General features: G+C 58.7%; 58 protein-coding genes and 1 pseudogene (2 of these 59 only partly in view). 28 read left to right on the top strand and 31 right to left on the bottom strand.

The window, feature by feature from the left end; all coding sequences use genetic code 11:
* The 4 genes from GH983_RS22555 to repA form a co-directional block, all read right to left on the bottom strand.
* Positions 1–1,159 carry the 5' portion of a methyl-accepting chemotaxis protein gene (locus GH983_RS22555; protein ID WP_153763744.1) on the bottom strand. Its footprint begins 752 nt before the window's first position, so 1,159 of the gene's 1,911 nt are visible here — the first part of the coding sequence; its start codon is at positions 1,157–1,159; the stop codon falls past the left edge of the window.
* A gap of 1,237 nt (positions 1,160–2,396) precedes the next feature.
* Positions 2,397–3,635, bottom strand: coding sequence for a plasmid replication protein RepC (gene repC / locus GH983_RS22550; RefSeq protein ID WP_097143216.1), 1,239 nt, complete (start codon positions 3,633–3,635; stop codon positions 2,397–2,399).
* Between the two features lie 152 nt (positions 3,636–3,787).
* Positions 3,788–4,810, bottom strand: coding sequence for a plasmid partitioning protein RepB (repB, locus tag GH983_RS22545; protein ID WP_113426518.1), 1,023 nt, complete (start codon positions 4,808–4,810; stop codon positions 3,788–3,790).
* A 92-nt stretch (positions 4,811–4,902) separates the two neighbouring features.
* Positions 4,903–6,111 carry a plasmid partitioning protein RepA gene (repA, locus tag GH983_RS22540; protein ID WP_064334277.1) on the bottom strand — a complete coding sequence of 403 codons (1,209 nt, stop codon included), beginning with the start codon at positions 6,109–6,111 and terminating at the stop codon, positions 4,903–4,905.
* Between the two features lie 372 nt (positions 6,112–6,483).
* On the opposite strand from repA, the gene traI reads away from it, so the two are divergent.
* From traI to GH983_RS22475, 13 genes are all read left to right on the top strand, one after another.
* Positions 6,484–7,110, top strand: coding sequence for an acyl-homoserine-lactone synthase TraI (gene traI, locus GH983_RS22535; protein WP_097143214.1), 627 nt, complete (start codon positions 6,484–6,486; stop codon positions 7,108–7,110).
* Between the two features lie 2 nt (positions 7,111–7,112).
* Complete coding sequence (gene trbB, locus GH983_RS22530) at positions 7,113–8,084, top strand: P-type conjugative transfer ATPase TrbB (RefSeq protein ID WP_097143213.1); 972 nt, start codon at positions 7,113–7,115, stop codon at positions 8,082–8,084.
* Positions 8,074–8,451: a TrbC/VirB2 family protein gene (locus GH983_RS22525; RefSeq protein ID WP_097143212.1), complete on the top strand. Its 378-nt coding sequence runs from the start codon at positions 8,074–8,076 to the stop codon at positions 8,449–8,451. The genes trbB and GH983_RS22525 overlap by 11 nt, the downstream gene beginning before the upstream one ends.
* Positions 8,448–8,732 (top strand): conjugal transfer protein TrbD, encoded by a 285-nt coding sequence (locus tag GH983_RS22520; protein ID WP_113426515.1) that lies wholly within the window; start codon positions 8,448–8,450, stop codon positions 8,730–8,732. The genes GH983_RS22525 and GH983_RS22520 overlap by 4 nt, the downstream gene beginning before the upstream one ends.
* 9 nt (positions 8,733–8,741) lie before the next feature.
* Positions 8,742–11,198 (top strand): conjugal transfer protein TrbE, encoded by a 2,457-nt coding sequence (locus tag GH983_RS22515; protein ID WP_153763743.1) that lies wholly within the window; start codon positions 8,742–8,744, stop codon positions 11,196–11,198.
* Positions 11,170–11,973 (top strand): P-type conjugative transfer protein TrbJ, encoded by an 804-nt coding sequence (trbJ, locus tag GH983_RS22510; protein WP_113462197.1) that lies wholly within the window; start codon positions 11,170–11,172, stop codon positions 11,971–11,973. Before GH983_RS22515 ends, trbJ begins: the two co-directional genes overlap by 29 nt.
* Entirely contained in the window at positions 11,970–12,170 is a 201-nt protein-coding gene (gene trbK, locus GH983_RS22505; protein ID WP_097143209.1) for an entry exclusion protein TrbK, read from the top strand. Before trbJ ends, trbK begins: the two co-directional genes overlap by 4 nt.
* Positions 12,164–13,342, top strand: coding sequence for a P-type conjugative transfer protein TrbL (gene trbL / locus GH983_RS22500; RefSeq protein WP_097143208.1), 1,179 nt, complete (start codon positions 12,164–12,166; stop codon positions 13,340–13,342). The genes trbK and trbL overlap by 7 nt, the downstream gene beginning before the upstream one ends.
* 20 nt (positions 13,343–13,362) lie before the next feature.
* A complete protein-coding gene (locus tag GH983_RS22495; protein ID WP_097143207.1) occupies positions 13,363–14,025 on the top strand; it encodes a conjugal transfer protein TrbF in 663 nt (220 codons plus the stop codon).
* A 16-nt stretch (positions 14,026–14,041) separates the two neighbouring features.
* Complete coding sequence (gene trbG / locus GH983_RS22490) at positions 14,042–14,854, top strand: P-type conjugative transfer protein TrbG (RefSeq protein WP_097143206.1); 813 nt, start codon at positions 14,042–14,044, stop codon at positions 14,852–14,854.
* Positions 14,855–14,857: 3 nt separating this feature from the next.
* Entirely contained in the window at positions 14,858–15,295 is a 438-nt protein-coding gene (gene trbH, locus GH983_RS22485) for a conjugal transfer protein TrbH (RefSeq protein WP_097143205.1), read from the top strand.
* Between the two features lie 14 nt (positions 15,296–15,309).
* Positions 15,310–16,647 (top strand): IncP-type conjugal transfer protein TrbI, encoded by a 1,338-nt coding sequence (gene trbI / locus GH983_RS22480; RefSeq protein ID WP_153763742.1) that lies wholly within the window; start codon positions 15,310–15,312, stop codon positions 16,645–16,647.
* 177 nt (positions 16,648–16,824) lie between these two features.
* Positions 16,825–17,526, top strand: coding sequence for an autoinducer binding domain-containing protein (locus GH983_RS22475; RefSeq protein ID WP_194842846.1), 702 nt, complete (start codon positions 16,825–16,827; stop codon positions 17,524–17,526).
* 1 nt (position 17,527) lies between these two features.
* Here GH983_RS22475 and GH983_RS22470 read toward each other — a convergent pair whose 3' ends face one another.
* Positions 17,528–17,848: a transcriptional repressor TraM gene (locus tag GH983_RS22470; RefSeq protein WP_097143202.1), complete on the bottom strand. Its 321-nt coding sequence runs from the start codon at positions 17,846–17,848 to the stop codon at positions 17,528–17,530.
* 139 nt (positions 17,849–17,987) lie between these two features.
* Between GH983_RS22470 and GH983_RS22465 the strand changes: the two genes are divergently transcribed.
* From GH983_RS22465 to GH983_RS22455, 3 genes are all read left to right on the top strand, one after another.
* The gene (locus GH983_RS22465; protein ID WP_097143201.1) at positions 17,988–18,206 is read left to right on the top strand and encodes a helix-turn-helix domain-containing protein; all 219 of its coding nucleotides are present in this window, start codon (positions 17,988–17,990) and stop codon (positions 18,204–18,206) included.
* A gap of 121 nt (positions 18,207–18,327) precedes the next feature.
* Positions 18,328–18,951: a DUF433 domain-containing protein gene (locus GH983_RS22460; protein WP_153763740.1), complete on the top strand. Its 624-nt coding sequence runs from the start codon at positions 18,328–18,330 to the stop codon at positions 18,949–18,951.
* Positions 18,952–18,955: 4 nt separating this feature from the next.
* Complete coding sequence (locus GH983_RS22455; RefSeq protein WP_153763739.1) at positions 18,956–19,333, top strand: DUF5615 family PIN-like protein; 378 nt, start codon at positions 18,956–18,958, stop codon at positions 19,331–19,333.
* 42 nt (positions 19,334–19,375) lie between these two features.
* Here the strand turns inward: GH983_RS22455 and GH983_RS22450 are convergent, their stop codons facing one another.
* From GH983_RS22450 to traA, 4 genes are read right to left on the bottom strand one after another with little or no spacing between them, the layout of a single operon-like run.
* Complete coding sequence (locus tag GH983_RS22450; protein ID WP_153763738.1) at positions 19,376–19,981, bottom strand: TraH family protein; 606 nt, start codon at positions 19,979–19,981, stop codon at positions 19,376–19,378.
* Between the two features lie 15 nt (positions 19,982–19,996).
* Positions 19,997–21,169: a conjugal transfer protein TraB gene (locus GH983_RS22445; protein ID WP_097143197.1), complete on the bottom strand. Its 1,173-nt coding sequence runs from the start codon at positions 21,167–21,169 to the stop codon at positions 19,997–19,999.
* A complete protein-coding gene (gene traF / locus GH983_RS22440; protein ID WP_097143196.1) occupies positions 21,159–21,725 on the bottom strand; it encodes a conjugative transfer signal peptidase TraF in 567 nt (188 codons plus the stop codon). The genes GH983_RS22445 and traF overlap by 11 nt, the downstream gene beginning before the upstream one ends.
* Positions 21,722–25,042, bottom strand: a complete 3,321-nt coding sequence (gene traA, locus GH983_RS22435) for a Ti-type conjugative transfer relaxase TraA (protein WP_153763737.1) — start codon at positions 25,040–25,042, stop codon at positions 21,722–21,724. Before traA ends, traF begins: the two co-directional genes overlap by 4 nt.
* 255 nt (positions 25,043–25,297) lie before the next feature.
* On the opposite strand from traA, the gene traC reads away from it, so the two are divergent.
* Genes traC through traG form a run of 3 tightly spaced genes read left to right on the top strand, consistent with a single transcriptional unit; the run spans position 25,298 to position 27,705 of the window.
* A complete protein-coding gene (gene traC, locus GH983_RS22430) occupies positions 25,298–25,594 on the top strand; it encodes a conjugal transfer protein TraC (protein ID WP_097143194.1) in 297 nt (98 codons plus the stop codon).
* A gap of 4 nt (positions 25,595–25,598) precedes the next feature.
* Positions 25,599–25,814 (top strand): type IV conjugative transfer system coupling protein TraD, encoded by a 216-nt coding sequence (gene traD, locus GH983_RS22425; RefSeq protein WP_097143193.1) that lies wholly within the window; start codon positions 25,599–25,601, stop codon positions 25,812–25,814.
* Complete coding sequence (gene traG, locus GH983_RS22420; RefSeq protein WP_153763736.1) at positions 25,801–27,705, top strand: Ti-type conjugative transfer system protein TraG; 1,905 nt, start codon at positions 25,801–25,803, stop codon at positions 27,703–27,705. Before traD ends, traG begins: the two co-directional genes overlap by 14 nt.
* Positions 27,706–27,904: 199 nt before the next feature.
* On the opposite strand, the gene GH983_RS22415 is transcribed toward traG, so the two are convergent.
* Positions 27,905–28,126, bottom strand: a complete 222-nt coding sequence (locus GH983_RS22415; RefSeq protein WP_097143189.1) for a hypothetical protein — start codon at positions 28,124–28,126, stop codon at positions 27,905–27,907.
* A 205-nt stretch (positions 28,127–28,331) separates the two neighbouring features.
* Here GH983_RS22415 and GH983_RS22410 point away from each other — a divergent pair, with 205 nt between their 5' ends.
* Both GH983_RS22410 and GH983_RS22405 read left to right on the top strand, forming a co-directional pair.
* Positions 28,332–28,601 (top strand): WGR domain-containing protein, encoded by a 270-nt coding sequence (locus GH983_RS22410; RefSeq protein WP_097143188.1) that lies wholly within the window; start codon positions 28,332–28,334, stop codon positions 28,599–28,601.
* A 26-nt stretch (positions 28,602–28,627) separates the two neighbouring features.
* Positions 28,628–29,113: a thermonuclease family protein gene (locus tag GH983_RS22405; protein WP_097143187.1), complete on the top strand. Its 486-nt coding sequence runs from the start codon at positions 28,628–28,630 to the stop codon at positions 29,111–29,113.
* Positions 29,114–29,153: 40 nt separating this feature from the next.
* On the opposite strand, the gene GH983_RS24205 is transcribed toward GH983_RS22405, so the two are convergent.
* From GH983_RS24205 to GH983_RS22400, 3 genes are all read right to left on the bottom strand, one after another.
* A complete protein-coding gene (locus tag GH983_RS24205; RefSeq protein ID WP_176526942.1) occupies positions 29,154–29,327 on the bottom strand; it encodes a hypothetical protein in 174 nt (57 codons plus the stop codon).
* A 263-nt stretch (positions 29,328–29,590) separates the two neighbouring features.
* Positions 29,591–29,761 carry a hypothetical protein gene (locus tag GH983_RS24200; protein WP_176526941.1) on the bottom strand — a complete coding sequence of 57 codons (171 nt, stop codon included), beginning with the start codon at positions 29,759–29,761 and terminating at the stop codon, positions 29,591–29,593.
* A 323-nt stretch (positions 29,762–30,084) separates the two neighbouring features.
* Complete coding sequence (locus GH983_RS22400; RefSeq protein ID WP_052821062.1) at positions 30,085–30,393, bottom strand: DUF736 domain-containing protein; 309 nt, start codon at positions 30,391–30,393, stop codon at positions 30,085–30,087.
* A gap of 454 nt (positions 30,394–30,847) precedes the next feature.
* Here GH983_RS22400 and GH983_RS24195 point away from each other — a divergent pair, with 454 nt between their 5' ends.
* Positions 30,848–31,021, top strand: coding sequence for a hypothetical protein (locus GH983_RS24195; protein WP_176526944.1), 174 nt, complete (start codon positions 30,848–30,850; stop codon positions 31,019–31,021).
* A gap of 3 nt (positions 31,022–31,024) precedes the next feature.
* Here the strand turns inward: GH983_RS24195 and GH983_RS22395 are convergent, their stop codons facing one another.
* The 6 genes from GH983_RS22395 to GH983_RS22370 form a co-directional block, all read right to left on the bottom strand.
* Complete coding sequence (locus GH983_RS22395) at positions 31,025–31,948, bottom strand: ArdC family protein (RefSeq protein WP_153763735.1); 924 nt, start codon at positions 31,946–31,948, stop codon at positions 31,025–31,027.
* Positions 31,949–32,223: 275 nt separating this feature from the next.
* The gene (locus tag GH983_RS22390; RefSeq protein ID WP_153763734.1) at positions 32,224–32,811 is read right to left on the bottom strand and encodes a hypothetical protein; all 588 of its coding nucleotides are present in this window, start codon (positions 32,809–32,811) and stop codon (positions 32,224–32,226) included.
* 393 nt (positions 32,812–33,204) lie between these two features.
* Positions 33,205–33,516, bottom strand: coding sequence for a hypothetical protein (locus GH983_RS22385; RefSeq protein WP_136542978.1), 312 nt, complete (start codon positions 33,514–33,516; stop codon positions 33,205–33,207).
* Positions 33,513–34,421 (bottom strand): hypothetical protein, encoded by a 909-nt coding sequence (locus GH983_RS22380; RefSeq protein ID WP_153763733.1) that lies wholly within the window; start codon positions 34,419–34,421, stop codon positions 33,513–33,515. Before GH983_RS22380 ends, GH983_RS22385 begins: the two co-directional genes overlap by 4 nt.
* Entirely contained in the window at positions 34,418–36,169 is a 1,752-nt protein-coding gene (locus GH983_RS22375) for a ParB N-terminal domain-containing protein (RefSeq protein ID WP_153763732.1), read from the bottom strand. The genes GH983_RS22380 and GH983_RS22375 overlap by 4 nt, the downstream gene beginning before the upstream one ends.
* 330 nt (positions 36,170–36,499) lie before the next feature.
* Positions 36,500–36,817 carry a hypothetical protein gene (locus GH983_RS22370; RefSeq protein ID WP_153763731.1) on the bottom strand — a complete coding sequence of 106 codons (318 nt, stop codon included), beginning with the start codon at positions 36,815–36,817 and terminating at the stop codon, positions 36,500–36,502.
* Between the two features lie 289 nt (positions 36,818–37,106).
* Between GH983_RS22370 and GH983_RS22365 the strand changes: the two genes are divergently transcribed.
* Entirely contained in the window at positions 37,107–37,367 is a 261-nt protein-coding gene (locus GH983_RS22365) for a hypothetical protein (RefSeq protein ID WP_153763730.1), read from the top strand.
* Positions 37,368–37,532: 165 nt separating this feature from the next.
* On the opposite strand, the gene GH983_RS22360 is transcribed toward GH983_RS22365, so the two are convergent.
* From GH983_RS22360 to GH983_RS24190, 4 genes are all read right to left on the bottom strand, one after another.
* Entirely contained in the window at positions 37,533–42,623 is a 5,091-nt protein-coding gene (locus GH983_RS22360) for a DEAD/DEAH box helicase family protein (RefSeq protein WP_153763729.1), read from the bottom strand.
* A gap of 90 nt (positions 42,624–42,713) precedes the next feature.
* Positions 42,714–43,319: a DUF1419 domain-containing protein gene (locus tag GH983_RS22355; protein WP_136543009.1), complete on the bottom strand. Its 606-nt coding sequence runs from the start codon at positions 43,317–43,319 to the stop codon at positions 42,714–42,716.
* Between the two features lie 73 nt (positions 43,320–43,392).
* Entirely contained in the window at positions 43,393–44,421 is a 1,029-nt protein-coding gene (locus tag GH983_RS22350) for a DUF3991 and toprim domain-containing protein (protein ID WP_136542972.1), read from the bottom strand.
* Positions 44,422–44,603: 182 nt separating this feature from the next.
* Entirely contained in the window at positions 44,604–44,780 is a 177-nt protein-coding gene (locus GH983_RS24190) for a hypothetical protein (RefSeq protein ID WP_167495054.1), read from the bottom strand.
* A gap of 146 nt (positions 44,781–44,926) precedes the next feature.
* Here GH983_RS24190 and GH983_RS22345 point away from each other — a divergent pair, with 146 nt between their 5' ends.
* Complete coding sequence (locus tag GH983_RS22345; RefSeq protein WP_153763728.1) at positions 44,927–45,316, top strand: hypothetical protein; 390 nt, start codon at positions 44,927–44,929, stop codon at positions 45,314–45,316.
* A gap of 285 nt (positions 45,317–45,601) precedes the next feature.
* On the top strand, positions 45,602–46,180 hold the full coding sequence (locus GH983_RS24600) for a GNAT family N-acetyltransferase (RefSeq protein WP_153763727.1): 579 nt from the start codon (positions 45,602–45,604) through the stop codon (positions 46,178–46,180).
* 1,096 nt (positions 46,181–47,276) lie between these two features.
* On the opposite strand, the pseudogene GH983_RS22335 reads toward GH983_RS24600, so the two are convergent.
* Both GH983_RS22335 and GH983_RS22330 read right to left on the bottom strand, forming a co-directional pair.
* Positions 47,277–47,465: pseudogene (locus tag GH983_RS22335) on the bottom strand (mandelate racemase/muconate lactonizing enzyme family protein); the annotation flags it as partial.
* 11 nt (positions 47,466–47,476) lie between these two features.
* A complete protein-coding gene (locus tag GH983_RS22330) occupies positions 47,477–48,184 on the bottom strand; it encodes a FadR/GntR family transcriptional regulator (RefSeq protein WP_153763726.1) in 708 nt (235 codons plus the stop codon).
* A 68-nt stretch (positions 48,185–48,252) separates the two neighbouring features.
* On the opposite strand from GH983_RS22330, the gene GH983_RS22325 reads away from it, so the two are divergent.
* Entirely contained in the window at positions 48,253–49,221 is a 969-nt protein-coding gene (locus GH983_RS22325) for a zinc ribbon domain-containing protein (RefSeq protein WP_153763725.1), read from the top strand.
* A 125-nt stretch (positions 49,222–49,346) separates the two neighbouring features.
* On the opposite strand, the gene GH983_RS22320 is transcribed toward GH983_RS22325, so the two are convergent.
* The 4 genes from GH983_RS22320 to GH983_RS22305 form a co-directional block, all read right to left on the bottom strand.
* Complete coding sequence (locus GH983_RS22320; protein WP_153763724.1) at positions 49,347–50,477, bottom strand: aminotransferase class I/II-fold pyridoxal phosphate-dependent enzyme; 1,131 nt, start codon at positions 50,475–50,477, stop codon at positions 49,347–49,349.
* A complete protein-coding gene (locus GH983_RS22315; protein ID WP_153763761.1) occupies positions 50,478–51,656 on the bottom strand; it encodes an amidohydrolase in 1,179 nt (392 codons plus the stop codon). It lies immediately after the preceding gene.
* A 206-nt stretch (positions 51,657–51,862) separates the two neighbouring features.
* Positions 51,863–52,360, bottom strand: coding sequence for a hypothetical protein (locus GH983_RS22310; RefSeq protein WP_153763723.1), 498 nt, complete (start codon positions 52,358–52,360; stop codon positions 51,863–51,865).
* Positions 52,361–52,370: 10 nt separating this feature from the next.
* Complete coding sequence (locus GH983_RS22305) at positions 52,371–53,171, bottom strand: DUF3100 domain-containing protein (protein WP_153763722.1); 801 nt, start codon at positions 53,169–53,171, stop codon at positions 52,371–52,373.
* Positions 53,172–53,342: 171 nt separating this feature from the next.
* Between GH983_RS22305 and GH983_RS22300 the strand changes: the two genes are divergently transcribed.
* Both GH983_RS22300 and GH983_RS22295 read left to right on the top strand, forming a co-directional pair.
* The gene (locus tag GH983_RS22300; RefSeq protein WP_153763721.1) at positions 53,343–54,005 is read left to right on the top strand and encodes an AraC family transcriptional regulator; all 663 of its coding nucleotides are present in this window, start codon (positions 53,343–53,345) and stop codon (positions 54,003–54,005) included.
* Between the two features lie 157 nt (positions 54,006–54,162).
* On the top strand, positions 54,163–55,341 hold the full coding sequence (locus GH983_RS22295; RefSeq protein WP_153763720.1) for an amidohydrolase: 1,179 nt from the start codon (positions 54,163–54,165) through the stop codon (positions 55,339–55,341).
* Positions 55,342–55,373: 32 nt separating this feature from the next.
* On the opposite strand, the gene GH983_RS22290 is transcribed toward GH983_RS22295, so the two are convergent.
* Together GH983_RS22290 and GH983_RS22285 are read right to left on the bottom strand one after the other, a co-directional pair.
* Complete coding sequence (locus tag GH983_RS22290; RefSeq protein WP_153763719.1) at positions 55,374–55,742, bottom strand: DUF1428 domain-containing protein; 369 nt, start codon at positions 55,740–55,742, stop codon at positions 55,374–55,376.
* Positions 55,739–56,252, bottom strand: partial view of an excinuclease ABC subunit UvrA gene (locus tag GH983_RS22285; RefSeq protein WP_153763718.1) — the 3' portion only. Its footprint extends 1,829 nt past the window's final position; the window shows 514 of its 2,343 coding nt (coding positions 1,830–2,343); its start codon lies beyond the right edge, outside the window; the stop codon is at positions 55,739–55,741. Before GH983_RS22285 ends, GH983_RS22290 begins: the two co-directional genes overlap by 4 nt.

Below are 56,252 nucleotides of genomic sequence, written 5' to 3'. Positions count from 1 at the left end.
CCGTAGTCGTAATCTGTTCAAGGGCTGCTGCGGTTTCTTCCACCGATGCTGCTTGCTGCTCCGTGCGTTTGGACAGGTCGTCTGCGGCTGCCCGGATCTGGTTTGAGCCGGCAGCAATGGCCTGTGCGTTCTGCCCCACTGTGCGCATGGCATCTTCCAACCGGGACACAGCATCATTGAAGTCGACACGGACCTGATCCAGCCGTTCCGCGAACACGGTCTCGATACGGTAGTTCAGCTTGCCATTAGAAAGCTGGCCGAGGGCATGACCAATGCTATCGACCGCAAACCGCACTTCGGCTGCTTCCTGAGCCTGTTGACGCTCTCGCTCAAGGCGCTCCCGCTCGCTGAGCGAACGATTGGCTTCAGCTTCCCGTTCGAGGCGAACGCGCTCCTGTGCATTGTCCCGGAACACGGCCACGGTAGAAGCCATCTTGCCGATCTCGTCTTTGCGGCCTTCTCCGTAGATCTCAACGTCAAGGTTGCCGCCGGCAAGTTCCGCCATGGCCTGAGTAATTGAATTTACTGGTTTCAGCACACCTCGCAGCACCGTCCAGATCGATAGACCGGCCACAACCGCTCCCATGGACGATAGCGCAACCATAAGTGCCGTCAGAGCCGCGCTCAACTTATTGCCGTCCGCCAGGTTCTGTTTGGAAACTTCGATCTGCAGGTCGATAAGCTTCGAGATGTCAGCACCGAGCGGGTCGATCGTTGGGTAGAGCTTCTTGTCGGCAAATTCGGCCAGGGTCGACAGATCACCAGACGCAAGAATTCGACGGAGTTCGTCAACGCCTTCATTCGCCTCGGTCCGGACCTGCGCGAAGTGATCAACAATCTGACGCTCCTCAGTCGTCAATTCGGTCGCGAGGTAAGCCTTCCAGTGATCTTCAATCGTCAAAAGAGCTTCATCGACACTCTTTAGGCCTTCTTCGGGAGACATCGCTCCAGATCGAACCTTATGCGCGGTATCGACGATGGAAACTGCATATCCATCGCCGATCCGTTTCAGTTGCTCCATAGGAATGACGCGGTCGGAAACAATTGAGTTAGCAATCTCTCCTTCTGCTCGCATCGCGTAGAAGCTGAAGCCGGAGATGATGATAAGCGCTGCCGTCAGCAGCGAGATGCATGCAAGTAGCTTGACCCTGATGGTCATGATGTACCCTTCCCCAATCGACCAAAAGCCCCCTTGGCCTGCTGCATCCGGTCATCTCGAGCGTCCGCTCTTTCCTAAGGGTCGGGCCCCGGAACCGCATGCCTTGGTCGGCACCTACAAAATTTAGGGGGTATCTGTTTACGATTTGCTAATTCGGATCGAGCTTATGCAAAATTATTGGGCATATGCCTCTGGACTTGGCATTGATCAAATTGGTGTGCTCGCTGAAATTTGATGAAAAGCTTAGTCGAGTCGAGACTGGCAAGTAGCTGGTCGGACGATGGGTTCGGAGATCCACCACCCAAGTAGCAGCGCAACCGCCTCGAGCTGCTTGTTCCGGCCGAAGTCGGGAATGCGGGAGACAGCTGATCGGAAGTGATACCGATCTCGGCGCTATCGTTCGGTTGGCGCAATTGACGAAATGGTCGGGCACACTTCGCTACGGAAACCGCTGCCCCGTGAGCATCGCCACCAGCTGGAACCTGTTCCGAATTCCGCTCTGATATAGGCTGATCAGAACTTTGGCGCCCTCTTGCGCCTGCGGCGATGCTTGAGAGACGCCGCGCAGTTCGCATACCCGCGCGAAAGCTTTCTCCAGTAGTGCCAGATCGTCAGGTGTCAGAGCTGAATTCAGGTTTTTGGCAACGTCGTGGATCATCCGCGCGAATTAATAGCTCCTGCGCTCCTTTCAAGCCCTTTGATCTCATCATGCTGATGGCTCCCGATTGTCGTTGCACTGCCGTCGCGTCAGGCAAAGCCCGGCTGTCCTTAGGGACTGTGATGGTTGAGAAAGCTGCTGCCTCTAGCAATCGCCTTCAACTCTTCCTCACTGCGAAAGCCCGACTTGAAGAGAGCGACCAGCTCCTTAGCCAGACCAAGCTCTTCATCCGCATTTGCGTCGCCAGATTGGTCTCGAAACAGGTCGGCGAGCACACTTCGTAACAATGCTAACCCTTGAGGGCCTATCTCCTGTTCATCGTCGAAATAGTCGGCGACTCATTGCAGGTACTTTAGGGTATACCTACTGAGACAGTCTCCGTGAGACGCAAATCAGTGTATCATTTGGCTCGGTTTTCAATTTTTGGGACAGCATCCGGGGCAGGTCTAGAAGCTATTGAGACGTTTTTGGTGCGCTTTGATTCCTAGCAAATCAAGAAACCGTGGAACGAATGTTGAATGAAAAGCGGCACGACTGCCGTACGACTATGCCCCCTGCCCGTTGCGCCGTTAAAACCCCTCACCCCGTTTTCCGATCGCCGTCCACATTGGCGCGCATCAACGACATCAGCATTGGTCCGAGCCCGAACTCCCCTGCCCTCGCTCGACGCGTGAGATCGCGGAGATATCCACCTGCCGAATTGATATGCCCTGCCCTCTCCAGGATTGCAGCCATAGCAACCGCCGCGTTCTCCGGCCCCATCACCTCACACGCTTCCTCATAAGCCGACGGGCTAACACCAAGCATTGATCGAACCACTACCGCGGCCCCCATCAGTTCGCGCCAATGGGAGATCGTCCCGCCAGGCCCGTAATCCAAAATCTGCGGGCAGGCTTTCAGGACCATCGACAGCGGGAACGCCTTCATCTGTTCCGGCTTTGCCGACAGCTGAGCAACCTCTTTGGGTGCCACTTCCAGCTCGACGGCTCCGCCCTGCTCTTTTCCAGAGCTAGGTTCAAGTTCATAGATGGATTCGGGTTTTGAATTCTGTATGTGGCAGCCATTTTGAACAGCATTGCCGCCCATATTTTGAGAATCTAACTGATTTTTCAGAAGGTTGAGGATTTCGGTGCGCAAAAGCTGCATCTCGTCGAGGATTGCGTCCACCTGGTGACGATCAGGATTGCGGGGAAGTCGGCTGACAATGCCGACATACATGTCTTCGATGGCTTCCCAGTCGCCGTCAGCCCCCTCCTCCATCGCGGCGGAGATCAGCTTGCGCACATCGCGCCGGCAGATAGTCAGGGCCTCTTTGGCTCGCCTGAACTGCAGGCGTTCGGCAGCGACTTCCTGTGCCAGAACCGCAAGTTCCGCAGCACGAGCCAAAAGTGGAGAAAGATCGAACCCAAAGGCTTGCTCGATATCGCCACTCTTGTCCCGGTGAGCGTAACGCTTTCCGTTCGGACTATCCTTGCGCTGGATGAGCCCGGCTTCGACCAAGGCAGCCAAATGCCGCCGCAAGGTCGTTCCGGTTATGCCGTGCGCTCTGACAGACAGCTGAGCATTGGACGGAAAGACCACCAATCCACTATCGCAGTTGAGCTCGCTCTCTGGATAAAACGTCAGCAATGCGTCCAGCACAGTCAGCGCCCTGTCCTGGAGGCCAAGGCGTTCACGGGCCTCACAAGCGTCGCGAAACACTTTCCATTTTTCGACCTGGCGGCTTGGTTTCGTCTCGGACGTCTGGAGCTGCCTCTTTACAAGAGCAAGCACAGCCGGCCGCCGCCCAAAGGGCGTCGTCACATTTCTAGTCTGCATATTCCTTCGCCTTTCTTCAGGCAAAAGAAATCCGCTCACCAAAACGATGCCAAAGACTCTTGACTGCGATTCATGAAAATGCGATTCTCAGGCTGCTTAGACCAATGAGAGAGGCTTCCATGACGGCAACGTTTGGGGGCCTTTTTCTTTTGCTATCTCCCTTCAGTCTCTTTGCTCGGAGATTGAGTTTGGTTTTTGAAACTCGAATAGAGTTCCGGAAGCTGTTGCATCACGAATGATGCGAAATCCTCATCACGAGTTCGATCAAGCTGAATTTTGCAAGATTTGCCAGAAACGGCCAGTCTTGCGATCTCAGTGCCATCGGAGAGTTTCGCGACCAATGTGCGATTTGTCGGCGCCGAGCTTGCCTCATTCTTCGCCTTCGCGGCACGAAGGACGACCGCAAATCGCTCATCGCTGTCCTTATGCCGAAAAGTGGCGTGCTCGATGGCTTTCCGGATTTTTGTTTCCGCACCTGTTTCCTTCAACAGTTCGGCCAGCTCCTGCCATCTTGGACGACCAATCTTTGGAGCTCGACCGATCGCCGTGACTATCCACTGCGGAACGGCCCGGGCCACCGTTACAAGCTTCGAGGCTTCCTGGCGGTCAACAGAGAGTGCTGTCTGAATTAGAGTCCGTTGGAAACCTCCGTCTTCAAGCCTTAAAGCAAACGTTGCACGTTCAATGAATGTCAGATCTTCACGGGCTGAATTCTCGACGCCTTGTGCAACAATGAGCCGATCATCGTCCAGCTCCCGGACGTAGGCTTTAACTTTGAGACCAAGATCCGAGGCCGCTTTTGCTCGCCGATGGCCATAGGCAATTTGATAACGACCGGGAGAGGTTGGATGAACTCGGACAAGGATCGGGATTTCCTGACCATGCTCCTGAAAAGACGTTTTCAGCGCCTCGACGGCCGCCAGATCCTGGTCAGCGAATCTGTCAGCAAAAGGGGAGGGGTCAAGCAATTCGGTATCAAGCTCGACAGGAACCGCGCCGCTTGAAACCTGACGCTTCAGCTCTTCGTAGTCCCTTTCGACCTCGGAGAATGTATCCTTCAATGAGCGAACTGCTCCGGATGCGACCCTCTCAACAGGAGGCCTGAGACCCTCTGCGGAAGCGGAGCCAGATTCCGCTGCGAAAAGAGATCGGATCGATTGTGTGCGTTTACTCATCTTATCCTCTCGGGGCCATCAATCCAGACGCCGTCTTCTGTAGTCAGCTGACAACAGCTTAAGTCGTTGAAAAATAATGAGTCGAACTAGATTCACCGCTGCCATACCTGGTTCAGGAGCCCAACGACTTCTTCGTTTACTGCGTTGATTGACTCCATGGCTCGATCATATGTGGACCGGCCAACTGCACCTCTAGTCAGCTCGTAGAGCGACTGTTTTGTAAGCCCAGCATTGGCAATGGCAGTCGACTTCCATGCGGTCGCAGACATCACGTCGGCACCAAATACGTCTCGCATCAAACCAACAATTTCTTGCTCTGGAACGTCGCGAGGATCATGCCGCGTGACCAGGAAGCGAAGGAAGTCGTAATCTAGGCGACCTCCGGCTTCCTCGATCACGGAGACCAGGTCGGAGGTCATCAACAAGAACTGACTCATGGAGGCGACATCAACCATCTGGGGATGCACGGTGACGATCATGCCAGTGGCGGCATTCAAGGCGCCCATGGTAAGGAAACCCAATTGCGGTGGGCAATCGACGACGACAACGTCAAAGTCGTCCTCCACCTGAGCGATAGCCCCTGCCACGCGACGGAAGAAGAGATCCTCCGCTTTCCCCCTATTCTGCAGCATGAATCTTGGAGTCTGATGCTCGAACTCCATCAGTTCCAGGTTGCCGGGCACAATGCTAATCCCTGTGAAATAGGTCGGACGGACTACGTCCTTCATCAGTACTCGTTCTTCATCGTACCGGATGGCACCGTACAAGGTGGTGTTCTCGGCGACGTCAAACTCTGGCTGATAACCAAACATCGCTGAGAGGGATGCCTGCGGATCCAAGTCGATCGCGAGAACCCGGTAACCCTGAAGAGCGAGCCCCTGTGCGAGGTAGACAGAAGTAGTCGTTTTGGCTGACCCACCCTTGAAGTTTGCGACCGTGATCACCTGCAACTTTTCACCGCTGCGCCGCTGCGGGAAGAATCTTACAGCTTCCTTGGGCCGGGCAGTGGCGAGATAGCGCCTGAGTTCATTGATCTGTTCAAGAGAGTAAGATCGGCGCCCGCCGTTACCCAAATCCGGTGTTGGCCCCAACCCGTCAATCGACAGCTGTCGAAGATAGCCGTCAGACACGCCAACAATCTCTGCAACTTCCCCGGAGGTAAATGATCGCAGGGACTTCTGTGCCGTTGGTGGGAATGCGCGCTCTCCTACGGCTCGGAGCCTCGCTGAAAGCGCTTCAGCGCGCTGAGTAATGTTGGCTGAAGTTGATGGTTTTCCGATGTTGCGATCGATCACGTTCACTTTTGCCTCTATCCTCAGACGGTTTTTTAGCGTCAGACGCGCTATTTCCGTCTCAAGGATAAGTCACGATTCCCGTTGGTCTGCAAGAGAAATAGGGTTAACAAAACCTTAACAGCTCAGGAGGGAGCTCACACGCAGATCGTTCGGCTCAGCCATTCCGCTTTGCGACCAATAGCTTAGCGGATTCTGCGACTTCGCGGTCAGAGCGTCTTACTAACACTTTTGTTAGTCACTGAGGCATCCCGCCGAACTCGAAACGATAGGCTCGCAGCCGACTGAGCTAGAATCAGCAGCTGACACTTTTGGCAGTAGATCAAAGCTGGATGGCCCGGCAAAGCTCCTCGCACCGTCAGAGCAGGGGAGATTTGCCCGATGCGCATCGTTGGGATCAGTAATCCAGAGACCGAAGCAGAACACCGCCTCACTCACGACATGCACCGTCTTCGCGCCCGCATCTTCCGCGGCAGACTGGCCTGGAACGTCCGTTGCACATCCGGCCTCGAGATAGACAGCTTCGATGAGCTAAAGCCGACGTACATCCTATGCATTGACCGTTCCGATGCTGTGATTGGCTGTGCGCGGCTCCTGCCCGCCACGAGCGGCACGATGTTGGAGAGGGTATTTCCACAGCTTCTAGAATCGGCTCATCTGCGAGTTCATGCCCGCATGATCGAAAGTTCTAGATTTTGTGTGGATACCGAAGCCGCTGGAAGGCAACAGCAGTCGGGCCTTCACACTGCAACGCTCGCGATGTTCGCCGGTATCGTCGAGTGGAGCATACTTAATGGTTACTCCGAGATCCTCACCGCAACGGACGTCCGGTTGGAGCGTATCCTTCGTCGCGCCGGCTGGCCGCTCAAGCGCCTAGGCTCACCCATTCAAATCAATGAGACGCGAAGTATCGCCGGAAGCCTTCCAGCAGATTGGGTGAGCTTCGATCGCCTTCGCCCCGGCACCTATTCATCAAACTTCTCAACCCTCAAAAAGGAAGCGGCCTGATCATGCTCGGCACACAAAACCGCTCACTTCCCCGCCTCGTCAGCAAACTGCAGAACGCGCTGGGAGACCATCTTTGCATAGCTCTCGAAGACCCTGGTGTCGTTGAGATCATGCTGAATCCTGACGGTCGGCTGTTCATCGAAAGGCTTGGTCACGGGATCGCCGCAGCAGGAGAGATGACACGGTCTGCGGCAGAAACCGTCATCGGCAGCGTCGCTCATGTTCTCAACTCCGAGGTCGATGATGATCGCCCGATCGTTTCAGGCGAACTGCCAATCGGCGGGCATCGCTTTGAAGGACTACTGCCTCCCGTCGTTTCAGGCCCGTCGTTCACCATCCGCCGTCGTGCGTCGCGTCTCATACCGCTCGACGACTATGTGTCCAGTAAGGTGATGACCGCGAAGCATGCCGACGTCATTCGAAGCGCAATTGCTTCGAAGCTCAACATCCTGGTTGCCGGCGGCACGGGTTCCGGCAAGACCACGCTGACAAACGCGATCATCGCCGAGATCGTTGCAAGTTCCCCCGATGACCGCTTGGTCATTTTGGAAGACACCGCTGAGATTCAATGTGCCGCGCACAACGCAGTCAGCCTGCACACCAGCGACGCCGTCGATATGTCGCGTCTCTTGAGAAGCACGATGCGCTTGAGACCAGATCGTATCATCGTCGGCGAGGTTCGCGATGGCGCAGCACTGACTATGCTCAAGGCCTGGAACACGGGACACCCCGGCGGAGTCGCAACAATCCATGCAAACAGCGCACGATCAGCGTTGCAGCGCTTAGAACAGCTAACAGCCGAGGCAAGTCATCAACCGATGCAGGCAGTCATCGGAGATGCGGTCGATCTCATCATTTCTATCGAACGAACGGCCAAAGGACGCCAGGTCAATGAGATCCTTCATGTGACCCGCTTTGCCGGGGGGCAGTACCTAACTGAAGCTTATGCCGAGGAAAGCCGCGATGCAGCTTGAAAAGTCAGCCCCCACCATTGCGGCTATCGCTATCGCAGCAATCGCCGTTGCATCACCGACTTTTGCCAGTTCAGGAGGAAGCCTTCCGTGGGAAGGACCGCTTGAGCAGATCCAGGAGTCCATCACTGGTCCGGTTGCGGGGTATATCGCACTTGCCGCAGTCGCAATCGCCGGAGGTATGCTGATTTTCGGTGGCGAGCTCAACGACTTCGCTCGCAGACTGGTCTATGTCGTCCTGGTCGCCGGAATCTTGCTTGGTGCCACGACGATCGTCGGCCTCTTCGGCGCCACCGGTGCGTCAATCGGCCTACCGAAAGAGCAGGTCACGCAGGTCATTTTGGACAGAGCGGGGGAGGGGGCTACGTGAGCCTCCGCCGCAATCGCATTCATCGCGCACTGTCTCGACCAAACCTCCTGATGGGTGCCGACCGTGAGCTGGTGCTGATCACCGGGCTTGCGGCCGTGATCCTAATCTTCGTGGTGCTGACGGTCTATTCGGCGCTCTTTGGCGTGGCCGTCTGGATCGTCATCGTCGGACTACTTCGAATGATGGCCAAGTCTGACCCGCTGATGCGGCAGGTCTATGCCCGTCACATTTCCTACAAATCCCACTACCGGCCGACGGCCGCGCCGTGGCGCAAGTACTAGAGCTGTCCAATGGCTGCCCTCAAACATTTCCGCGCAACAGGTCCCTCGTTCGCTGATCTGGTTCCCTATGCCGGCCTAGTCGACAACGGCGTCCTGCTTCTGAAGGACGGCAGCCTGATGGCTGGCTGGTACTTCGCGGGTCCGGACTCCGAAAGCGCCACCGACCTCGAACGCAACGAGCTTTCTCGGCAGATCAATGCGATCCTGTCGCGTCTCGGGACCGGGTGGATGATCCAGGTCGAGGCCATCCGAGTGCCAACGGTCGACTACCCCACGCCTGACCAGTGCCATTTTCCCGATCCTGTCACTCGCGCGATCGATTTGGAGCGGAGAGCCCACTTCAGGCGTGAGCAGGGGCATTTCGAGAGCAAGCATGCGATCATTCTCACCTACCGGCCGCTCGAGTCGAAGAAGACCGCGTTAGCCAAATACATCTACTCGGACGAGGAGAGCCGGAAGAAATCCTATGCAGACACAGTGCTATCAGTTTTTCGAAACGCGATCCGGGAAATAGAACAGTATCTGGCCAACACCCTGTCGATCGCCCGCATGCAGACCCGCGAAGTTCGCGAGAGGGGAGGGGAGCGGGTCGCGCGCTATGACGACCTCCTGCAGTTCGTTCGCTTTTGTATCACGGGGGAGAGCCATCCGGTCCGGCTGCCGGAAGTCCCGATGTATCTCGACTGGCTGGCAACGGCTGAGCTGGAGCACGGCCTGACGCCAAAGGTAGAGAACCGGTTCCTCGCGGTTGTCGCCATAGATGGCCTGCCTGCCGAGAGCTGGCCCGGCATCCTCAACAATCTCGACTTGATGCCGCTTACCTACCGCTGGTCGTCGCGCTTCATCTTCCTTGATGCGGAAGACGCACGCCAGAAGCTCGAACGCACGCGGAAGAAATGGCAGCAGAAGGTTCGCCCATTCTTCGATCAGCTTTTCCAGACGCAGAGCAGATCGGCGGATCAGGATGCCATGACCATGGTCGCCGAGACCGAAGACGCCATCGCTCAGGCTTCGTCCCAGCTGGTTGCATACGGCTACTATACACCGGTCGTGATCCTGTTCGATGAAGAACGCGACGCCCTGCAGGAAAAGGCGGAGGCTATCCGCCGGCTGGTCCAGGCCGAGGGGTTCGGAGCACGTGTCGAGACCTTGAACGCGACAGATGCGTTTCTCGGGAGCCTGCCGGGGAACTGGTACGCCAATATCCGTGAGCCGCTGATCAACACGAGCAACCTAGCGGATCTCATTCCATTGAACTCGGTATGGTCGGGAAATCCGGTGGCGCCGTGCCCGTTCTACCCACCGAACTCGCCGCCGCTGATGCAGGTGGCTTCGGGCTCAACCCCGTTCCGACTGAACCTGCATGTCGACGATGTCGGCCACACCCTGATCTTCGGACCAACAGGTTCGGGTAAATCGACCCTGCTCGCCTTAATCGCTGCGCAGTTCCGCCGCTATGATTGTGCCCAGATTTTTGCCTTCGACAAGGGCAACTCGCTCCTGCCCCTGACGCTTGCTGCCGGCGGCGATCACTACGAGATTGGCAACGACCAAAAGGGGGAGGAGAGAGCGCTGGCATTCTGCCCGCTCTTCGATCTTTCGACAGATGGCGATCGAGCATGGGCGACCGAGTGGATCGAAACGCTTGTCGCCCTGCAGGGCGTTACCATCACGCCGGACCACCGTAATGCAATCTCTCGCCAGATCGGGCTGATGGCGACAGCACCCGGAAAGTCGCTATCGGACTTCGTCAGCGGCGTGCAGATGCGCGAAATCAAGGATGCACTCCATCACTATACGGTCGATGGCCCGATGGGTCAGCTTCTAGACGCTGAAGAGGATGGCCTGACGCTTCGAGCGTTTCAGTGCTTCGAGATCGAGCAGCTCATGAACTTGGGCGAGCGTAATCTGGTGCCCGTCCTCACCTATCTCTTCCACCGGATCGAGAAGCGGCTCGACGGCTCACCTAGTCTTATTCTCCTCGACGAGGCTTGGCTGATGCTCGGCCATCCCGTGTTTCGCGACAAGATCCGGGAATGGCTGAAGGTTCTCCGCAAAGCCAATTGCGCGGTCGTTCTGGCGACGCAATCCATCTCCGACGCTGAGCGCTCCGGCATCATCGACGTGCTGAAGGAATCCTGCCCGACCAAGATCTGCCTCCCGAACGGCGCCGCACGCGAGCCGGGGACCCGGGAATTCTACGAACGGATTGGCTTCAACGAGCGTCAGATCGAGATCGTTTCGGGTGCCATCCCCAAGCGCGAATACTACGTCGCCACGCCAGACGGACGGCGGCTCTTCGACATGTCGCTCGGGCCAGTGGCGCTGAGCTTTGTGGGCGCATCGGGAAAGGAAGACCTGAAGCGCATCAGAGCGCTGAAGGCGGAACACGGCCAGGAATGGCCGACCCATTGGCTTGAATCGAGAGGAGTTCACGATGCCACGTCGCACCTCAACGTCCGGTAACTGGATCGTCGCAACGATGACTGCGGCAATCGCGCTGTCGCCGATTGTTTCCGCCCATGCAGGGTCAGCAACGGGCGCTGCCACCGAATGGACGCAGCTCGCCAACAATGCGCAGCTCATCGACCTTCTCAAAAGCTCCGGCCTGCAGGTCGACAATCAGTTGACCCAGATCACGCAACTTGCCGAGCAAATCCAGAACCAGCTGAAGATCTATGAGAACATGCTGCAGAACACGGCGCAGCTCCCTGATCATATCTGGGGCCAGGTCGAAAGCGATCTCAACCGTCTGCGCAGCATTGTTGATCAAGGGCAGAGCATCTCTTTCTCGATGGGCAATGCCGACGACGTCCTTCAGCAGCGGTTCAATAGCTATGCGGATCTGAAAACCAACCTGCCGAACGCCGAGTCTTTCTCGAACACCTACCAATCCTGGTCGGACACGAACAGGGACACGATCGGAAGCACTCTGAAGGCAGCCAGTCTGACAGCGGATCAGTTCGATACCGAGGAGGGCACGATGAGTTCGCTGCGATCGATGTCGGAGTCGGCCGACGGCCAAATGAAGGCCCTCCAGGTCGGACACCAGATTGCCGCCCAGCAGGTTTCCCAAATGCAGAAGCTGCGTGGTCTTGTCTCGCAGCAAATGACGATGATGGGGACATGGCTCCAGACCGAGCAGACGGACAAGGACCTCGCACAGGCCCGGCGTGAGAAATTCTTCAATGCCGACGTTACCACGATCCCGAGTGGCCAGAAGATGGAGCCACGCTGGTGAGCCGCCCGGTCCTCGTCATGGTGCTGGTCATGGTCGCTGCGGCGGCTTCCGCCACCACTTTTTATTTCGTCCAGGCAAACGCCCCGGCATCACCCGAGATGAGCGAAGAGCAACGGATCACCCGTGAGAAATTTTTCGGCACATCCAAGGAGCTGCCCCCGATCGAAAAAAGTCAGGAGATGCGGCCACGATGGTAAAGCGAAATCTTGAGCGAGCCTTCGTGCTCGGCGGCATAGCCTGCCTGGTCCTCGCCACCCCAGCGTTCGCGCAGCAAGGACAGGTCCTGACAGAGCTTGAAAACCAGGTCTCTGCTGCCGCGAAGGGGTGGGAGACCACCATAATGGACGCGGCAAGGTCGCTATTCTGGATCCTTGCGGGGATCGAGGTCGGCATCGCCGCCGTCTGGCTCGCCATACAAGCCGCGTCGCTTGATAGCTGGTTCGCTGAACTCGTCAGACGGATCATGTTTATAGGCTTCTTCGCGTTCGTTCTAACCCAGGGACCAACGCTTGCGAGGGACGTCGTCAACAGCCTCTATCAGATCGGCGCTGGCGGCGGATCGGCTTCGCCGGCCGAAGTGTTCGATGCCGGTATACGGGTGGCTTCGCAGATGTCCGAGCAGGCGAAGTTCGGGGTGTTCGAGGACAATGCGCTTGCGATCGCCGCCGTCCTGGCGATGGGGGTTGTGGTGATTTGCTTCTCGCTCGTGGCCGCAATCTTCGTCGCGGTGATGGTCGAGATGTATGTCGGACTACTCGCCGGCATGATCATGCTCGGCTTGGGCGGCTCGTCCTTCACCAAGGATTTTGCCGTCCGTTATCTGGTCTATGCCTTCGGCGTCGGTATGAAGCTCATGGCCTTGGTCATGATCGCTAAAATTGGCTCGGAAGTGCTCCTCGGACTGGCACAAGCACCGACGGCGGAAACGGACCAGTTTATCACCACATTGGCGATCGCTGGCATCTCGGTCGTGGTCTTCATTATCGCGATGTACGTACCCAACATCATCCAGGGCGTCGTTCAAGGTGCATCCGTCACGGGCGGCATGGAAACCATTCGTCACGGCGGCCAGACGACATCATTTGCTCTCGGCACAGCATCGCTTGCCGCAGGTGCAGTGGGCGCAGGCGCTGCAGCAGCCCAATCCGCGCGGGCTGCGGGATCATCTGTGGCAGGTGCCACACTTCGCGGCATGAGTGCTGGCATCGGATCGGCAGGAAGGGCTGCAAGCTCCGCCGTGAAAGAAAAGGCGATCGGTTCGCCCGGCGCCTATGCCGGTTCGATCATGGGGCTCGCCAACGCCAAGCTCGATCAGGCTCGCACAGGGCATAGCAGCCCGACACCACCTCCCGAACGACACAACACCTAATCATCAGGAAGGCAAAAGCGATGGCAGCAAATCAGCCGCCCGACAGCCCTTACCTTGCCGCCCGGCAGGAATGGACGGAACGATATGGATCCTATGTCCAGGCCGCACGCGCATGGAGGATCGTCGGCATTCTTGGGCTATCGATGGCCGTGATTGGCTTCACCTATGCCATGTATCTCAGCACGCAGGTCAAGCTGGTGCCCTACATCGTCGAAGTCGATAAACTCGGCACGTCGGTGACAGCAGGCTTCCCGCAGCAGATCGAGTACGCCGATGCCCGGGTCGTTCGCGCAACGCTCGGCAACTTCATCACAAGCCTGAAATCGATCACGCCGGATGCCGTGGTGCAGAAGCAATACATCGACCGGACCTACGCGCTGCTCAGGACATCCGATCCTTCCACCCAGAAGATCAATGCCTGGTTCCGCGGCAACTCGCCGTTCGAAAAGGCGAAGACATCGACCGTCGCCATCGAGGTCAACAACATCGTAGCGCTGTCCAACCAGACCTATCAGATCGACTGGACCGAATATGAGCGCGATCGCAAGGGCAAGGAGACCGGCACGAGGCGGTTCCGCGGCATCGCGACGGTCGCGCTCACCGCTCCACAGGACGAGGCGATCATCCGCCTCAACCCGATCGGTCTTTATGTCCAGGACTTCGACTGGACTGCACAGCTTTAAGGGCAGGGGAATTGACATGCACAGAACAGGATTGATCGCGGCCGTCGGCTGCATGGTGGGACTCGTCCTCGCGGATTGCGCGGCCGCACAGAGCATGACGTCGAACGAGGTGAAGGGGACCAACCTCTCGCGGAAGTGGCGGGGGACGCCGGGTCTAGTCACGACGGGACCTGATGGCAAAGTGATCTTTCTGTTCGGCGAAACCCAGCCCTCGGTTGTGTGCTCGCCGCTTCAGGTTTGTGACATCGAGCTGCAGGGTGGCGAGATCGTCCGAGACGTGCTTGTCGGTGACACGGTCCGCTGGAAGGTAGAACCGGCGACGTCTGGAGCAACCGGTGGACAGGCGATCCACCTGATCGTCAAGCCGTCCGAGGCCGGCCTCGTCACGTCAATGGTCGTCACGACCTCTCGACGAACCTACCATATCCAGCTTAAATCCCATCCCAGCCAGTATATGGCGCGGATCGGCTTCGAGTATCCAGAAGATGTGTCGACCAAGCTGGCTGACATCAATGCCCGGCTCGAGACTGGCGGCACTCCCGGAACTGCTCCAGATAAGCTGAACTTCGCCTATTCGGTTAGCGGCGGAGCCTCATGGCGGCCGAAGCGCGTCTATTCCGATGGCGTCAAAACCTACATCCAGTTTCCACGGTCCATCTCTGGGCAGGACGCTCCGGTGCTATTCGTCGTCAGCGGCGGCCAGAACCGCATCGTCAACTACCGCATGAAGAACGACGTGATGATCGTCGACTACGCCGTCGACAAGGCTGTGCTCGTCTCTGGGGTCGGCTGGCGCCAGCAAAAGATCACGATCCGGCGCGGAGGTTGACCCATGAACAAGACCATCGTCGCCATCATCATCACCGCCGTTCTTTCTGGTTGCCAGACTGCGGATGAGACGCTGCCCACAAGTTCTACGCCGATTTCTGTCACAGGGAGCACCGCAAGCGTAATCGCCGGCGATATGGCAAGCCGGCTTGCCGAACAGCTTGGACCTGCCGGCACCACGACGCTCAAAATGGAAAAAGATACCTCCGAATACGCCGCCGCTCTTGAGGCCGCGCTAAAGGGATGGGGGTACGCGGTCGTTACCGATAAGAAAGTCAGTAAAGATCAGAAGCCTGTCGAGTTTGCGTGGTCGATCGACAGTTTCGATGGTCAGATACTGGCGCAAGTCAGCACACCAACCGTTGCGCTTGGTCGGGTCTATACGACGACCTCATCAGGCGCGACACCCGCCAGTCCGCTTTCGGTCATGCAGCGAAACTGAGGGAAGGCGAGACCATGGTTCAATCGCTCCAACTCGGCACGGCGGGTAATTCTGATGATCAACAGAGCATGCGACGCCTCAATCGCCTGCCAATCATCGTCGCTATCGTCATCATTGTTCTGTTTTTCGGCGTGGTCATCATCGGCCTTTCGTGGCGTGGCCTTTCCTTCAACCGGGGAAACGAGCTCGACACAGTTACCACCGCTCCCGCCACCTCATTTGGCGATCAGCTGAAGCGTGGCGTGTCTGACGGGATTATCGGCGAGCCGGAGCAACGGGAAGTGTTCCAGCCGACACCTGTCGTCATCGAGCGTGAGCGCATGAGAGTGCCGGTGGCGGATCGTCAAGAAGTCACCCGAACGGAACACAGAACGCAACTTGAGCCCGAGGCCGAGTGGAGAGCGCGGCTGAAACGCGAACAAGATGAGCAAATACTCCGTGAGGCGCAGCGTCAGCGTATGGCAAGCATTCAGGCTCGCGCAACAGCGCTAGACTCCCCGCTCAAGGTAGATGTGTCCGAGGTGCAGAAAAGCTCGTCGGAAACTACAATCGATGCCCGTCAACCGTTCAATTCCGCGACGAACAGCGCATCCGATCTCTACAGCGCCGCAATGAAGTCCGGACTACTCGGACAGAACGCCGATCAAAACGGCCAGACCTCAAAGGAAGACTTCTTCAACCAGGACATCAAGGATCTTGGCTATCTGCCAAACCAGGTGGTCCCGCAGCTCTCGCGCTTTGAGCTGAAGCGTGGATCTGTCATCCCTGCGACCATGATCACGGGCCTGAACTCCGACCTTCCGGGACGGATCTCGGCGCAGGTTAGCCAGAATGTCTATGACAGTGCCACGGGCTACCGGCTGCTCATCCCGCAGGGGGCGAAACTCTTTGGGCGGTACGATTCCAAGGTATCGTTCGGGCAGGAGCGAGTGTTGGTCGTCTGGACGGACCTCATATTCCCGAATGGATCTACACTTCAGATCGGCGGCATGGCCGGCACGGATGCCGAGGGCTATGGCGGCTTCAAGGACAAGGTCGATCGCCACCTCTGGCGTACGTTTGGCTCTGCCGCGCTCATTGCCATCATCGGCACAGGCATCGACATTTCGATCCCTGAAAACTCGACGCTCGCGACGCAGGATACCGCGTCCGACGCCGCCCGTCGGAATTTTGCCGAGAGCTTCGGCCGAGTGGCCGAGCAAAGCATCTCAAAAAATCTGAATGTCCAGCCGACGGTCAGGATACGGCCGGGCTACAAATTCAACGTGTTGGTAGACCAGGACATCGTCTTTCCAGCCGCGTATCGCGACCAGCCGACCAATCCTGCCCTGCAAATGCCACATACAGATTGAATCGTTATGGGCTAATACAATCTTGCATGGCTAAAAACTATCATTTAATCGTCAACTTTAAAGCCGCATGCTCCGGTGCGGCGACTTGACTCGGAGCTACCGCGCCCTCAGCCAAGGGCATCCCTAGATGACTGCAACTGTGCTGCAGTCAGACCCTCAGTCGAAGGAGGCTGTGAATTGAATCAGTGGTTTGAGCACTTGACCGAACAGGTTGCCCTGGCGCACGACGAAGCAGCAGTGAGGGCCACCCTGGAAAAGCTCAGTCAGGAAGCGGGTTTTGGCGCCTATGCGTATCTGAGCCTTCAGGCAGAAACCCACACGGCAATCTCAAACTATGACATTGAGTGGCAGCAGCGATATCTCGAAAGAGCATATGCATCGATTGATCCAGTCGTGCGAAACGCCCGCGACAAGTTTGAGGCCTTCGCGTGGTCCAATGAAGCATCACTGCGAATGAGCAAGGAGCGCAGGGCCTTCTACGGAGAGGCCGGTGAGTTCGGAATCCGCTCAGGGATTACCATTCCGATCAAGGCGGGCTTCGGGCGTATGGCGATGCTTACACTTGCCTCAGCAGATGCGGACTTCGCCCAAGGACAACAGCTGAACCCGGTCCTTGCGGCTTCGGCAGTCGCGCAACTGCATGCGAGGCTCGAAGGCATGGGAGCGAAGCCAACCTTTCGAACGCCAATTCGATTGAAGTCGGATGAGTTGACTTGCTTGCGATGGTCCGCCGAGGGTAAATCGATGCGTGCGATCGCGATCATCGAGAACACCACCTATGCCAATGTCGCCTTCTTCATTCGCAATGCCAAGGCTGCATTGGGTGCGACGACCTTGCCGCAGGCGACAGCCATGGCCACAAAGTTCGGCCTTATCTGAATTAGTGTCCCTTTGATCTCGGCATGTCTGGAATATAGCCCAGAATGTCGAGAAGCGTGGACACGACCGTCTGCTGGGCATGCACCGCAATCATCGCCTGGATGTAGTCTTCGCTCGCCTCTCTCACCGTGTCTGAGTCGGCTGCAGCATCGACTTTCGCTTCGAGCATGACTGCGTCGTTGCGCAAGCGGCGATGTTTCTCAATCTCCCGCACAACATGGCGTTCGATCTCTTCAGGCGGTTGATCACTCATTAAACCGATGAGTGGACGCAATATGAGTTTGTTATCAGACACAGGCCCGTCTGCATTTGCTTTGAACATGATCGATCCAGTTACTGCCCATATGCGGTCGGTGTAAACCGTCTTAAAAATCTGACGTGCGGCGGGGCAAGCCGATATAGAAATCAGTTACATACTATAGTTGATAAACTTAAAGTATGTAAACGGTGATCTTCCGCGCATGGATATGCGCAAGCTGGTCGGCCGAAATTTCGCCCGCCTTCGTCGGGAAAAAGGTCTGACGCAGGAGGATGTCGAAGCGCGCTCAGGCTTCAGCCAGCAGTATCTGAGCGGTCTCGAAAGAGGGAAGCGAAACCCCTCCATCGTCACACTTTATGAAATCGCCCAGGCCCTCGGGGTCAGCCACGTCGAACTGGTCACGCCCGACCAAGAAGACTGAATTTTGAAAATTGTCTTATTAGCCCGAACTGCTGGGATTCTCTCGGCCCGTACGAAGAATGGAAGTCCCACTTCACAACGCACGATAAAGTCTCTATACCTTCTCCATAAGGAGAATAATTATGGCTCAGATGTCGCGTGCCTATACACCAGCGGAAGCGGCTGCCGTCAGCGAAATCGCCGTAAAATCGGTACACAACGCTATCGACAAGCGGATCATCGCACGACGGCGTTCCGAAGAGGAGGGTAGGGCACTCTCTGACGACGACTTGCTGCGTCTCAAGCTGTGGTACGGGGTCGGCTCGATCTTGTCCGCCGAGCGCCGCCAGCGGCTTTTCGACACGATTGACCAGAATCCGGACGCCGATACTGTACGGGCAGATGACTATCTGATCGTCGATGTTGCCCGCGCCCGCGAACAGCTTGCTGCGCGTGCGGAGGCACTTCGGGAAGCTGAGCGGGCGATTGAATCCGTGAAGGGTGTCCTTGGCGGCGAACCTGTTTTCAACAAGACCCGCGTCCCTGTCAGGACAATTGCCGCAATGAAGGCCCAGGGTGCGACCACCGAGGAGATCGTCGAGGGCTATCCGGCGCTTACTGCGCGGATGGTTGAACTCGCGGAGATCTGGACGGCCGCTCACCCTGCAAGGGGTCGACCTCGCAAGCTTTCCGACCTTGGCGCAACCGTGAAGTCCTCAAAGCGGCTCTCACTCTCGAAGGCTGCCAACAGGCCGTCCGGCAGCTGATACCGTGAAGTTCCTGATTGATGAATGCCTGCACACCTCGCTCGTGGCTGTTGCCAACGAGAATGGCCACGACGGCTACCACGTAAACTGGCTTGGCCTGAGCGGCGAAAAAGACTGGGATCTGATGCCACGCATCGTCGCGGAAGATTACACCTTCGTGACGAACAACGCGCGTGATTTTCGGAAGCTCTACGGCAATGAAGAGATCCACGCCGGATTGATCATCATCGTGCCTCAAGTCGTTCCAGCGCTACAGCGAGACCTGTTCGAACTCATCCTGCAGGAGATCGCCGGCGGCGGCGAGCTTCTCAATGAAGTGATCGAGATCAGCATCGAAGACGACGAGGCGCTCCTCACCCGCTACTCTCTCCCGACGACCTGAGGCAAAAGCGGTCAGGCCCTAGGCCGGCGCTCGGACTAAGCACTATTTCTGGCCGCCGATCCTCGTCAGATCGATACGAATGCCGGCATCGTCAGGCTTCGACGGCTCATCTTTCTCCTGGGGCGTGGCGTCGGCATCTGGAGCCTCTTCTGCATCATCGCCATCCTCTGATTTTTGCACCACCGCGCCACCGGGATCCTCCGCCTGAAACACGCTCTCACCCTCGAACTTGCCGGTCTTCCAGGCGTGTACCGCGTCATCGACGAGCTGCGGGAACACCTCCTCGCTCGTTGGATTTCCATACCACTTCGCAACGATACGAAGGATCTTGGCGAACATCGCCGTTCCTACACGCAGGTTGGCGCAGGGGTCTAGGAGATCGGCCTTCAATTCGGACGCGTCTTTCAGGCCAATGCCAGCCGGGATCTGGGTGAGGCCGACTCGTACGATAGAGCCGCCAATGTTTTCGCGAACGATTTCGATCGCCTCCTTAGGCGTTTTAGGTTTGGGAATGAGGATCAGTCGGCCGCCGGATCTGACTGAGATCGCAAGCGGATCCTCCGAGCCGACGGCCTGCACGAACTGCTCGACGATATCAGGCTTCAACGATGGGTCGGCACATTCCTTGATTAGCGCAGCATCCAGCATACAAACTCCAAAACCTTAAGTGTTGAACGAGATGATGAGAGGAAGATCGAATAGGCGTGCCCAGGCCGTGCTGCTCGCCTTCTGAATGTCGATGATTGACGTCCCCACAGTCCACCAGCCGTTACCGACTGCGACGATGGTATCGGGCCGGTGGAACGCCGATTGTAACACCGGCCAGACAAGGAGCTGCTCGTAGCAGATCAGCGGCGCGACTCTTGCAGTGCCGACTTCGACGACGGGGTTGGCGAAGAAATGCGCCCGTGCGGCGTCTTCGCTACCAGTGCCATTACCCATCCAGCTCCGCCACGGCTGCCACATCGATCCAGGGACAGGCATTCGCTCCCGGTAGAGAACCTCCGCCCTCTGAGCGGACATCGTCACCAGCACATTGTCGTAGCCTCGCTCCTCGATGAGTGCCGCGCCGGCGATGACCGTTATGTCCGTCCCGCTGAGAGCGCGTTGCCAGACGCGAGCAACCGTCGGCGTCCAGAAGCCAACAGCGCTCTCCGGAAATACAATCGTTGAGCCGACGGGTTGGGCGCGAGCAACATCGATCAGGTCCTGTTGCCGCTGGAGGCCAGCCTCGCGTCCGAGAGATGCACCCATTTCCAGATCGACACCGGTCCACTCCGCAGGTAGAATCGGCGTCGTCCACTCGGCGGCGGACCAGAGCCATAGGCCTGCAAAGGCCGTGGCTGCAGCCGGCCCACAAGGCGTCACCATGACGGCCAGGCCGGCTGCCATCACTGCCAGACCCCACCATTCCCACCCTGGAAACAGAACGCCGGCAGCCGTGATCGGATGCGCCCATCCCACAATGCCGAATGGTGGAACCGCCATGGCGATACAAGCAGCCATGTATCGGAACGGCTTCCGCCATCCCTTACGATTCGTCCAGAGCACAGAATGGACCGTGACAAACGCGGAAGAGGCGACAAGCCAGAGCAAAAGTCCGGGCCAGATGTCCTGACCATAAAAATTCGCCACCCCCTGCGGCAAACCACGCGATGCCGCGAGGAAGTAGGCAACGGAGACAGCCACCGCCTGCAGGCGCGTTCGTGCCAAAGACCAGAGCAGCGGGAAGGCGACGGCGACCGGAAGAAGGAGCACATGACCGCTCCAACCGATCCATCCGGCGTTCATTGATAATGCGACGAGGACACAAGTTCGGAAGAGCTCACGGCGCATAGGTCCAGACCTCCTGCGCCAGTCCGAGGATCCCCTCTATCGGCAGAGGACCGAAATATCGGCTATCAAACGCCCCGGGAAATTCGGAATGGAGAAAGACCGTGCCAGGCGGAACAAAACCACCGTGGTAGTGCACCATCTCCCGCCCCTGGCCGTCAGTCCGTGCAACGCGCGAGTGAGGGAGCGGACGACCATCGACGCGGACATTGTCGTGGATTTCGATCTCCTGCCCAGACTCCGCAACAACGGTCTTGATCAATGGCGCGACGCGGCCGGCGCAAAGCCCGAAGCGCAAATATCCACGCGCGCGCGCTTCACGCATCTCGTCGGTGGCGGGTGGGCAGATAAAGATCAGATCGCCAACAAGGACCGGACGATCGGGCTCGACGATCCGCCACAGGCCCAGCGGTTCGCTCGGCGTCAGATTGACCCTGAAGCCCTGACCTCCGAGCAGCACAATGAGGCCAAGTGTGAACAGGCTGACGCTGCTGATCCGATAGAACCAGACGAGCCGCTTCGTGCGCAAGAGCTCTTTAGATCGATGGCGCTTCTTCATTTGAGAGAGAGCCCCTGGGATCTCGTCTGGCGCAATGCTTCCGCCTGCTTGAGCGCCGTCACGCTGCGCTCATGGGTGGACAGCTGCTGCACCGTCCGCATCGTATTCCAGGCCTGTTGCACTTCGCTCCTCTGCGCAGTGTTCATGCCAGACGTCACCCGCAGGAACGCCTCGCCATTGGGGTCCTTCGCGGCAAGGGGCAAGAACGTCCTCTCTCCAAAACGTTCGGTAACCGCCTTCGCGAAACCTTCGAGTTCGGCCTTCACCATTTTGTCGGCGAGCGTGTATTCAAGACCCGAAGGCAGGTCGTTGCGGTCGATGGCATCACGCACACGCTCAAGCACGCTTTTCGCATTGGACGAGAGAGCGGGGATATCCAGCGCAACCCGCCGACGCACCGCCAGCTCCTCGGCATGATTTCGCCGCTCGGCATCGCCACGCTGGCGGAGATAATCGCTGATGCTGTCGGCGAGCGGCGTCACATTTTTAAGCGCCCGGTCCCGGTCGACCTTGTCAGCGCGGCTCGCGAGCAGACCCGTCTTGCCCTTGAGGGCGCCGAAGGTTTCAGGCTCGCTGGCAATCTTGGTGATCGTCTTCGCCGCGGCCGCCTGGTCGCGCAACATCGCGTCAACATCGACGGCTTTGAAGGCGCTTTCCGGCTGTGCGTAAACGTGATGGAAGCGCATCGAGACTTCCTCCCACTGCCGCTTAAGCGCCGGATCGGCCGCCAGCTTATCCTCGACTGCCTGATCGATCGATTTAGGATAAGTGGTGATACCGGCCACCATGGGCTTGGTCTCCTTTGCAGCAGTGGGAACTGTGTTGGCTATCGACGTTGCGAAACCGAGCTTGGCGCCGATGGCCGCGAGCCTACCGGCAAGATCGAGGAGCTTTTGCTTCTGCTGGACCGTCCATTCGAGACGGTCACGAGCGACGGTCCTGGCAACGTTGATGATGTGAAGGCCGTGCGCTTCCGCAAAGCGGAGTGCCTGCCGGTAGGTGCTACCGCCGGCATAATCGAGCGTCGTTTCCTTGGAATTCCTGCGCGACAGGATCTCGACCAGACCGCCTGCCTTGGCGAAGGATCGGCGGCCGTAATAGACGCCGAGATCCTCGCGGTGGCGGGTCATCGCGACATAGGTGAGGTGACGATCAAGGGACAGCGACGCCAGCACATTGACCCGGTCGACAGTGGCGCCCTGGCTCTTGTGCACCGTGGTTGCGTAGCCGTGGTCAATATTGTTGTAGAAGCTCTGTTCGACCGTGACATGCCGTTGATGTTCACCCTCGCCAATCACGGCCACGAGGCGACCCGGTGTGGCTTCCAGCACCTTGCCCAGCATGCCGTTCTTGACGCCGATTGAACCCTCGTTCTTCAGGAAGACAATCTGGTCGCCGGCTGCAAAGTTGCGGTTGCCATCGGCGGTTTTGAATACAAGTCCCTGCTCGATGATGCCGCGCTCGATCAGTTTCATGCGCGCCAGCTCATTCAGCATGCGGACGTCACGGCGCAGGTGCGCCAAGATCAATGTGGACTTGGCGGGATCGTAATCGCGGTTCCAGTCAGCGATGAGGTTGGTGACCGCATCGGCCTTCAGCTCTAAGCCAATCATTTTGCCGTTCGACTGATAGGCTGCGAGGGCTTTGCCAACATGGCCGCGCGCGAGATCGAGCGATGCGTCGCGCATCCATTGCTCTCGCTGGCGATAGATTGTTTCGAGTTCGGCATAGCCGATGCGATCGGCAATAGCGCGGAAGGCGGCGCCCGCTTCGATCGGTTGAAGCTGCTCCGGATCGCCGACAAGCACGAGCTTGGCGCCGGCTTTGGTGACAGCTTCGACGAATGTCGCCATTTGCCGCGACGACACCATGCCAGCCTCGTCCAGAACGAAAACCGTCTTGTGGTCGAGTTGCCCGCGACCCTGATCCCAGCGGAGTTCCCAGGACGACAGGGTACGGGAGACGATGCCCGCTTCCTTCTCCAGACCTTCAGCCGCCTTGCCGGCAAGCGCACCACCGACGACACGGTAGCCGGCCGCTTCCCAGGCCTCACGCGCCGCCTTCATCATCGTGGTCTTGCCAGCACCTGCGCGGCCTATCACAGCGGCGATCCGCTCAACACCAACGACATGTTCGATGGCGACTTTTTGCTCATCAGAAAGCCGTTCATGGTGCGCGAAGGTCCTCTCGAGCACCGTTTTCCCGACGCCATGCGAAGACCGCTGCGATAGCCAGGTCGCGCGGTTCGCCATCTCAGACTCGAGCCGGATCAGCTCCCGTGTGGTGTACTTTGTCGGCGCCCGAACCCCGGTCGCAAAGTCCACTCGCTCGCGATCAAGCCGAAGGGTCTCAGGCAATTGCAGGATGCGCGCCATCAGGCTCTGGAAGAGGCCCACATCGTCGATATAGCGATGTAGGACCTTGGCGACATCGCGTTCGTCGAAGACACTCTTTTCCCGCGTGATCAGGTCGAGAACAATCGCTGGATTGCGCTGGATCCGTTGGGCGTTCTCTGCTCGCCGCTCCTCCTGCAGCTCCAGCCGTTCGAGCGCAGCCTTCTCTTCCGCAGGTCCATTCCCACTGGCTGCTTTCCTCTCGATCGCCTTCGTGCCAACGCCAAGATGGATCGTCGGCGTCAGCTCGATGCCCTGCTTCTCGAAGGACCGCCCATCGATCCTGATATCGAGACCGGCAAGTGCCAGATGCCGGTTCTGGCAGGCAAACCAGCCGTCGCGAAACGCGTTGAAATCATCAAGCCCACCGGCCCAAAGCTCATAGACGATTTTGCCGCTGTTATTGCGCAGCGCTTTGCCGTCAGGTCCCGTCACCGCCACCTTTTTCGAACCGAACCCGTCTTCGGTCAGCGGCCGCAAAGTGGTCATCAGATGGATATGCGGATTGCCTGGTGCATCGTGAAAGACCCAGTCGGCCACCATGCCCTCGGCCGTTATGTGTCTCGCCACGAAATCCCGCACGAGCTCGATGTTCTGCTCGACAGACAGCTCGATCGGCAGGGCGATGGTGACATCCTTTGCAAGCTGCGCATCAGACCGTCTCTCAAACTCCTCAACCTTGTTCCAGAACGCTTCCGACGCTCCCGAGACAGACCGATCGGCAATCATCGATTGCAGCCATTGAGGCGCATCGGGGGAAATGACAAACTCCTCGTGCAGCAGGCCATGCTTGCGGGTGTAGTCGATAGTCCGGGCTTCCCGCTCATAGTCCATCTTGGCGCAGTGCCGGTACGCCGCCGACAGCACGGCACTGCGACCGGAGCCGCGTGCAACGATGCTGACTGAAAAATGCGGGACGGCCATGACGAGCAAACTCCTTCGTTCGAACAAAATCAATGTGTTCGTCAGGAGCCGGAAGGCACCGCGAGGGGGCAAAAGCAGAGCGTCGCATCAGCGACGTATAATTGCGCCCTTCGGATCCGTCCTTACGAACGGACGGGATGATGCTCAAAAGCGTAGGCTCCGCCTACTCGCATTTCTGTCAGTAGATCGGCACGCCGATCTGAACGACTCTGGCCGCGTCAACCACGTCATGCAGGCAACAGGGACAATCCAGAGATGAAGAAGCCATCCTCCAAGATCCGCAAAGAAATCGCCAAACTTCAGGAACAGCTCAAGCACGCGGAAACGAGAGAGGCCGAGCGTATCGGTCGCATTGCGCTTCGGGCGGGGCTTGGTGAGGTCGACATCGAGGAGACGGAGCTCCTAGCGGCTTTCGAGGAATTAGGCAAATGCTTTCGCGGAGGCAAGGCAGGTACGAGCGGAAGGAAAGGGGCGGGGGAAAGCAGCACGCTCCGTGGCCAATCCGAAGCGGTCACGAGTGGCACGACTTCGGGCGGCACTACTGAGGCTTGAGCGCATGAGCAAGAGCCTAACGTCCGACGCCCGGAAGAGGGACACGCGAGACAAGATCGAACTTGGGGGCCTGATCGTCAAAGCCGGTCTTCGCTTCGAGAAGCGTGCGCTTTTGCTCGGCGCGTTGATCGATTTACAGCAGCGGCTGAAGTCGGACGACAGCGAACGGACACGGTTGACGGCAATCGGGACGAAGGCGTTCGGCAATGAAGGTGAATAGGGTCGTTCTCTTCTCTTTGCCCGTGGCCATGATGGTGGCGACTGTGTTCACGATGACAGGGATGGAGACATGGCTCTCCGGGTTTGGGCAGACCGAGGCGGCGAAGATAGTTCTGGGACGAGCAGGGATCGCCGCACCCTACGTGGCGGCGGCTGCACTTGCCCTGGTTCTGCTGTTCGCAACAGCCGGCTCGGCAAGCATTTGCGCCGCAGGCGTTGGTGCTGCAATCGGAAACGCCGCGGTCATCCTGATAGCTTGCGTGCGAGAAGGCGGGCGCTTGGCAGAGCTTTCCTCACAGGTGCCAGCGGGACAATCCGCGCTCTCCTATCTGGATCCATCGACCATGATCGGCGCGGCCGCGGCATTCATGTCCGGCTGCTTTGCGATCCGTGTGGCGATGGTCGGCAATGCCGCCTTCGCGCGTGCTACGCCGACACGCATTACCGGCAAGCGTGCCTTGCACGGCGAGGCCGACTGGATGAAGCTTACCGAAGCGGAGAAGCTCTTCCCAGGCTCTGGCGGCATCGTCGTCGGTGAACGATATCGCGTGGACCGCGACAGTGTCGCCGGTGTCTCGTTCCGTGCCGATAACGGCGAGACCTGGGGCGCCGGGGGCAAGTCCCCGCTGCTCTGCTTCGACGGCTCATTCGGCTCATCGCACGGCATCGTCTTTGCGGGATCGGGCGGTTTCAAAACGACCTCGGTGACGATCCCAACGGCGTTGAAGTGGGGCGGATCGCTCGTCGTGCTCGATCCGTCGAACGAGGTCGCGCCCATGGTCTCGAAACATCGGGAGGAGGCGGGGAGGCGGGTCAGGATTCTCGATCCGCGGAAACCCGCGACGGGCTTCAATGCACTCGACTGGGTCGGCCAGTATGGCGGTACGAAGGAGGAGGACATCGCCTCTGTCGCGTCATGGATCATGAGCGACAGCGGTCGCGCGAGTGGCGTCCGCGACGACTTCTTCCGTGCCTCCGGCCTGCAGCTCCTGACGGCGATCATTGCTGATGTCTGCCTGTCCGGTCACACACCAACGGAGCGGCAAACGCTCCGCCAAGTCCGCGAAAACTTGTCCGAACCCGAGCCGAAGCTTCGACAGCGCCTGCAGGATATCTACGACAATTCCGGATCGGATTTTGTCAAAGAGAACGTGGCCGCCTTCGTCAACATGACGCCGGAAACCTTCTCGGGCGTCTATGCCAATGCCATCAAGGAAACACATTGGCTCTCGTATCAGAACTATGCAGCGGTGGTGTCGGGCTCGACGTTCCGGACTGACGATATCGCATCCGGCAAAACGGATGTGTTCATCAACATCGACCTGAAGACGCTTGAGACCCATGCCGGGCTGGCGCGTGTCGTAATCGGCTCGTTCCTCAACGCAATCTACAATCGGGATGGTGCCATGGAAGGTCGCGCGTTGTTCCTGCTCGATGAGATCGCGCGCCTCGGTTACATGCGCATTCTGGAGACAGCGCGAGACGCCGGCCGCAAGTATGGCATCACACTGACGATGATCTACCAGTCGATCGGCCAGCTGCGAGAAACTTATGGCGGACGCGACGCTTCCAGCAAGTGGTTCGAGAGTGCGAGTTGGATCAGTTTCGCCGCCATCAACGATCCGGAGACCGCAGACTACATCTCCCGCCGTTGCGGCATGACGACGGTCGAAATCGATCAGGTCAGCCGCAGCTTCCAATCCCGCGGGTCGTCGCGGACGCGGTCGAAGCAGCTGGCCGCCCGGCCGCTCATCCAGCCACACGAAGTGCTTCGAATGCGCGCCGACGAGCAGATCGTATTCACAGCAGGCAACCCGCCACTGAGATGCGGGCGCGCCATCTGGTTCCGCCGGAAAGATATGACAACCTGCGTTAAGCTGAGCAGGTTTTGATGGCGCGAAGCGCCTTCAGACGAACAATGAAGAGCATCGGAGAAATCAGCATAGCGACGACCGACAGGGCGTGATTTCGGGAATTCTCGTCATGCTTCGGTCGGATATCGGGCAGCCGCAGGAGGCTTAGCATAGCGCCGCGTAAGCGGAAGCCGGGACCGACTGCCCCCGACATAGGCATTCCGCTTCAGACGGTCGCTTACTCGCCGGAGACACCCTCTGTCAGTCCGTCGAAAACCTCCATCATCGCGTTGGATATGGCTTGGCCAAGAGCATTGCCAGCCACGCGGACGTCGTCTTCAGAACCATCGCGAGCAGCACGTGCAAGTTCAACCCCCTGATCCGCGACAATCTGCTTGGCCACTTCGATGGCCCAGAGACCAAAGTCGCCACGGTTGTCGATCTGGATAGCGTCTTCCATCTGCCCCTCCTGAAATTGGCAGGCGGCTTCTTTCCATAGACGTTGCGCAATGACAAGCGCGAGGTACTGATGTTGGCCAGGTTCCCTTTTGGTCGAATAGAGGCCTGCCGTTGTCCGCCGAGACATCACGAAATTGAATCGATTGCGTCTGAACGATTCAAAACTCTCGTTGGACGGGAAGCGTTAGAGACAGGATCATGCCGACATGATCACCCAGCCTTACCATCTCTACGTCGAGAGGACGGACGCTACGAAAAACATGGCCCGTTTCTATGCGATGGCCATCGAGCCCAACCTGTTCGGCGAAGCTTGCCTGACGCGGTGTTGGGGACGTATCGGAACGAACGGCCAGACAATGAGCCACCATTTCAAAACCGAGCGAGAGGCCGTGGTCCTCTTCCTCGATCTCCTCCGGCAGAAGAAGCGCCGCGGCTACTCAGTAACTGTCCGTCAATCATGCCCCGATATCTGGTAGATGGCGTCGGAATTGGAGGGACAGGCATGGAAAACGCATCAGATAATGTTGCTCCTGGTCAGGCCTTCATAAAACTGATCCTGGCGGTGATGTTCGCAGTTCCTGCAACTTTCTCTGTTTCGGCTGACAATAACGTTTACGCGTCCGGGGCCACGTCGAAGGTGAGCGTGGTCTTCCAAAAATGCGCCACTGGCACGCGCCAGGCGTGCGTCGTCGACGGAGACACGATCTGGTTAAACGGCCAGAAGATTCGTGTCGCGGATATCGACACACCAGAGGTGAGTGAGCCGAAATGCTCGTCTGAACTGGCTGCTGGGAAACGCGCCACGGACAGAATGCTTGAACTCCTCAACGAAGGTTCGTTCGAACTCAAAGGATGGCCGGGGTGGGACACCGACCACTATGGGCGCCGGCTTCGCGTACTGATCCGAGACGGGCGGAGTCTTGGCGATATTCTGGTTTCAGAAGGTCTCGCCAGGACATGGAGCGGCCGGCGAGAACCATGGTGTTGAGCTGCAGATACCGGCCCGACGAACCGGGCTGGTATGGCGTTTAACGCCGTCGGTTCCAGTCGGTCTCGAAATTGAATTCGACCTCGACGAAGAACGGGATCTTGATCGCCATCTTCAAGCCGAGCTTGCCCTTGCGGAAGAAGTGACAGATCACCCTGGCGAGGATGCGAAGGCGGCGGCCGGTTGCCTGAAGGAATTTGGCGAGCTGTTGCATTTGGTTTCTCCTGTCGATTGCGTTTTGTCGCGGGGATGAAATTCGGATCGGGAAGGAGTGCTGCACCGGAACGGCCGAAGCGCAGCGCAGGACCTGATGGCGGCTGAATTTTGGGCCGCGAGGAGCCGCAGGCGGGGAAAATTCTGACGGCGTGAGGTTGCGGCGGGACGCACGATCCGCATCATTCCCAATGTCGATAAAACGGGATCGCCAGGGAAGTGGAACAGATCGACGTCGAAGTCACGCGGGCGATGACAGCCACCTCAGAAGGGCGGCTCTGCTTCTAGAAGGCCATCCATCTCGGCCGCCTCGATGGCCAGTTCCGCTTGGGCGATTTCGAGCTCGGCCTGGATTTGACGGTGCTCGGCGACATCGACAGCGTTGCGCAGCTCGGCCCGCAGTTCTTCGATCTGGATTTCGAGTTCGTAGGTCATCTTCGTCTCCTTGACGTTTGTGAAAGATGACCAACCGGTCCGAGAGGGGATGACGGGGTCAGGGATCGCGCCAGCGACCGGCAGAGCCGGGGAGTGGGGGAGCCGATTTGCGCAATCTGCCCTTGAGGGCAGGTGGAGCAAATTGGGGGGAACCGCTCATCCTTGAGGCCGGTATCGCAGCTTGGCACAATCGTTCATTCTGAGCAGCTTCTCCCCCTCACCGTATGCCACCAAAAAAGCCGGACCTGGCTCGATGCCGGGTCCGGCTTTGACTTCTCGGCTGAGGAGAAGGCCCCGCCGGTGGCGGAGCCTCGTAATCTCAATCAGTCCCTGTTCGGGCGGGACCAGATGAGCTGGAGGCCTTCCTCGCCTTCAACCTCGGCGAGCGTTGCGTAGATCGGGGCCGGGAAGCTCGGATCATCGAGCTTGACCGAGAGGTAGTCGCGCCCCTGCTCGGAGGTCTTCTGCCAGGCAGCGCCGAGTTCAACGCTTCCCGCGTAGACGCGGAACTGCGGGCCCTTGTCGGAGGGGTTCTCGACCCGGGCGATGCGGGCCTTGACGTTGAGGGCGAGCGTGCGGATGGAGCCGGTAAAGCCGTTTTCTGTGGAGGTGAATGTGCCGATAGTTGCCATTGTCGTATTCCTTTTCTCGTGTTCGGGCCGCGCCCATCGCGGCCTCGATGGCAGTCGACAAGACCGGAGACGATCGGACCGCACCCCATAGGGCCGCAATGCAATGAAGGGCGGCAAGTCGCAGATTTGTTAGCGGGCGAGGAGGAAGGAGCAGCCTTCCGGGGTAAGAAATCTGAGCCTTGTCGTTGCGGGAAGACGATCGAGGCGCAGCCGGACTCCGGTCAGACATGCCTCATCGAGCCCGCAGATGGGCTGCCTGAAAACTCTGACGTGAGGGATATGGCAATGGTGTTCCGACGCACTCGCCCGGGCACTAATGTTCTTGCGCCATCCCCCACTTCTGCCGTCGTTGCTTTTTTCAGTCGGGGACTGGAAGCCCTCACATGGTAGACCCGCTTGCCCAGCTTACACTGTGCGATATCGTTGCACTGGCGAATCGCAGCCTGGAGGATCAATGCGCCAGCAGACAAAGCCGTTCATCATTGAGCGCAAGCCATCCCGCAAACCTAAACTCGACGCTCAAAAACCGTCAATCTGGGGAAGGCTGGGCGGTGACTTCGCACAAGGTCTCAAGGACGAACGTGATGAGGAGCACGCGGTCGCCACAGGCGGTGACGACCGCGCCTGAGCGTCAGGCCGCAGCCTTCACCTCCGATTCCGGCTGTAGGGAATGCAGGAAACTAACCGCGCGCTGCGCATGGGCTGCCGCCTGGAAGATCACTCGCTTGTCGTTGGCCAGCACCGATAGCCAGGACTGCAGGTAGGACGCGTGATCGGGCCGCGGCTCGAGCTCTGGCGCAATGCCGAGATCGGCGCAAAGGAAGCAACTTCCAAGCTCGGCAATGAGCTCTTCGCGGGCACGTTCCGTCCGGTCCTTGGTATAGCGCGAGAGATCACGTCCGACGCGATGCGCCGCCGCTGTCCAATGGGTCAGCTCATGGCTGAGGACGGCCGCGTGCCCAGCAGCATCGCGAAACGCTTCGAAGGGCGGCATCTGGATAAAGTCCTTGATCGGCGAATAATAGGCCTGGTTGCCGCCGTGCCGGATCACGGCGCCGGTGTTGCGGAAGAAGAGATCGGCGCGCGCTATTCGCTCGACAGGATCCCGGACCTTGGCCGGCGAGGCATGATAGGTGTCGGGCAAACCATCGATTTGCTCGATATTGAACACAGAATACGCCTTCAGGAACGGGATTTCCCGATCGACATCATTGCCGTTTCCGTCGGCCACCGACTTGGTGAACCGGCTGGCGAAGACAACCGTCGAGCCCGTTTCGCCTTTCCGCACGGCCCCGCCCAGTTCGAGGGCCTGTTTGAAGGTCATCCACATCGAGGAGGAGAAACCGCGCGATACCTGCTCTGACCACAGGAGCAGCACATTCATGCCGGAATAGGGGAGGCCATTGTGGCGCACCGGCCGGCTGATGCGACTATGCGTGTTGGCGGCGCTCCATGGTTTCATCCAGGGGCGCACGCCCTGTTCGAGATCCTCTACGATCCGTTCGGTGATCCGCGTATAGATGTCGATGCGATCGTTATCCGTTTTCCTGCCCATGACTTCCTTCTCCATTTCTCAGAACCGCGTCTTTCGCGGTCCGTCACGGAGGTCTGAAGTCAGGGGCCGATGGTGCGCCCATGCACCGGAACGGCCGCAACAGCGTGGAGGACGGCGAAGCCGTTGCTTGGGTGCCCGGCTCCTGCAGGACCGCCGAGCGGGACAGGCCGCGACAGGTACGTCTCCAGCTTTACTTTTCGACAAGGAAAAGGCCGGCGCTGTCTGGCGCCGGCCCCGGGGAGGAGAAAGGGGCGGGGTCATCACCGCCGGTGGTGTTATCCGAGAGCCGCCATCTGCGCTTCGGCAGCCTTGCGATCAAGAGAGGCGCCGGGGTTCTCGACCGGCCGGTCGAAGGGCTTCCAGGTCTCGCCGACCACATGCTCGTAGGCAGCAACCGCGCCTTCGGCTGCCATTCGGAGCGCGTGGGACTGGACGCCCATGTCGGCTGCGAACTCGCGCTTGCGCTGGGCCGCGCTGTCATAGCCGACCGGACCGTCTAGGTCCTCATCGCGGGCGTCGTTCGACGCCTTGGCGGTCGCGTCGCGCGCCTCGGTGACGGCGCGGGAGTAAAACTGCCCGGCGCCATGCGCGGATCCGACGAAGGCTCCGACGATACGCTGCAGATGGATCTGCATGGCCTTCTCGCCGATGCCATCGGAGAGGCTCTCGGCGGTCTCGACGATCAGCCGCTCATGCAGGCTACGGATGCCATCGCTATCGACGATGGCCGTGCCGAAGCTTGTCGCGATCTTATGCGCCTGGATTGCATCGGGGCAGGAGAGGCGGACCATTTCGAGGGTGGTACCGCGGCGAGATTGAGAGACCCGTGCGTTGGAGCGGTTGGGGGTGGCGGGCTTGGCCATGTCTGTTCCTTCCTTGGCTTCCGAAGCGGTTCCGGCCCGTGCCGGTCTGCCCTTCGATGCGGGCGACCAGGAACCGGCAAAGGGCGGGCGGCTTCAAAGGTCCGATCCGGCTGAGCCAGCGGGGCAGGGTTGCGAGCCAGCAGGTCTTGACCTGAGCAGACCGCGAGCCTGCCCTCGCGCAGAGAGGCTGGATCGGCCGCCACGCGGCGCGACAGCGGCCTTGAAACGATCGGCCGCCGGTTCAGACCGCAGCAACAAAGAAGGGCAGTCCGGCTCGGGTCCGATATCAAATGCAAGCCCGAGAGGGACGGCATGGCCAAGCCCGCCACCGAAATAGACGCCAAGACCGTATGATGGTGACCAAGCCGCCCCGCTACTCCGCGTCAGATCCACCTATCCCGCGAGAGGCAAAACAGGCGCGTGACCGTGAAGCTCGAGCGCGTCGATGATCTGCTCTTGCACCACCAGCCTGCATGTGAGCGTGTCGAGTTCGCTCCACCGCTCGAAGGCCAGGCGCTCGACAAGCTCCTGATGATAGAGACGGCGACCGGATCGCCGGCGCGCCCGGCTCCTGGTCTTCACCGTGATCGCCTTACGTCCGGCCCGCGCCGCAATCTGGCGGGTCAGACAATCCAGATGCCGCAGGGTCTCACGCCGGGCACTGACTGCCGTCGCCAGCGATCTCGATGCGAGGACATCAATCATGACCCGATCCCCCGGCTTCGCCAGCCGAGAAATGAGGATGGCCCATGATATTCGGCATGACGGTCGGGATCGATCACAAATCCGAACCTACCGCGCCTGGCATATTCGTCGCTCGGCACAAGGAAGCGACGTTCATTATCCCAGGCCTTTCGGTCACCCGCCCCTCTATCACCGGCGACGACCGCCACGACCTCAGTCATTCCGGGGTTCTTATCGGAGAAGATTGCCGAGGTGACGACATAGTCTGACGCATGACGTTGATCGAACGCCCGGCGATCCTTCGCCCAGCTCTCACCCTCGGCGAGCGAGCAACCGTGGATCTTCTCCCAGACGTCGGGCCAGGTATTGCGGATGGTCTTTTCTGCCATTGACCGCTCGCAGTCGGTGAACAGGTCCGGAAAACTGATCGCCACGATCGCCCATTCGCAGTCTTCCTCGTACCAGAGCGTGTCCTTCCGCAGCAGCGGATGGACTTTAGCATTGCGATCGGAAGAGAGGTGAAAGCCGCCGTGGCCGGCCGTACTGTGGGCGACAACGCCTTCGGCGTAGACGACCGCCATCTGTGAACCGCCCCAGGGCGTGCTCGCCGACATGCGGGTCTGCACGCGGTTGAGCTTGGCCAGATCGTGTTTATGACCGGCCGTCTCGGCGACGCGCATTCGAAACTCGGCCTCATTGGCCACCCGGCCATCATGACCGAAGAAGTCGGCGCGCGTCAGCTGTGCCAGCGGCCGACGAACGGCGACGGCACTCGCAAGGAACGCGAAGCCGCTGTGTGATGTGACCATGGCAAGGACCAAGTCATCAATGCGAGCGACGGGCATGCCATCGGCACTGGTGGCAAACTCCACCCCCGAAAAATCGGGGGTGGGTGCGACGATGTTCAAGGTTAGGGCGGCGGTCATGCTGCTGCCCTCTGATTGAAGTCCTGATCGTCGTCGTCATCGGTTGCGACGTCTGTGTCCTGCAGAGCATCGTGATCTGCATCTCCTTCGACCTGACCCTCCTGTTCATCAGCAGGGTCGTCAGCTTGGCCGCCGTCGCCCTCGCCCGCACCGATGACATCCGTAGTGGAGCTTGCCCGGATCCACGCGAGCAACTCGTCGGCCGGCGGTGCGAAGCGGCCGGACGGATGGACGAAGTGCTCGGTGGCAAAATGCTCCACGAGCGCTGCGCGGGTTTCGCGCACCTTCTGCCGTGGCTGAATCGATGCCTCGGCGCAAGACGCTTCCAGCGCCTGGCGCGACAGGCACAAGAGGAAATCTTCCGATCCCATGTTCGGCAGGTATTTATCGGCTCCGATCGCATCACCGGCAATGCGCGCCACCATGCCGCTATTGGACATGCCCCTGCGGCATGAAAGTACATCGACCAGCACCGAGCGAACGGCAACTCGAAGCGTATCCTGATCGAAGGCGAGCTTGCCATGCTCGCCAAACAGTCCGACGGCATGACGCGAGAGGCGCTTGCCGCCGTAGAAGGTCCCGTCAGCACCGGAGTCGATGCGAACATTCTGGCCAGCGAAGGCCAGGACCATCAGTGCCATCAACATGTCATCCTCGATCGGCGCGCGACCGAGCGCGTCATGCAGCGCGTCCGTGCGGAAATCGCCGATCATGTCGTGGCCCTTCTGCGTGACGTCTGGCCGAGCCTTCGGCGCTGCGATCGCGTCGCTATCATCAGTGCCGCGGGTAAAGCCGTCGCCACCGCCTCCCTTCTGCTTCGCCGCCTCTGGCATGCGGTAGTGGACCGTCTGCACCTTGCCGTCACGATCGAGATAGAGCGCCGCGTGGTCGGACTTGGACGGCTTGCCGTAGACTTGGGCAGCCTTCTTCGGCAGTTCCGGCTGGCCCCAGCTGTTGACCTCGACGATCGCGCCGCGCTTCGGCAGATTGCCGGTCATCCATTCATGCTGGGCACCGAGAAATCCCTCGACATTTGTGGTGTATCGACCGTCCTGGTTGGCCGGTGCGAAGAGATCCTCGACCCATTCGATCCCATAGGCTTGGGCAAGATCGTCACCAAAGCTCGCATCCTTAGCGTACATGCGCTTCTTGGTCAGGGCATTTGCGATCTGCCACCAGGGCGCTGTGTCGCCCTTCTTCGGCTTGTGCGCCTTCCAGACCTCCTTCTGGTCGAGCTGGCCGGCCGCCGCGATCACCCGCAACTGTTGTTCGTTCGGCATATCGCCCAAGGCCATCTGTTCGAGCATGCCCGGCAGGACATTGGCGAGCAGGCGTAGCTTGCGGATCTGGCGGACGGGAAGGGCGAGAGCGACGGCAATCGCTTCCTCCGTCCAGCCGAGAGCGACGAGCCGTTCGATGCCACGCCATTGATCAACCGGGTTGAGTGCTTCGCGAACCGAGTTTTCGACCATCGAACGCATCGCGCCATTGTCGTTAGCGGCGTCAACGACGAGGATCTCGATTTCTTCGAGACCGGCGGCGATGGCAAGCCGGACGCGGCGATGGCCGGCGTCGATGATGTAGCCGTTTCCGCCATTTACTTCCGGTGCCACTACGGGCGGCTGGACGATGCCAACCGCCTTGATTGTCGCCAGCATCAGCGCATCGGCCTGCGGCGAGGATTTCGACTGGCGCATCCGGTCTGGGTTTTCCTTCAGCGCGCGTGGGTCAACCTTCATGATCTGCATGGGATTTTTTCCTTCCGGGAGAGTTCCGAACCGGCGCCTTGCCAGCCCTTCCTGTCTTCATTTTTCTCGAAGACACCTCCCGGACCGCCGAACGGCCGGACTGACGCAACTGCGGCCGAGCATCCCTGCTGCGAGGGACAAGCGGGGCTGACAGCCCTGCGAAGAACGAGTGGCCGGGATAGCGCAGGCGGCGGTTGAGCGCACGCGCCGGCAGGAGGACCGATCGGCGACCGGTTCAACTTCCTGCTTTTCTTCCTCAATCCCACCTTCCAGTTCGAGCTAACGCTCGAAGATGAGACTGCTAGCGGCGACCATACCTCGACGAAGGGACTAGGTTCGGCGCCTGAGCAGGGCCAGACCATCGGCGAGCATGCGCTTCAGGCTCGGCTTCCTGCTTACCGGTTCAGCAGGGGCGGCTTCGGCGCTACGAACAGCAGCAGGCGGTGGACCGGCGGCCTCGGAACGTGAAGGCGGAAAGGGCTCCTCGACGACGGCGGCGACAACGACATGCGTAATTGTCGTCTCATCCGATTTCACCGAAACGGTGACCTGTCCGCCGGAGCGAAGGCGGTCGACGCCCGTTTGAGCGGCCTCCTGCTCGTCTCTAGCTTCGACCAGCGATGTCTGCGTCACCAGAAAAAATGGCATTTGTCCCTGCGATGTGTTCTACTACAGATCTCATCCGCTTAGCGGTTGCGGTCAAGATGCAGCACCTCCTCAGCGGCGCCTCCGATACAAAAAAGCGCTCAAACCGTGAGGGGAGCGCCTTCTTCTGTATCCCGGGACAAGATCAAACGCCGCCGCGATTGCAGCAAGCAGGACATCGGCTTATCGGGGAGTGATGCTCAGATCTTGTTGACGAAAGGCACTTTCAAGTCGTGATTCGACTTACCGCCTGATAGATCTCTAAGCCTATCAGAATGCCAGGTGAAACGACATGAGCACAGATCCCGAGGCCCGGAGAGCGATCGCGCAACGCGCCATTGATCGCGCGCAAGCGCGTGGGACGCCGATCGACACGGATCCTGCCTTCCTTGCCTTACTGGAGGAATGGATCGGGGGAGAAATCGACATGAAGGCCATGCGCTTACGATACCTTGAAATGACCGCTCTACGAGCTGCCGAGCGGCGGGGCTCGCGCAATAGCCTCTCCGGCATAAACCCTTCGGAAACATCGAACGAGGTGACCGAAGAATAAAAAAATGGGCCTGCAGAAAACTGCGGCCCATGAAGTGTGGAGATCTGAAACCTCCAGAGGGGAACAGCTGCTGCGACGGAACTGGGAGGTGACCGTCACGTGCATCAGCTGAAGGCACTATGCCCGAATTTTGACCAAACGGAAAACATTTATTGTGCAATGCAGCTATGCGGCGGCTGCGTTGGTCTCGTCGTCCAGATCCTCCGCCAGCCGGGCCTCGATTGCCCTAAGCTTTAGTCGCTTTTCCTTCAGATCATTGGCAAACGCGAAAACACCGCCGTCACGCGACCGGTAAGAGGCCAGACGGCGTTCGGCTTCCTCCAGCCGCCGCCGATACTGACGCTGCTCGTCGTCAAAGCCATCCAGTGCATGCTCCAGACGAGAAATAGCGCCAAGCGGCGTGACCGTAATTGCCAAATCGATCTCATAGTCGGCGCCGGTGCGCTGGAGCAGGGTCTCGAAGCGATAGCCATCCCCTTTGCCAAAGCGCTCGCCCTCATAAACCAGATTGAAGCCACCGATCGTCGCCAGATGCACCTCGCCCTCCTGCTGGAGCTGCAGAAGCGTCAGGATCTCCTTCATCAAAGCGCGGCCGGCCTCCTTGCGCTCGGTATGATCCTGACCGAGCACCGTCATGGTGAAGGCATCGCCATTCGTCGGCCTGAGACGCTCGATATCCTGGCCGATCTCGGCGATACGCCGGGTTGAGACCTCCATCTCACGCTCTGCATCCCGCATCTGCCGACGGACAGCATATTGGTCGTCCTCGTGGGCGGCCCTCAATCGTTCAAGCCTGGCAATATCGGCCTCCAACCCCGCCTTCTGCATCAGCCGTTCGTCGCCTGACGCAATGGCCTTGGCCATCGCAAACTGGTTTGCCGCGCCTTCACCGACGTCCTCCAGCCGCCGGATTGAGGTGTCGCCGGAGAGCGCGGCGGCGATAAAGCGGGCTTTACGCTCGTTGTTCTGCCACATGGAGGCGTCGAGCGAGCCCTCGGTGGCATAGGCGAAGATATCGACCTCCTCATGCTGGTTGCCCTGACGCACGATCCGGCCCTCACGCTGCTCGATCTGCGACGGCAGCCATGGCACGTCGAGATGGTGGAGAGCCTTCAGGCGAAGCTGGGCGTTGACCCCCGTGCCCATGGTCTCGGAAGAACCGATCAGGAAACGGACCTTGCCGGCGCGGACATCGCCGAACAACCGTTGCTTGGCTTCGGTCTTCTTGTAGTCCTGCATGAAGGCGATCTGTGATGCCGGCACGCCGAGCCGGACCAGTTCGTCGCGGATAAAGCGATAGGCCGAGAAGCCACGGGTCTTTTCCACATTAATCGTGCCGAGATCCGAGAAGATCATCTGGGCGGCGCCTGGCAGATCAAACTCCTTGCCGTCGGAGCGTCGATAGATCGCCTCGCTGGTATCCTTCCAGATCCCGTAGGCATTGCGGACGAGCAGATTGAGCTTGTTATTCTCCTCGTTGTCGGCCGCCGGCATGACGAAGCGCAGGTCGATCGCCGCATGACGCCCATCAGTAATGACGGACAGCAGGATGTCGTCGCCGGGCTTGGCGGGACCCTCGCGCTCCTCGATCGCCTTGATCCTGCTGCCGAGGGTCTGCTGATAGGTCTTGAACAGTGCCGTCGGCTTGGCAGTCATGATCTGCCGCCGGCCGGTCGAGATGTTGGGCACCTTCACGTATTTCCGCAGGTCATCCGGCATCACCACATCGGCAAACGAGCGGAACATGGCGATCAGCTCCGGCACGTTGACGAAGGACGCGAAGCGGCTGACCGGCTTGTATTTTCCCGATGGCTGGATCTCGAGTTCGGTGGTCGTATCGCCGAAGCAGGATGCCCAGGCATCGAATTCGTGCAGCCCGCGTTCCGCAAGCGCGGCATGGCCGAGCAGGCGCTGGATCGAGAACATTTCGCCGAGCGTGTTGGTGATCGGCGTGCCGGAGGCAAGCACCAGCGCCCGGCCGGGGTTCCTAGTTTCGATGTAGCGGGACTTCACATAGAGATCCCAGGCGCGTTGCGATCCGTTCGGATCGATGCCCTTCAGCGTCGACATATTGGTGGCGAAGGAGAGCTTGCGGAATTCCTGCGCCTCGTCGACGACGATCTGGTCTAAGCCGATCTCGGAGATGGTCATAAGGTCGTCCTTGCGCGTCACCAAGCCTTCGAGTCGCTCCTGCAACCCTTCCTTCAGCCGCTCGAGCCGCTTGCGCGAGACGCGGTCCTCGCTGTCGACTTTGGTCAGAAGGTCCTCGTAGAGCTGCAATTCGTCGTGGATCATCTGCTGTTCGAAGGCTGATGGGACCGCGATAAAGCGAAAGGCAGAATGCGTAATGATGATCGCGTCCCAGGTGGCGGTCGCAGCCCGTGACAGGAAGCGAGCACGCTTGTCCTTGGTGAAGTTCGTCTCGTCGGCGACCAGGATCCGCGCATTCGGATAGAGCGCCAAAAACTCGCGGGCGGCCTGCGCCAGGCAATGGCCTGGCACGACCAGCATGGCTTTGGCGATCAGTCCAAGCCGGCGCTGCTCCATGATCGCAGCCGCCATCGTCATCGTCTTGCCGGCGCCGACGGCGTGGGCAAGATAAGTCGAGCCATCGGCGATGATCCGCCAGATGCCACGTTTCTGGTGCCCATACAAAACAAAGGCGCCAGAGGCGCCAGGGAGTTTCAGATGGGAACCGTCGAATTTCCGCGGCGCGATGTTGTTGAAACGATCATTGTAATGGCGGGCCAGCCGGTCGGTTCGATCCGGATCGGTCCAGACCCAGTCCTTGAATGCCTGCTTGATCCTTTGGAGCTTGTCGCGCGCGGCCTCGGTATCGACGACGTTGAGCACACGCCGCTCGCCGTCGGCGTCCCTGAAGACGTCGAAGATTTGAGGCACCCGGCTGTTCAGCGCATCGGCGAGTAGATCGCCTGCATGGCGGCGACTGGTTCCCCATTCGGACGTGCCGGCAGCGCTATAGCCGAGCTGGCGGGCTTCCACTGTCCAGGAGCCGAGCTCCGGCATATGATGGATGCGGATATCGGCTTCCATTTTCTCCTTCACGAACGCCACGACGTCAGCAGCCGGGATCCACGGCGCACCGAGACGAGCCGTGATGTCGGAGGGACGAAGGTCTGCAGGCTGGACATCAACCAAGGCGCGGACATTGCGCTGATAAGCCGGATCGAGCTCGGCCGCCGCCTGCGCGGCGGTGAGCTTCGTTCGGACGGCCCCTGAGAGATATCCGTCTGCCGTCTTCCACGATCCATCGGCCGGATCACGGAAGATGGCCTCACTCAGTTCGTCGATCACCGCCGCCGGATCGCTGTGCAGCAGCTCGGCGATATGGTCGATATCGACGTGGCCGCGTTCGTTTAAAACGACGGCTAGCGCATCTGCGGGAGATGTGATTGTCGGCGCCGCGGGCGGCGATATCACGCGTTCAGAAAAAATCGGACCGGGCTTTGCCGTATCTGTTTCCAGATCATAATCTTCGATGGACGCCACCAGCCAGCAATCGGGGTCGTCGCGGAATGGCGCCAAGTTCGGCTGGCGATGGGTTTCCTTGACCTCACCGGTTTCCGAATCCTCCTGAATCGAGACGGTGGTATGGTTGATCGGACCGAAGTCGCGCACAAAGCTCGACCAGGCGATCCGCAGACGCACTTGGCCGTCGCGCCAAGGCCGGTCGGTTTCCTGAGCTTTCAACACCTCACGGACCGCGTCTCGGATCGGGATCAGTTTCGAGATGATCCGGACATGCTTTTCCGGGACCCCCTCACCGGTGCGACCCTTGCGGACGGTGACTGGCACGGCCGATCCGTCGAGCATCTGCATCAGGCCCTTCGACCGGTCAAGGAAAAAACTGCCCTCGCGAACAGTCCCGCCCTTAGGCTGTAGATCGACGATCTCGCCGAGTTCTTCCTCGAGATCAATATCGATAGGTGTCGGCTCTCCGTCATAGAGATCGGCCGGCAGAAGCTCGATGGCAGCGGAAAGCACGGCTTCGAGATCTTCGCCATCACGGGGCCGGCACGTGTAGGTCTCGCCGAACGGCCCCGAGGTCAGCGCATGGGTGCCGAGCACGAAATCGGGGTGCCGGGCAAACCAGCGGTTCACGCGGATGGCGCCTTCGTCGTTGGTGGCCGCCCTGACCTCATCGAGATCGAGCCACAGCTGATTTCCCTCCGGCTCTCCGGGCTTCCTCTTGCGGAAGAAGAGGATGTCGACGACGACATCCGTGCCGGCGTCGCGACGGAAGCTGCCCTCGGGCAGGCGGATTGCTGCGATCAGCTCTGCGGATTTGGCGATATGCTCCCGTGCTGTGGTATCGGCCTTGTCCATGGTGCCATGCGAGGTGACGAAGGCGGCGACCGCGCCGGGCTTCAGCAGGTCAATCGACCGGGCGATGAAATAGTCGTGCAGGCGAAGGCCAAGCGACCGGTAAGCGCGGTCCGAGCGGACAATGCGATCGGAGAAAGGTGGATTGCCGATGGCGAGATCGTAGATCGGAGCCAGATCGGTACGGGCAAAGTCGCCATTGAGGATCCGCGCCTTCGGCTGAAGCAGGCGGGCGATGCGGGCCGTGACCGGATCGAGTTCAATCCCGGTCACATAGGCGACGTCGCGATACGGCTCCGGCATCAGGGCAGGGAACAACCCCGTGCCGATTCCCGGCTCCAGCACCCGACCACCGCGCCAGCCGAGCTTTTCTATCCCGGCCCAGACCGCCCGGATGATGAACTCCGGCGTGAAATGTGCATATTGGGTGCAGCGGGCAAGCGACGCGTAGTCGCTCTCGCAAACCGCGGTCTCGAGCGAAGAACCAATATCGTCCCAACCCTTTCGGAAATCGACCTCGCCCGGCCGACGGAACATACTATTGGCCAGTTCGCTGGCGCCAAAGCCGGTGAAGCGGATCAACTGCGCCTGTTCCTTTGCCGTCGCGGGCCGGTCCCGCTTGGTAACGCCGTCGGCGACGAGGATCGCTGCGACATTGGCGCGGGCGCGATCCTTCCAGGTGGCACCCAACGCGCGGTCACCATCAAGATAGAAGTTTGCCCGAGACCCTGCTCGCCGAGCAGGTGCAGCAGTGACGGGGAGGGCAGGGGCCGATGCGGGCGGAGTGGGATCCGGGTCGTCGTCATTGGCGGGATCGGGAGAGAAACCTCCAAACGCGGTCACACCAAGCCCGAGCCCGGAGGACAGGGCAGAGCCGCCGAACATGTCGAAGGTAAAGGGGTCATTGCTCATGAAACGCTCCTTTGGAAAGCGGGCGTGCGAAATCGACCGGTCGAGAGTCCGACGAGTTGCAGCGCTCGAATTGTAGGGACTGGTTCTGGCTTAGGCCGCCAGGACCGTGGGCAGGTGGCGCAGATGCACCGGCAGCTTGGCGGCGATCTCCTCGTCGCTCAGTGTTTCGAGCAGCTTCAAGACGGTGCCTTCCTTGCCGCCAGAGAGCATCACCGTCCGACGACCCTGCATCGCCGTCGGCCAACCCTCATCAGCATAGCCACGATAGTCGTCGGTGGTCGTGCTCCAGATGTGCTCCAGCCGTTCTTCGCGGCTCATGGCCCGGACCGGTCGGGTTTCGCGGTCGACGATCGCGACCCGCATCGCCTCCACAGAGTTCGGGTCCGCGAGATCGCAATAGGTATGAAAGTAGCGGACCGCTTCATCAATCCGGATCGCATAAAACACCGATGTCACCGAACCGGTTATGAACTCCCGCATCGCAAAGATCGGCCCGCGCATCCACAGCGGCGGCAGAATGTCGGGCATGTAGGAATAGGAGGTCTCGTCGATCTCGAACCATTCGCCCGCATAGACCGCAGACTGGTCACCACCAAAGCGGTCGGGACGCCTCGCGTGCCTGTCGAACATCCGGAATAAGTCGGTGCGCTTGGCCACACCTTGAAAAATTTTGCGGGGAAGGGCTATCGAGGTCATCAGCTTGATCCTTTCGGGGTTTTGGACCGAAGGCAGCACAAGTCGTTTCGACATCGCCAATCTCTTCAGTCCTTCATGACCCCTCCCGCGTTGCTGCGTCCGTGTCCGGCCGGGTCAAGGGCCGGCGCATGCCGGGCGGAGCCTCCCTTGATGCGGCCGGCGCGCATGCGGCAGGCCCCACCTTTTTCTCCATGTTCCTTTCTCGTTTCTCCTTCTCCCTGGCTTTCAGAACCTCGTTCCAATCCTCCGCCGGCGGACATAGCCGCTGCCAGTCGCAGCCGGACGCTTCAGCGAGCGCCCGCAATCGTTCTGCGTAGACCTCCCCTTGGGAATTGGCATCCGTCGCCGCGACCAGTGTTAGTCCCGGCCGCGCAGCAAGTTCTGCAAGCGCCGCATCTGTCGCCGGAGACCACCCACCGCCAGTGCTGAGATAAAGAGTTTGCTCCCGCGGACCTTCGAGCGCCGCGAGACTCATCGCGTCGATCGCAGCTTCTGTGACACAGAGTCGGGACGCATCGCCTGGTCCAAAGCGGAAGAGAACCTTCGACCCCCCGCTGGCAAAGCCACGCCAGTCGGGACCGCGCTCCTCCCAGCCGACGACGCGACCCTGGCCATCGACATGGGCTGCCCACAGACTGCCGAAGGGTCCTTCCCGCAGGACACCCTCTTGAATAGCCTGCTGGGCGATGGCCGTCGGGATCCAGCGCCCCCAGCACAGATAGCGCCAGGCACCGGATCCGGGCGAAGGCTTGCGCCGGCTGCGCCAGCGGTCGGCAATATCTTCCAGCGGCACGGAAGACCGCGAAGACCTCCATTCCGGCCGGGAAAGTTGATACCCGACAATTGACGCAACCGCCCCCGCTGCGGACGGGAATGGAATTCCCTCCAGGAACATGGCAAGGCCGAAGACATCGCCCTTTTCGTCACTGAGGGGATCGAACCAGCCGCGCCCGTCATGCGTGACAATGACGATGTTGCCGCCGCGCCGGTATTTTACGGCGCGGCGGGTGCTTTCCTTCAGATCGATTTCGTAACCGGCCTGCTCCAGTACGGCCTCGCAACTCACCTTGGCGCGCAGCGCCTCCAATTCTTCTCGTTTCATATTTTTTCAGCCGCCTAGCGGCCGTCCCTTCTTCTTCCCGCAACTTGCGGGTCACCTTCCACCCGCCGCGAAGAGCGAAGGGGGCAAGGGCGCAGCAGGCAACTGACAAAAGTTGCAGCGACGTGCTGCGGCAAAGCTTCCCTTGCGGCCGACAGATCGCCAGCGGCAGGAACAAGCGGGTCTCAATGAGACCCGCGCGGGAAATATTCGTGTACGATCTCAAGATCGTCTTCGTCATCGAGTTCGTCGGACGGAAGGACGCCGAATTCGCCGCCGGATTTGAACAGTGTCACTGGAACCATGAGGATGCGGGAAAGCGAAAATGCGTGGCTTTGAGCGAGTGCAAGATCCTGTGCCATGTGAGAAACCTCCGTCCGGAGCGGGCCGATCCCGCTCGATGGCTCCTCAAAGGACCGGGGACGGTCGCGATCACCGCGAAGACGAAGGCGGAGCGGCGGCAGCTTGCTAGCCGACCCTGAACGGGTTGATCGACGGAGATCCGGACATGGTCCAGGACGCCATCCATAAAGAGCGGGATTGGTTTGCTTCGGCGGGAATTGAGGTATTCGGCACAGATCGGTCACGGAAGCCAGCTCAGCATTTGTTGCCGAGAACCTGTCTGACCAGCCCGCCAGTCAGCGACGACGTGCTTTCTCCTGATCGGACAAGGCTTCGACAACAGAAAAGTCCATCTCAGGGCGTGGCTCTATCCGGGCTATCTCGCTGGCGACTTTCGACCAGTGCCAGAACTCGTCGAGTTCACCAGTGGGCCGGCTATGAAACGCACGGCGCTGTGCTTCGTAGTAGCTACCGGCTGGATCCGAAATTGCGAGAAGCCTTGCATCAGCCTGCCATCGCCGCCGTATTGCCCGGCGATGTGCGAGCCATCGTGTGAGAAAGCGGATCATCAATAGCTCGAGACCGGTGGCGACAGAGGCAAATTACCACAAGACCCGGATGATAGAGATGCGATATTATATAAATAAATTCAATATTTTATCAAAAATTGCATAAGCAGAATTATGGAACCAATAGCCCGACGGCAGGGAAACGAGACTCCGCCACCATTTGACGCTAGATTATTCATTGGTTCCGCAACTGAATGATCGACGTGCTATCTCTGTCTAGCTTGCTCCACTGGTTGCGCGAACTTCGCCAGCGATCGTGAACTGAGAAAGAAATGAAACTACAGAGCTCGAGGTTCTTACTACGCGACTTTGTCCAAGAGGATTTCCTTGCCTTCCGACACTATCAAACAGACCCTCGCTACCGGGCGCTGTACGATATTGATGAGGGGAATGACAACTTTTGTGCCAGCTTGTTTGCGTTGTTTCTACGATGGCAAACGGAGGAGCCGAGGCATAATTATCAGTTGGGAATTTTCGAGATAAGCAGCGCGCGGCTCGTTGGTTGCGGAGGTGTAAGGCTGAAGCAGACGGATCAGTCTGCAGCTGTCTTAGGCCTTGAATTGATCCCCGACTATTGGGGCCGCTACAAAGTGGCCCTTGAGGTAGGAGAATGTCTGGCGGGATTTGCATTTGAGTCCCTCCAGGTTGACGTCATCGTAAGCGACACCTCCAGTGGTAACGACCGGGTCACGAAGATTGCTCGTAAGTATGGGGCGAGTAAGGTTGACGAGCGACAGGGGCCGGCTTGGATGTCGCTGCGTGGCTTTACTGAGGTAGATTGGGCCCTTACGCGCGACCATTGGGACAATAGACCACAGTTTAGGCGCAACGCACAACTTCGCACGGAATAGGTGGGCAGTCCATTCAGCCTTTTTCAGAAGTGAAACCAAGATGTGCACCGCTTTAGTGACTTGGTCGAAAGCCAGGTGCATGTACGACCTGGGAGAGGCCAACCGTTACGCCTAATAGAGCGCTTCCATGGGCGGCGTCGACATTGGTCGGTATCTGCTCTTTTTTGTAGCCGAGGCCCCGTTCATCAACGGAGCGGCAGACGCCGGACCTGCCCGGTTCAGTACGCTGAGACCGATCATGGCGCGGCGCATTCGATGGGGGATCCCTTAGCAGAGCGCCCGAAACTCCTCAGACAAATTGAGCGACTTCTGACAACCATCTGCTTGATCCACTGTGTTTGAGCAGCCGCTTATGCCGACAGTCCGGTCGAAATGGGGGCAGTTCATTGTCACATTTTGCGCGGGCGGAGGAGAGAAATTGGGTGATGTAGTAAGCAACCTTCACTAAATGCGTTTCCAAGGCAAAGTGTCTCGACGTATCGGCGCCCAGGCGTCACTCAAGCCATCTTCATATGCATTCTTCCGAGGATACACAGGGCGAGCCTGAGACCAACTGGTCTTGCATAGTCACGATACATATCGAAGATTCCTTGATAAAGTCTGGAACTGAGTGGACCTGCGGCTTGCCGAGGATGCTACACCACAGGTTCCCGAGCCGTGATAGCACGATTGTTAAATCGGCATGCCTGAGTCTGCATATCGTGACGATCAGCGACGACCTGATGCACCACCTGGCGGAGAGCGCTTACTTCACAACTGCTGCGCGCCCGATTCCTCCGGCGATGTCGGTAGCGCACGTTTCCGGTTCGTCCATCATCGAACATCAATTGGATATTCTGCCACTCGTCCCGCAGAGCCGCCGGACGTCACTTGGGTCTTCCGCTGAAGGGCGATTAGTCCAAACTGATTGTGGATCGCCCGTGTCGACGGCCCGCGAAGGAGCGCAGGGACCGGCTTGTATGCTGCACGTCGGCAGTGGCGACGTTACAACACAAACGTTTAGGACGCCATTGTCGTGATAGTCGATCAACACCCCGATCCTCCGTCGGCGAGGCAGGACCCTAGAAGCTCCGATCACGCGCTTCGCTCAATTTTGAAGATCAATCTGAAGCGGATCGCGGCCGATTACCCGAGGGGCGATGTATTCGTGGATATAGGCCTCCACGGTCTCTGCCCCGAAGAAGGTTTCTCCAAGCCCGGTGATGCCTTCATCCGTATGAACCAGGATCCAGAGGAGATTTTGTCTCTCCGCGATGCGCACGGTTTCGAGTTTGGTGATTTTCATGAAATTTTTCCTCAAGCAATGCCGGCGGCAAGGAGCGCCTTGGCGCTTTCATCGAAATGTTTTGCCATCAGCTGGCTCGCCTCCTGTGGGTCGCCTGCATGGATGGCTTTTGCGATCGCCAGGTGAAGCGCGTTCATGGCATGCCGTTCTTCATCCGAGGAGCGACTGCGCCATCCGATCGGCCAGGTTTGTCGCGAGACGGTCTGAAACGCGCCCAGGATCAGCGAAAAAATCGGGTTCTTTGATGCCTTGGCAATGGCGAGGTGGAAGGCGAGATCATGTTCCATCACCGTCTCAGGGGACTGAAACTGCGTCTCCATCGCCATCGCATGGTCGATGAGAAGACGTGCCTCATCCTCGGTTCGGCGAAGCGCTGCCAGACTGGCCGTCCGCATCTCGATCGTCCGACGCACATCATAGATCTGGTGGACGCTGATCTGCTCGGTACCGACACCATGTTCGATCATCAGGGACATGGCGCCATGATCAAGCTCAGCCACCCGCGCGCGCTTGCCCACATGCAGGTCGAGCAATCTCATGGCTGCAAGAGACCGAAAGGCCTCCCGAATGACCGTGCGAGAGACGCCGAGTGCCTTGGACAGCGCCAGTTCACTGGGCAGGCTGTCCCCCGGGCCAAGCGCATGGTCACGGATATAGGAGGTGAGCGCAGCGATCACGCCATCAACCCGGCCGTCAGCGCCCGCTTCTACACTCGCCACAGACGAACCCTCCAAAACACCTAAACCTGTAAGACAGCTTTTGACGTTTTGATTTAGATTTTGTCTGATTGCTTGTCAATCGCCAACATGACGTGCCAGCTTCCCGGACAGCCGCGTCCAGCCACAAGGTCAAGGCGAGACAGCGTCAGGCAGCCGAGGAGTTCGACCACACCAGTAACAACCGCCTGAACAAGACGCACCGACCTCAGTATCTATTCAGCGGACGGATTGAATGCGGCATCTGCGGCGGCCCCTATGCGATCATGGCGAAGGACCGCTACGGATGCACCAATCGTCAAAAGAAGCTTCCCATTGCGCATCTCGATGATCAGACCTGTTCAAACTCTAAGACCATCGCGCGCGCCGAACTCGAACGTCGTGTCCTGAAGGCAATTCCGTCACGTCTGTTTTCGGTCGAGAACACAAGAAGCATCATCGATGAAGTGAACAAAGAGATCGAGCGCATCTCCAGAGCTCAAACGTTAGACCGGGAGAAGCTTGGGAAAGACCTGGCTGTCATCTGCCAGAAGCAACAGGTGATCGCAGAACAGATTACCGAACGCCTGCTCAGTGGTCATCCGGACGTAAAGGTCTTCAATGACATGCTCACCAGGCTAGAAGAGCAGCGCACTGAGGTTGAGCGCAAATTGGGGGAGAAGCCAGTGGCCACCGTCGGGGAGCCGAAGCAGATCACAGTCAATGTTTCAACGCTCAAGAGCGCTTTCGACGCCATGACTGCTATCGTAAGACACGGCAATCCGGCAGACGATGTCGCCGCGGGACAGTTCAATTTTCTGAGGGAGTTGGTCCAGAAGGTGGTTGTGCTGCCCTCTACGGACGGCAAAACAGCGGAGCTGACGGTTCACGGCAGGTTGGCTGCCATCCTCGCCTCGATCAAGGCAATCGATGAGCATACGGCACAAAAGCGCGGTGCGTTTCACGCGGAGTTTACGCGCCGGGTCAAGGCGCGGGAGTTCAGGACGACTGAGGAGAAGCTGGACATTCTAACTTTGCGGCTACAGACTATTGTAGCGTAAGGTTGAGTTATGGAACATTCGTCCCGTTTTTGACTAAGAAAGTGACCACTCTCGCATCCGTGTTTCGTCGCCTCGACTGCAACTTTTGCATGTATGTCAGCAACCTTCAGGGCACCGATGCTAACTCAAGGAGATTGGGGTATCATTGTCGCAATCGTGCGACCTGCTTCATCAATATCTTCGAATGTGTGTGCGGCACTCACCTGTAGCCTTAGACGAGCTTCACTGCGCGCTACGACAGGATAGATCACTGCAGGCGCATAGATTCGTTCATTTGCCAAGGACCGCGACAAGGAGACCGCCTCATCTTCGTTCCCGATCTTCAGACTCGTGATAGGATTATCACTTCGGTAATAGGACAGGCCTCTGGTCTCCAATATCCGTCGCAACCGGCTGACGTTCGCCCAAAGGCAGTAGTTCAAGACTGGATCGGACCTGCAGATTTTGGTTGCCGCAAGCGCCGTTGCGACATTGGCAGTGGTCAGTCCCATTGTGAAAATCCATCCCCGGCTGGCCGCCCGCAGCTTCGCGACCTCTTCTGCTGCCCCAGCGACAAAACCACCGCTCGCTCCACCAAGAGCTTTGGACAGAGAGCCCGTGAGGACTAGTCCGGGCGAATTATTGGGTAGGCCGCAGAGAGGTGCAGTTCCAGTTCCGTTTGGGCCAACAACACCAGTGGCATGAGCCTCATCCACCATCAGAAGTGCATCGTACTCCTGCGCAAGTGCGTAGATTTCCAACAAAGGAGCAGCACCGCCCTCCATGCTGAAAATACCATCGGTGACCACGAGTCTCTTGCCTTGCGGAGACGCCGCATTGAGTGCTTGCTTGAGCCCGTCGACATCACGGTTGGGATAGGTCACGACTGTTGCTCGGCTGAGACGGCAGGCATCAATGATGCTGGCGTGGTTCAGTCTATCTGAGAAGATGGTGTCACCTTCTCCGACCAAGGTCGTCAGTACCCCTGAGTTCGCTGCGCCGCCTGATGAGTAGAGGATTACAGCTTCGGTACCGAGATATGCAGCCAATTCTTCGCAAAGTTCCTCATGTAGCGTGGTGCTGACAAAGGTTGGATAAATGCAAGCGCCTGAGCCAAACTGCTGCAGAGCCTCGATGACTGAGCTGAGAACACGAGGGTCCGTGGAAAGGCCGAGGTAATCATTGCTCCCCAGTACGATCATTTCGGTGCCGTTGATCGTAGCTCGTCCGCCTTTGCGCGAGCTGATGACACAAGGTGATTTTGCAGAGGCGCGCATCTAAACTCCCTCGCTTGAAAGGGCCTGTGTTACCAGGTTGAGATAGTATCGCATTACGGTGGGAACGATCTCGTCGTTGAAGACGTAGCGATCACCGTGGAGCCCCTCGCCCGGTCCAACGTCTCCAACTCCCACCCATGCATAACAACCGCCAACTTGGCGCACCATATAAGCGAAATCTTCGCAGCCAAGGCTGGGCTGAAACTCAGTATGAACATTCTCAGCGCCCACGGCCGCAGCCGCTGCAGCAACCGCTTTCGCTGTGGAATCGGCTGTGTTGACCAAGGGGGGATAGCCTTTTCGGTAAATGACATTGGCAGCGACGCCATGAGCGCTGCCAATACCCTCAGCAATGTCTTTGATGACCGCTTCGCAATGGTCCGATAATTCAGGCCGGAAGAACCGGCATGTTCCCTGGAGCCATACCTTTTTGGGTACAATATTGCCGACGTTGCCACCGTGGATCTGCGTAAGGCTGACCACCAACGCATCAAGCGGGTTCACTGAGCGACTCACCACTCTCTGCACCGCCTGGATGAACGCACCCGCGGCGAGTATTGGGTCATCACCCAAGTGAGGCATTGCGACATGCGCTCCGGTGCCCTCGAATGAAAGCTCGAAGCCATCGACCGCCGCCATTTGCGGTCCGACCCGCATTGCGATGGTTCCGAGAGGCACGCCTGGCCAGTTATGAACAGCATAGACAGCGTCGACGGGGAATTGATCGAACAGACCCGCTTCAATCATGCGCATACTTCCACCCTCGTTCTCTTCGGCGGGCTGGAAGATGAAGTAGACAGTACCATCAAAAGCTCGGCTCTCGCTCAATAGCTTTGCAGCGCCAAGTAGCATGGCTGTATGCCCGTCATGACCACAAGCATGCATGACACCTTCATTGACGGAAGCGTAGTCAACGCCACTATCCTCAACAACAGGAAGCGCATCTAACTCCGCTCGCAGACCAATCGCTCCTTTTCCTGTTCCGCTACGGAGGACTCCTACCACACCCGTTCCGCCGATCCCCTCATGAACCTCATCCAGACCGAACGAGCGAAGCTTCTCCGCAACGAATTGCGCCGTTGCGTATTCCTGAAAACCTAGCTCAGGGTTTGCATGAATGTGGCGCCGCCAACCAATTACTTCTGGCGTAAGGCGGGTGATTGGGTCGTTGAAAAGCATAAGCTCCTCCCTTGAGTTGATTGAACTGAGGATGCACTGAATTCGAGGACGGCGCTTGCGTTTGGTCCGAAAAAACCGAGGGAAGCCGAAGAGCTTCAGCATGAGGTGCCGCACCGTTCTGCTACTAACCGTAAGTGCTCTACCGCAAAGATTTGCCAACCTACCGCCCCGCTCCGTGACATCTCCGAGCAACAAGAACCATGGCACTATGCAAAGAGCCGCAGCGCGACGTCAGCGACGATGACTGAGCCCATAAAAGTGCCTAGCATGACGCAGATCGCAACGATCAGCAGCTTCCATCCTGCACGCCGAGCAAGTCGGAATTCTTCTTGAGAGAGCGCTAGACCTGCATAGGCCAGCACGGGCGTAGCTAGCGCCAAGAAGCTGACTTTATCTACAAGTGACAAAATTACTGAAGAGCCAGGCACGACAGGTGTGCTTGCGGCAACTGCCAGTATTGAGACCCAAGCAACGACAGGAAGTTTGATAGGCGCCACATGCGCTATCGAGATGCCGACCAATGATAGAGCGCACAATACGAGGATGCCTGGCAACGCTTCGGCCGGCTGGACGCCTGTGGCGATCCAATTCCCGAGAACAGCAATTGTGCTAATGATCAAAAGCGATCCACCTGCGTGTACGAGTCGGCCGACAAGGTCATGGGTCGCTTGATGCGATGTGGCAGAGTTAGGAGCGTTTTCCATGGTCAACCTCTTAATGTTGAAGTTCCGGTCGAGCCTTCGCGAACAGCCATTCGGTGAGCGGCAGCGCAACAAACAAGCTCAGGTAAAGTCCGGTCGCGTAGGTGAGAACGTTGCTGGCAGCCGCAAGACCCAGGATCAGATCTTTCTCGTCTGGCAGTAGTGCGGTGAGACTGCCGGTGCATGCCGCCAACATACTACCGGATCCGACACCACACGACATTGCCAGAGCTCGAATATCGAAGACGCCGAGGCTGTAAACCAGCGGGGGTACGATTGCGAACACGAACGTGCCAATCAAGGTTCCAGTTGCGTAGACGCCCATGGCCCCAGCACCTTCTGGGCTATCCAACCCATATTTCTCAGCGATGATGGCGAGGTTTGGCTCCCTGTCGATCGAGTAGGTGGCCCCGATCGCTTCTCGGCCCAGTTTCAAAGCGAATACAGCTATTGGGAAAGCGAATGCAATGGTACCAAGATTACCGATTTCTTGCATGATCAGCGCAGGTCCTGCCTCGATGATGGAACCGATTTGGGGCCCGATTGTCGTGCCGAACTTAGCGATAAATGGCATGATCCCAACGGAGATCATCAACCCCGCAAGCTTACCCTCTTTAGCCGACAAGATCCGGCCCGCGGGCGCCAGCACATTCGGGTTGACGGCAATCGCAATCGCGAATGAGTAGAGGATTGGCAAAAGGATTATCACTCCAATTCCAAGGGATAATCTGCGTACCCCGATCGCCTCAGATGTTATGACAATCGCTAGTACGGCCGCGTGCAACGCCAACGGACCTCTGAAATTACCTGTCATGAAGACCTCCATCAGTTCCCCCGCCGATGTTGCGATCAGCGTCGCAATTGTGTTCTCGGCTATGGGAATACTAGGATCAGTCTGGGGACTGGTCTTGAACGTATGTGACCTAGCTTAGGGTGCAGCACACGTAGTAAGATTAAACCGTTCAGCACCTTGATTGGGCCGCAGATGGAGAATTGGTTGCCGCCGGAGAGTACACGCACATCGTACGCAGTTCGCCAGGCTGGTGATATCCGTATAGAGACGATCACTGGAAGCCTCCACCACTGGAATTTCCGGCCGCATTTTCACTTGGGTGATGAGGTAGCTCAGATCCTCGAAGGGCGGGTGCGTCTTCGGCTGCCGCAGGAAACAAAGATCTATGAGGCCGGCGACACGGTTACAGTGCCTGCAGGTATCGTTCACCGATTTGAACCCGTAGACAAGAACGGGTGGGCATTCTCTTCACACTTCGTCTCTGGTGCCTCTCCCCCGGATCTGCGTGCAACAATACCTTGGCAGATGAACCCCGGGCTTGGCCGCCGCGTATTCGGTACACTTATCGGTCGCGAAACGCTTCACACAGATGTTCAGTCGATCGCAACCAATTGCGAAGTCTCGCCGGGATATCTCTCAAGAAGCTTTCGGCGAGAGACAGGCACGAGCCTGCATAGTTTCCATGTTCTCGTCGCACTTCAGAAGGCGAAAGCTTTGCTACGTCAGCAGTTGCCGATTGCATATGCCGCGCTCGACACGGGCTTCTGCGATCAGGCACATTTAAATCGTGAGTTCGTCCGAACGCTGGGAATGACCCCTGCGACGTTCAGGTCGGCTTGGCTGACAGCTGAATAGTGTTTCCCTCCGCGCTCAGGTCACGTTCATTCAAGACCTAACGTCTGCGACCAGGCCAGATAGTGATGCATGAGCCGTGGCGAAGCTGCCTCATCGGCCAAAAGTTTCGCCTCAGTTCGCGCATGGCTGGACTTTGCAGAGCTGAGCAGAGGTTAAGATGAACATAGCAATCGATGATAGAACTCTCGCGCGCATGACAGATTGGCGTCACCACCTACATGCAAACCCGGAGCTGGCTTACCGAGAAACCGAAACAGCCAACTTTGTTGCTGCCCGGCTCGAGGAAATGGGAATAGTTGTTGAGCGCGGATGTGGTGGGACCGGCGTAGTCGGCGTTTTGACCGGAAACTTGGGCCCCGGCCGCTCTATCGGACTACGTGCCGAACTCGATGCCCTGCCTTTAACGGAAGAAGGCACGCTACCGCACCGCTCCAGGAACGAGGGGGTGATGCACGCGTGCGGCCATGACGGGCACATGGCAATTCTCCTCGGCGCAGCCAATGTTCTATCCCGGAACCGAGACTTCGCCGGCACTGTTGCCTTCATATTCCAGCCAGCGGAAGAAAACGAGGGCGGGGCCATTCGCATGATTGCGGAGGGACTATTCGAGGACCACCCAGTTGACGCGATTTACGCATTGCATAATTGGCCAGGTCTAACGATGGGTCATATAGCCGTTCAGCCTGGCCCTATGATGGCGCAATACGACACATTCGAATTCACTATCAATGGACGCGGAGGCCACGCAGCATTGCCGCAAACGCTGCGCGATCCCTCCATCGCAGCTGGACAATTGATTAGTGCTATCCAAGGGGTAGTCGCGCGCTCAATTGACCCATTCGACCAAGCAGTGGTCAGCATCACGCGACTGCTCGGTGGCGCTTCATACAATGTCGTGCCCGATACGATTGAACTGTCAGGAAGTGTACGAACCTTGGACACAGCAGTGCAGGATCGTATTCGCGAACGTCTTCAAGAAATCGCGTGCGGCATCGGCATGGCTTTTGAGACCGAGATCAATCTAGCCTATCAAACGCGCTTCGGCTCGACCGTGAACACACTTCATGAGGCGGCGTTGGCACAACGTGCAGCGTCTCGCGTGGTTGGCCGGGATCATGTGAACACGCAGTTTCGACCTTCGATGGCATCCGAGGACTTCTCAGCCATGTTGCAGCGGCGCCCGGGTGCTTTCGCATGGATCGGTGCTGGCGAAGGCCCGGGCCTGCACCAGTCGACTTTTGACTTCAATGATGCCCTTCTCCGGCCAGGGGCATCATACTTCTGTACCCTCGTCGCTGAAGAATTGAAGGCGACTGATTCACCTGAGCGGACATAGCCTGACTGAACCACGACCGCTGCGTATAGTTGTCAGCCCACTTCTGCACTCTCAAATACAACTGTTTGAAAACCTCCGCGGATCAGTCGCTTTCCATCATAGGGTGCCGGATTCTGGTCACGCGACAGCTTTGGATCAGTGAACACCTTCATTAATGCTGCATCTCGCGTTTGTTTATCGGGCCATACCACCCAAGCTAAACAGACTGTCTCGTCTTCGCGGCAAAGCACAGCCTTCCTAATTGATGTCGCATCCCCGTCAGGTAAGTCATCACCCCAGTTTTCCATTACCGCCAAAGCGCCATGCGATCTAAACACCAACGCTGTAGTGCGGGCATGCTCTAGATATCGCTTCTTCATCGCAACTGGAACCGGCGTGAGAAAACCATCAATGTATGTCACAAGCTTCCTCCGGATCGGTGTAGATACTTATTAAAATGCAACCCAGTTAGTGATGACGTGCACCGAGCTAGCTCGCTCGGCGGTCCCTCGAAGATCAGACGTCCGCCTTTGCAACCTGCACCTGGGCCTAAATCGATTATCCAGTCTGCGCGAGCAATGACATCGAGATTGTGCTCTATGACGATGACAGTCGATTCAGCCTCCACCAGCCGGTCGAGTATACCTATCAGGGTCCTGACATCATGCGGGTGGAGTCCGGAGGTAGGCTCATCAAGCACATAAATGTTTCCAGTGGTCCCGAGCTCGCCCGCAAGCTTGAGCCGTTGGCGTTCACCCCCGGACAATGTGGAGAGGGGTTGGCCCAGTGTTAGGTAACCCAGCCCGACTTCAGCGAGCCTCTGCAGCGTCAACACGACTCCGCTTTCAGTAAAAAAGGCAGCTGCTGTTTCAATATTCATGTCGTAAATGTCAGCGATGGATTTGCCGCGCAGGCGGTGCTCCAGCACCTCT

It is taken from the genome of Agrobacterium sp. MA01, assembly GCF_009650195.1.
Taxonomy (GTDB): domain Bacteria; phylum Pseudomonadota; class Alphaproteobacteria; order Rhizobiales; family Rhizobiaceae; genus Allorhizobium.
This window is presented reverse-complemented; position numbering and strand designations above follow the sequence as displayed.

What these genes read in the sequence shown, in the direction of transcription:
- repC (WP_097143216.1), bottom strand. Translation starts at nt 3,635, where the DNA reads ATGCAGACTAGAAATGTGACGACGCCCTTTGGGCGGCGGCCGGCTGTG.
- repB (WP_113426518.1), bottom strand. Translation starts at nt 4,810, where the DNA reads ATGAGTAAACGCACACAATCGATCCGATCTCTTTTCGCAGCGGAATCT.
- traI (WP_097143214.1), top strand. Translation starts at nt 6,484, where the DNA reads ATGCGCATCGTTGGGATCAGTAATCCAGAGACCGAAGCAGAACACCGC.
- trbB (WP_097143213.1), top strand. Translation starts at nt 7,113, where the DNA reads ATGCTCGGCACACAAAACCGCTCACTTCCCCGCCTCGTCAGCAAACTG.
- GH983_RS22525 (WP_097143212.1), top strand. Translation starts at nt 8,074, where the DNA reads ATGCAGCTTGAAAAGTCAGCCCCCACCATTGCGGCTATCGCTATCGCA.
- GH983_RS22515 (WP_153763743.1), top strand. Translation starts at nt 8,742, where the DNA reads ATGGCTGCCCTCAAACATTTCCGCGCAACAGGTCCCTCGTTCGCTGAT.
- trbJ (WP_113462197.1), top strand. Translation starts at nt 11,170, where the DNA reads ATGCCACGTCGCACCTCAACGTCCGGTAACTGGATCGTCGCAACGATG.
- trbL (WP_097143208.1), top strand. Translation starts at nt 12,164, where the DNA reads ATGGTAAAGCGAAATCTTGAGCGAGCCTTCGTGCTCGGCGGCATAGCC.
- GH983_RS22495 (WP_097143207.1), top strand. Translation starts at nt 13,363, where the DNA reads ATGGCAGCAAATCAGCCGCCCGACAGCCCTTACCTTGCCGCCCGGCAG.
- trbG (WP_097143206.1), top strand. Translation starts at nt 14,042, where the DNA reads ATGCACAGAACAGGATTGATCGCGGCCGTCGGCTGCATGGTGGGACTC.
- trbH (WP_097143205.1), top strand. Translation starts at nt 14,858, where the DNA reads ATGAACAAGACCATCGTCGCCATCATCATCACCGCCGTTCTTTCTGGT.
- trbI (WP_153763742.1), top strand. Translation starts at nt 15,310, where the DNA reads ATGGTTCAATCGCTCCAACTCGGCACGGCGGGTAATTCTGATGATCAA.
- GH983_RS22470 (WP_097143202.1), bottom strand. Translation starts at nt 17,848, where the DNA reads ATGTTCAAAGCAAATGCAGACGGGCCTGTGTCTGATAACAAACTCATA.
- GH983_RS22465 (WP_097143201.1), top strand. Translation starts at nt 17,988, where the DNA reads ATGGATATGCGCAAGCTGGTCGGCCGAAATTTCGCCCGCCTTCGTCGG.
- GH983_RS22460 (WP_153763740.1), top strand. Translation starts at nt 18,328, where the DNA reads ATGGCTCAGATGTCGCGTGCCTATACACCAGCGGAAGCGGCTGCCGTC.
- GH983_RS22450 (WP_153763738.1), bottom strand. Translation starts at nt 19,981, where the DNA reads ATGCTGGATGCTGCGCTAATCAAGGAATGTGCCGACCCATCGTTGAAG.
- GH983_RS22445 (WP_097143197.1), bottom strand. Translation starts at nt 21,169, where the DNA reads ATGCGCCGTGAGCTCTTCCGAACTTGTGTCCTCGTCGCATTATCAATG.
- traF (WP_097143196.1), bottom strand. Translation starts at nt 21,725, where the DNA reads ATGAAGAAGCGCCATCGATCTAAAGAGCTCTTGCGCACGAAGCGGCTC.
- traA (WP_153763737.1), bottom strand. Translation starts at nt 25,042, where the DNA reads ATGGCCGTCCCGCATTTTTCAGTCAGCATCGTTGCACGCGGCTCCGGT.
- traC (WP_097143194.1), top strand. Translation starts at nt 25,298, where the DNA reads ATGAAGAAGCCATCCTCCAAGATCCGCAAAGAAATCGCCAAACTTCAG.
- traD (WP_097143193.1), top strand. Translation starts at nt 25,599, where the DNA reads ATGAGCAAGAGCCTAACGTCCGACGCCCGGAAGAGGGACACGCGAGAC.
- traG (WP_153763736.1), top strand. Translation starts at nt 25,801, where the DNA reads ATGAAGGTGAATAGGGTCGTTCTCTTCTCTTTGCCCGTGGCCATGATG.
- GH983_RS22415 (WP_097143189.1), bottom strand. Translation starts at nt 28,126, where the DNA reads ATGGAAGACGCTATCCAGATCGACAACCGTGGCGACTTTGGTCTCTGG.
- GH983_RS22410 (WP_097143188.1), top strand. Translation starts at nt 28,332, where the DNA reads ATGATCACCCAGCCTTACCATCTCTACGTCGAGAGGACGGACGCTACG.
- GH983_RS22405 (WP_097143187.1), top strand. Translation starts at nt 28,628, where the DNA reads ATGGAAAACGCATCAGATAATGTTGCTCCTGGTCAGGCCTTCATAAAA.
- GH983_RS24205 (WP_176526942.1), bottom strand. Translation starts at nt 29,327, where the DNA reads ATGCAACAGCTCGCCAAATTCCTTCAGGCAACCGGCCGCCGCCTTCGC.
- GH983_RS24200 (WP_176526941.1), bottom strand. Translation starts at nt 29,761, where the DNA reads ATGACCTACGAACTCGAAATCCAGATCGAAGAACTGCGGGCCGAGCTG.
- GH983_RS22400 (WP_052821062.1), bottom strand. Translation starts at nt 30,393, where the DNA reads ATGGCAACTATCGGCACATTCACCTCCACAGAAAACGGCTTTACCGGC.
- GH983_RS24195 (WP_176526944.1), top strand. Translation starts at nt 30,848, where the DNA reads ATGCGCCAGCAGACAAAGCCGTTCATCATTGAGCGCAAGCCATCCCGC.
- GH983_RS22395 (WP_153763735.1), bottom strand. Translation starts at nt 31,948, where the DNA reads ATGGGCAGGAAAACGGATAACGATCGCATCGACATCTATACGCGGATC.
- GH983_RS22390 (WP_153763734.1), bottom strand. Translation starts at nt 32,811, where the DNA reads ATGGCCAAGCCCGCCACCCCCAACCGCTCCAACGCACGGGTCTCTCAA.
- GH983_RS22385 (WP_136542978.1), bottom strand. Translation starts at nt 33,516, where the DNA reads ATGATTGATGTCCTCGCATCGAGATCGCTGGCGACGGCAGTCAGTGCC.
- GH983_RS22380 (WP_153763733.1), bottom strand. Translation starts at nt 34,421, where the DNA reads ATGACCGCCGCCCTAACCTTGAACATCGTCGCACCCACCCCCGATTTT.
- GH983_RS22375 (WP_153763732.1), bottom strand. Translation starts at nt 36,169, where the DNA reads ATGCAGATCATGAAGGTTGACCCACGCGCGCTGAAGGAAAACCCAGAC.
- GH983_RS22370 (WP_153763731.1), bottom strand. Translation starts at nt 36,817, where the DNA reads ATGCCATTTTTTCTGGTGACGCAGACATCGCTGGTCGAAGCTAGAGAC.
- GH983_RS22365 (WP_153763730.1), top strand. Translation starts at nt 37,107, where the DNA reads ATGAGCACAGATCCCGAGGCCCGGAGAGCGATCGCGCAACGCGCCATT.
- GH983_RS22360 (WP_153763729.1), bottom strand. Translation starts at nt 42,623, where the DNA reads ATGAGCAATGACCCCTTTACCTTCGACATGTTCGGCGGCTCTGCCCTG.
- GH983_RS22355 (WP_136543009.1), bottom strand. Translation starts at nt 43,319, where the DNA reads ATGACCTCGATAGCCCTTCCCCGCAAAATTTTTCAAGGTGTGGCCAAG.
- GH983_RS22350 (WP_136542972.1), bottom strand. Translation starts at nt 44,421, where the DNA reads ATGAAACGAGAAGAATTGGAGGCGCTGCGCGCCAAGGTGAGTTGCGAG.
- GH983_RS24190 (WP_167495054.1), bottom strand. Translation starts at nt 44,780, where the DNA reads ATGGCACAGGATCTTGCACTCGCTCAAAGCCACGCATTTTCGCTTTCC.
- GH983_RS22345 (WP_153763728.1), top strand. Translation starts at nt 44,927, where the DNA reads ATGGTCCAGGACGCCATCCATAAAGAGCGGGATTGGTTTGCTTCGGCG.
- GH983_RS24600 (WP_153763727.1), top strand. Translation starts at nt 45,602, where the DNA reads ATGAAACTACAGAGCTCGAGGTTCTTACTACGCGACTTTGTCCAAGAG.
- GH983_RS22320 (WP_153763724.1), bottom strand. Translation starts at nt 50,477, where the DNA reads ATGCGCGCCTCTGCAAAATCACCTTGTGTCATCAGCTCGCGCAAAGGC.
- GH983_RS22315 (WP_153763761.1), bottom strand. Translation starts at nt 51,656, where the DNA reads ATGCTTTTCAACGACCCAATCACCCGCCTTACGCCAGAAGTAATTGGT.
- GH983_RS22310 (WP_153763723.1), bottom strand. Translation starts at nt 52,360, where the DNA reads ATGGAAAACGCTCCTAACTCTGCCACATCGCATCAAGCGACCCATGAC.
- GH983_RS22305 (WP_153763722.1), bottom strand. Translation starts at nt 53,171, where the DNA reads ATGACAGGTAATTTCAGAGGTCCGTTGGCGTTGCACGCGGCCGTACTA.
- GH983_RS22300 (WP_153763721.1), top strand. Translation starts at nt 53,343, where the DNA reads ATGGAGAATTGGTTGCCGCCGGAGAGTACACGCACATCGTACGCAGTT.
- GH983_RS22295 (WP_153763720.1), top strand. Translation starts at nt 54,163, where the DNA reads ATGAACATAGCAATCGATGATAGAACTCTCGCGCGCATGACAGATTGG.